46 protein-coding genes (1 of these 46 running past the window's edge) are annotated in these 57,176 nt (G+C 69.1%); 21 read left to right on the top strand and 25 right to left on the bottom strand.

All coding sequences use genetic code 11. The annotated features are described in order from the left end of the window. Positions 1-428, top strand: partial view of a glycoside hydrolase family 16 protein gene (locus tag YWY_RS21030; RefSeq protein WP_051310083.1) — the 3' portion only. It extends 583 nt beyond the left edge of the window; only the last 428 of its 1,011 coding nucleotides appear in the window; its start codon lies off the left edge, out of view; its stop codon occupies positions 426-428. 153 nt (positions 429-581) lie between these two features. On the opposite strand, the gene YWY_RS0108845 is transcribed toward YWY_RS21030, so the two are convergent. The 4 genes from YWY_RS0108845 to sdhC are packed head-to-tail and all read right to left on the bottom strand — an operon-like array spanning position 582 to position 4,012. Then, complete coding sequence (locus tag YWY_RS0108845) at positions 582-1,361, bottom strand: succinate dehydrogenase iron-sulfur subunit (protein WP_038044870.1); 780 nt, start codon at positions 1,359-1,361, stop codon at positions 582-584. Beyond that, positions 1,361-3,148, bottom strand: coding sequence for a succinate dehydrogenase flavoprotein subunit (sdhA, locus tag YWY_RS0108840; protein ID WP_028847324.1), 1,788 nt, complete (start codon positions 3,146-3,148; stop codon positions 1,361-1,363). The genes YWY_RS0108845 and sdhA overlap by 1 nt, the downstream gene beginning before the upstream one ends. Positions 3,149-3,176: 28 nt before the next feature. After that, positions 3,177-3,584, bottom strand: a complete 408-nt coding sequence (locus tag YWY_RS0108835; protein WP_028847323.1) for a succinate dehydrogenase hydrophobic membrane anchor subunit — start codon at positions 3,582-3,584, stop codon at positions 3,177-3,179. Continuing rightward, the gene (gene sdhC / locus YWY_RS0108830) at positions 3,584-4,012 is read right to left on the bottom strand and encodes a succinate dehydrogenase, cytochrome b556 subunit (RefSeq protein WP_084609131.1); all 429 of its coding nucleotides are present in this window, start codon (positions 4,010-4,012) and stop codon (positions 3,584-3,586) included. The genes YWY_RS0108835 and sdhC overlap by 1 nt, the downstream gene beginning before the upstream one ends. A 449-nt stretch (positions 4,013-4,461) precedes the next feature. On the opposite strand from sdhC, the gene YWY_RS0108825 reads away from it, so the two are divergent. The 6 genes from YWY_RS0108825 (at position 4,462) to YWY_RS0108800 (ending at position 11,453) form a co-directional block, all read left to right on the top strand. Further along, positions 4,462-5,523: a BMP family lipoprotein gene (locus tag YWY_RS0108825; RefSeq protein ID WP_211227510.1), complete on the top strand. Its 1,062-nt coding sequence runs from the start codon at positions 4,462-4,464 to the stop codon at positions 5,521-5,523. Positions 5,524-5,619: 96 nt separating this feature from the next. Continuing rightward, the gene (locus tag YWY_RS21025) at positions 5,620-7,206 is read left to right on the top strand and encodes an ABC transporter ATP-binding protein (RefSeq protein ID WP_038044869.1); all 1,587 of its coding nucleotides are present in this window, start codon (positions 5,620-5,622) and stop codon (positions 7,204-7,206) included. Then, entirely contained in the window at positions 7,203-8,495 is a 1,293-nt protein-coding gene (locus YWY_RS21020) for an ABC transporter permease (RefSeq protein WP_051310082.1), read from the top strand. Before YWY_RS21025 ends, YWY_RS21020 begins: the two co-directional genes overlap by 4 nt. Next, a complete protein-coding gene (locus YWY_RS0108810; protein ID WP_028847320.1) occupies positions 8,492-9,790 on the top strand; it encodes an ABC transporter permease in 1,299 nt (432 codons plus the stop codon). Before YWY_RS21020 ends, YWY_RS0108810 begins: the two co-directional genes overlap by 4 nt. Continuing rightward, entirely contained in the window at positions 9,787-10,179 is a 393-nt protein-coding gene (locus YWY_RS0108805) for a cytidine deaminase (RefSeq protein ID WP_038044867.1), read from the top strand. Before YWY_RS0108810 ends, YWY_RS0108805 begins: the two co-directional genes overlap by 4 nt. Next, complete coding sequence (locus tag YWY_RS0108800) at positions 10,176-11,453, top strand: thymidine phosphorylase (RefSeq protein WP_028847318.1); 1,278 nt, start codon at positions 10,176-10,178, stop codon at positions 11,451-11,453. Before YWY_RS0108805 ends, YWY_RS0108800 begins: the two co-directional genes overlap by 4 nt. A gap of 342 nt (positions 11,454-11,795) precedes the next feature. Here the strand turns inward: YWY_RS0108800 and YWY_RS0108795 are convergent, their stop codons facing one another. Both YWY_RS0108795 and YWY_RS0108790 read right to left on the bottom strand, forming a co-directional pair. After that, positions 11,796-12,821 carry a coiled-coil domain-containing protein gene (locus YWY_RS0108795; RefSeq protein WP_051310095.1) on the bottom strand — a complete coding sequence of 342 codons (1,026 nt, stop codon included), beginning with the start codon at positions 12,819-12,821 and terminating at the stop codon, positions 11,796-11,798. A gap of 662 nt (positions 12,822-13,483) precedes the next feature. Continuing rightward, the gene (locus tag YWY_RS0108790) at positions 13,484-14,752 is read right to left on the bottom strand and encodes a hypothetical protein (protein WP_028847316.1); all 1,269 of its coding nucleotides are present in this window, start codon (positions 14,750-14,752) and stop codon (positions 13,484-13,486) included. 152 nt (positions 14,753-14,904) lie between these two features. On the opposite strand from YWY_RS0108790, the gene YWY_RS0108785 reads away from it, so the two are divergent. Further along, positions 14,905-17,442 carry a DEAD/DEAH box helicase gene (locus tag YWY_RS0108785; RefSeq protein ID WP_051310081.1) on the top strand — a complete coding sequence of 846 codons (2,538 nt, stop codon included), beginning with the start codon at positions 14,905-14,907 and terminating at the stop codon, positions 17,440-17,442. A 51-nt stretch (positions 17,443-17,493) separates the two neighbouring features. On the opposite strand, the gene YWY_RS24040 is transcribed toward YWY_RS0108785, so the two are convergent. After that, positions 17,494-17,649: a hypothetical protein gene (locus YWY_RS24040; RefSeq protein ID WP_156899158.1), complete on the bottom strand. Its 156-nt coding sequence runs from the start codon at positions 17,647-17,649 to the stop codon at positions 17,494-17,496. Between the two features lie 87 nt (positions 17,650-17,736). Here YWY_RS24040 and YWY_RS0108775 point away from each other — a divergent pair, with 87 nt between their 5' ends. Next, the gene (locus YWY_RS0108775) at positions 17,737-18,693 is read left to right on the top strand and encodes a helix-turn-helix domain-containing protein (protein WP_028847314.1); all 957 of its coding nucleotides are present in this window, start codon (positions 17,737-17,739) and stop codon (positions 18,691-18,693) included. A 36-nt stretch (positions 18,694-18,729) separates the two neighbouring features. Here the strand turns inward: YWY_RS0108775 and YWY_RS0108770 are convergent, their stop codons facing one another. The 3 genes from YWY_RS0108770 to YWY_RS0108760 are packed head-to-tail and all read right to left on the bottom strand — an operon-like array spanning position 18,730 to position 20,741. Further along, entirely contained in the window at positions 18,730-19,308 is a 579-nt protein-coding gene (locus YWY_RS0108770) for a TIGR03086 family metal-binding protein (RefSeq protein ID WP_038044866.1), read from the bottom strand. Beyond that, positions 19,308-20,315: a sigma-70 family RNA polymerase sigma factor gene (locus YWY_RS0108765; RefSeq protein WP_156899157.1), complete on the bottom strand. Its 1,008-nt coding sequence runs from the start codon at positions 20,313-20,315 to the stop codon at positions 19,308-19,310. The genes YWY_RS0108770 and YWY_RS0108765 overlap by 1 nt, the downstream gene beginning before the upstream one ends. 45 nt (positions 20,316-20,360) lie before the next feature. Next, positions 20,361-20,741: a VOC family protein gene (locus YWY_RS0108760; RefSeq protein ID WP_028847311.1), complete on the bottom strand. Its 381-nt coding sequence runs from the start codon at positions 20,739-20,741 to the stop codon at positions 20,361-20,363. 131 nt (positions 20,742-20,872) lie between these two features. On the opposite strand from YWY_RS0108760, the gene YWY_RS0108755 reads away from it, so the two are divergent. Further along, on the top strand, positions 20,873-23,062 hold the full coding sequence (locus tag YWY_RS0108755) for a carbon starvation CstA family protein (RefSeq protein ID WP_028847310.1): 2,190 nt from the start codon (positions 20,873-20,875) through the stop codon (positions 23,060-23,062). Beyond that, the gene (locus tag YWY_RS21015) at positions 23,059-23,259 is read left to right on the top strand and encodes a YbdD/YjiX family protein (RefSeq protein ID WP_038044865.1); all 201 of its coding nucleotides are present in this window, start codon (positions 23,059-23,061) and stop codon (positions 23,257-23,259) included. Before YWY_RS0108755 ends, YWY_RS21015 begins: the two co-directional genes overlap by 4 nt. Before the next feature lie 593 nt (positions 23,260-23,852). Here the strand turns inward: YWY_RS21015 and YWY_RS0108745 are convergent. The 5 genes from YWY_RS0108745 to YWY_RS0108725 form a co-directional block, all read right to left on the bottom strand. Then, the gene (locus YWY_RS0108745; protein ID WP_084609129.1) at positions 23,853-24,767 is read right to left on the bottom strand and encodes a carbohydrate ABC transporter permease; all 915 of its coding nucleotides are present in this window, start codon (positions 24,765-24,767) and stop codon (positions 23,853-23,855) included. Continuing rightward, complete coding sequence (locus YWY_RS0108740) at positions 24,764-25,651, bottom strand: carbohydrate ABC transporter permease (protein ID WP_028847308.1); 888 nt, start codon at positions 25,649-25,651, stop codon at positions 24,764-24,766. Before YWY_RS0108740 ends, YWY_RS0108745 begins: the two co-directional genes overlap by 4 nt. Positions 25,652-25,661: 10 nt before the next feature. Beyond that, on the bottom strand, positions 25,662-26,927 hold the full coding sequence (locus YWY_RS0108735; RefSeq protein WP_028847307.1) for an ABC transporter substrate-binding protein: 1,266 nt from the start codon (positions 26,925-26,927) through the stop codon (positions 25,662-25,664). Between the two features lie 44 nt (positions 26,928-26,971). Further along, positions 26,972-27,973: a LacI family DNA-binding transcriptional regulator gene (locus tag YWY_RS0108730; protein WP_211227512.1), complete on the bottom strand. Its 1,002-nt coding sequence runs from the start codon at positions 27,971-27,973 to the stop codon at positions 26,972-26,974. An 857-nt stretch (positions 27,974-28,830) separates the two neighbouring features. After that, entirely contained in the window at positions 28,831-29,412 is a 582-nt protein-coding gene (locus YWY_RS0108725; RefSeq protein WP_028847305.1) for a TetR/AcrR family transcriptional regulator, read from the bottom strand. Positions 29,413-29,501: 89 nt separating this feature from the next. On the opposite strand from YWY_RS0108725, the gene YWY_RS0108720 reads away from it, so the two are divergent. The 3 genes from YWY_RS0108720 to YWY_RS0108710 all read left to right on the top strand — a co-directional run bounded on the left by YWY_RS0108720 (position 29,502) and on the right by YWY_RS0108710 (position 32,155). Beyond that, positions 29,502-30,395: an alpha/beta fold hydrolase gene (locus YWY_RS0108720; protein ID WP_028847304.1), complete on the top strand. Its 894-nt coding sequence runs from the start codon at positions 29,502-29,504 to the stop codon at positions 30,393-30,395. Then, a complete protein-coding gene (locus YWY_RS21010; RefSeq protein ID WP_038044864.1) occupies positions 30,392-31,033 on the top strand; it encodes a VC0807 family protein in 642 nt (213 codons plus the stop codon). Before YWY_RS0108720 ends, YWY_RS21010 begins: the two co-directional genes overlap by 4 nt. Positions 31,034-31,534: 501 nt before the next feature. After that, a complete protein-coding gene (locus YWY_RS0108710; protein WP_028847303.1) occupies positions 31,535-32,155 on the top strand; it encodes a thymidine kinase in 621 nt (206 codons plus the stop codon). Between the two features lie 614 nt (positions 32,156-32,769). Here the strand turns inward: YWY_RS0108710 and YWY_RS0108705 are convergent. Continuing rightward, positions 32,770-33,048, bottom strand: coding sequence for a DUF2277 domain-containing protein (locus tag YWY_RS0108705; protein ID WP_028847302.1), 279 nt, complete (start codon positions 33,046-33,048; stop codon positions 32,770-32,772). 354 nt (positions 33,049-33,402) lie between these two features. Continuing rightward, on the bottom strand, positions 33,403-34,101 hold the full coding sequence (locus YWY_RS23195; RefSeq protein WP_051310080.1) for a C40 family peptidase: 699 nt from the start codon (positions 34,099-34,101) through the stop codon (positions 33,403-33,405). 470 nt (positions 34,102-34,571) lie between these two features. Between YWY_RS23195 and YWY_RS0108695 the strand changes: the two genes are divergently transcribed. Next, positions 34,572-35,582 (top strand): patatin-like phospholipase family protein, encoded by a 1,011-nt coding sequence (locus YWY_RS0108695; RefSeq protein ID WP_084609128.1) that lies wholly within the window; start codon positions 34,572-34,574, stop codon positions 35,580-35,582. Positions 35,583-35,960: 378 nt separating this feature from the next. On the opposite strand, the gene YWY_RS0108690 is transcribed toward YWY_RS0108695, so the two are convergent. Beyond that, the gene (locus YWY_RS0108690; protein WP_028847300.1) at positions 35,961-36,617 is read right to left on the bottom strand and encodes a TetR/AcrR family transcriptional regulator; all 657 of its coding nucleotides are present in this window, start codon (positions 36,615-36,617) and stop codon (positions 35,961-35,963) included. A gap of 131 nt (positions 36,618-36,748) precedes the next feature. Between YWY_RS0108690 and YWY_RS0108685 the strand changes: the two genes are divergently transcribed. Both YWY_RS0108685 and YWY_RS0108680 read left to right on the top strand, forming a co-directional pair. After that, positions 36,749-39,448 carry an MMPL family transporter gene (locus YWY_RS0108685; RefSeq protein ID WP_028847299.1) on the top strand — a complete coding sequence of 900 codons (2,700 nt, stop codon included), beginning with the start codon at positions 36,749-36,751 and terminating at the stop codon, positions 39,446-39,448. Further along, a complete protein-coding gene (locus YWY_RS0108680; protein WP_028847298.1) occupies positions 39,448-41,493 on the top strand; it encodes a YhgE/Pip domain-containing protein in 2,046 nt (681 codons plus the stop codon). Before YWY_RS0108685 ends, YWY_RS0108680 begins: the two co-directional genes overlap by 1 nt. A 410-nt stretch (positions 41,494-41,903) precedes the next feature. Here the strand turns inward: YWY_RS0108680 and katG are convergent, their stop codons facing one another. Next, positions 41,904-44,141, bottom strand: a complete 2,238-nt coding sequence (katG, locus tag YWY_RS0108675) for a catalase/peroxidase HPI (RefSeq protein WP_028847297.1) — start codon at positions 44,139-44,141, stop codon at positions 41,904-41,906. A 26-nt stretch (positions 44,142-44,167) separates the two neighbouring features. Continuing rightward, positions 44,168-44,596 (bottom strand): Fur family transcriptional regulator, encoded by a 429-nt coding sequence (locus YWY_RS0108670; protein ID WP_028847296.1) that lies wholly within the window; start codon positions 44,594-44,596, stop codon positions 44,168-44,170. Positions 44,597-44,769: 173 nt separating this feature from the next. On the opposite strand from YWY_RS0108670, the gene YWY_RS0108665 reads away from it, so the two are divergent. Then, positions 44,770-45,804, top strand: a complete 1,035-nt coding sequence (locus tag YWY_RS0108665; RefSeq protein WP_051310078.1) for a hypothetical protein — start codon at positions 44,770-44,772, stop codon at positions 45,802-45,804. A 38-nt stretch (positions 45,805-45,842) separates the two neighbouring features. Here the strand turns inward: YWY_RS0108665 and YWY_RS24035 are convergent, their stop codons facing one another. The 3 genes from YWY_RS24035 to YWY_RS0108650 all read right to left on the bottom strand — a co-directional run bounded on the left by YWY_RS24035 (position 45,843) and on the right by YWY_RS0108650 (position 48,344). Continuing rightward, positions 45,843-47,057 carry an ABC transporter permease gene (locus tag YWY_RS24035; protein WP_028847392.1) on the bottom strand — a complete coding sequence of 405 codons (1,215 nt, stop codon included), beginning with the start codon at positions 47,055-47,057 and terminating at the stop codon, positions 45,843-45,845. After that, complete coding sequence (locus tag YWY_RS24290) at positions 47,054-47,662, bottom strand: response regulator (RefSeq protein ID WP_211227509.1); 609 nt, start codon at positions 47,660-47,662, stop codon at positions 47,054-47,056. The genes YWY_RS24035 and YWY_RS24290 overlap by 4 nt, the downstream gene beginning before the upstream one ends. Before the next feature lie 328 nt (positions 47,663-47,990). After that, positions 47,991-48,344: a VOC family protein gene (locus YWY_RS0108650; protein WP_028847294.1), complete on the bottom strand. Its 354-nt coding sequence runs from the start codon at positions 48,342-48,344 to the stop codon at positions 47,991-47,993. 374 nt (positions 48,345-48,718) lie between these two features. On the opposite strand from YWY_RS0108650, the gene YWY_RS23665 reads away from it, so the two are divergent. Both YWY_RS23665 and YWY_RS20990 read left to right on the top strand, forming a co-directional pair. Next, the gene (locus tag YWY_RS23665) at positions 48,719-49,378 is read left to right on the top strand and encodes a Crp/Fnr family transcriptional regulator (RefSeq protein ID WP_028847293.1); all 660 of its coding nucleotides are present in this window, start codon (positions 48,719-48,721) and stop codon (positions 49,376-49,378) included. 106 nt (positions 49,379-49,484) lie between these two features. Continuing rightward, complete coding sequence (locus YWY_RS20990; protein ID WP_051310076.1) at positions 49,485-50,234, top strand: hypothetical protein; 750 nt, start codon at positions 49,485-49,487, stop codon at positions 50,232-50,234. Between the two features lie 697 nt (positions 50,235-50,931). On the opposite strand, the gene YWY_RS0108635 is transcribed toward YWY_RS20990, so the two are convergent. Then, positions 50,932-52,461: a long-chain-fatty-acid--CoA ligase gene (locus YWY_RS0108635; RefSeq protein ID WP_028847292.1), complete on the bottom strand. Its 1,530-nt coding sequence runs from the start codon at positions 52,459-52,461 to the stop codon at positions 50,932-50,934. Between the two features lie 152 nt (positions 52,462-52,613). Next, positions 52,614-53,780 carry a hypothetical protein gene (locus YWY_RS0108630; protein WP_028847291.1) on the bottom strand — a complete coding sequence of 389 codons (1,167 nt, stop codon included), beginning with the start codon at positions 53,778-53,780 and terminating at the stop codon, positions 52,614-52,616. 771 nt (positions 53,781-54,551) lie between these two features. Between YWY_RS0108630 and YWY_RS0108620 the strand changes: the two genes are divergently transcribed. Continuing rightward, on the top strand, positions 54,552-57,176 hold a 2,625-nt coding region (locus YWY_RS0108620; protein ID WP_028847289.1), incomplete at its 3' end, for an ATP-binding protein.

Genomic DNA, 57,176 nt, shown 5'->3' with positions numbered 1-57,176 from the left:
TCAACGGGCTCAACCAGGTGTGGGGCGTGCTGCACTGCGGCATCCAGCAAGGCGGCCCGTGCGACGAGACCAACGGCATCGGCGCCACCAGCCCTTGCCTCAGCACGGCGTGCACGGGCAACTTCCACACTTACCGGTTCGAGTGGGACGACGCGCGCGACGAACTGCGCTGGTACGTCGACGGCGTGCACTACCACACGGTGACGAGGGGCCAGATCGGCGATCAGGCCTGGACCGAGATCACCGGCCACGAGGGCTACTTCATCCTGCTCAACCTCGCGATGGGTGGCGGCTTCCCAAACGGCGTCGCCGGCCATCCGACCCCGGTGCCGGAGACCCAGCCAGGGCACCCGATGGTCGTCGACTACGTGCAGGTGTCCACGCTTCCCTCGGGGAAGGGCAAGTTCGGCGGGAAGGGCCACCACTGAGCGGAACCGTCACGGGCGCGATCCGCTGACCCGACTCGGCGGATCGGCATCCGGACACCCGGATTCCGGACACACGACAAGGCGGAGCGTCCCTCGATTCGCTCGAGGTGACGCTCCGCCTTCTCGGTATGCGCTGGTGGTGCGCCCGGCAGATCAGGTCCGCCGGAACAGCAGCGCCCGTTTGACCTCCTGAATGGCCTTGGTGACCTCGATGCCGCGCGGGCACGCGTCGGTGCAGTTGAACGTGGTGCGGCAGCGCCACACACCCTCGGCGTCGTTGAGGATGTCCAGCCGCTCCTCGGCGCCCTCGTCCCGCGAGTCGAAGATGAACCGGTGCGCGTTGACGATCGCGGCCGGGCCGAAGTAGCTGCCGTCCGCCCAGTACACCGGGCACGACGTGGTGCACGCCGCGCACAGGATGCACTTGGTGGTGTCGTCGAACTGCGCCCGTTCGGCGGGCGACTGGATGCGCTCCCTGGTCGGCTCGTTGCCGTAGGTGATCAGGTACGGCTTGATGGACCGGTACGCCTCGAAGAACGGCTCCATGTCCACATAGAGGTCCTTCAGCAGCGGCAGGCCCTTCAGCGGCGCCACCGTGATGGTGGTCTTGCCCTTCTTCGCCAGTAGGTCCTTCACCAGCACCTTGCACGCCAGCCGGTTGATGCCGTTGATCTGCATGGCGTCCGAGCCGCAGATCCCGTGCGCGCACGAGCGGCGGAAGGCCAGCGAGCCGTCGATGTAGGACTTGATGTTGATCAGCAGGTTCAGCACCCGGTCGGTGGGCAGCGCCGGGACGTCGTAGGACTCCCAGTGCGGCGCCTCGTCCTGCTCCGGGTTGAACCGGTGGATCTTCACCGTCACTTCGACGGAGCCCTCGGGAGCGGGGATGCCGGAGGGATGCGTGGTGGATTCGGCAGTAGCGGGTGCAGCCATCAGTACTTCCGCTCCATCGGCTGGTATCGGGTGAATACGACGGGCTTGTAGTCGAGCCGGATGTCGGCGGTGAAGCCGCTCAGGCCGAGCGGGGCGTCCGGGTCCGGCTCGTCCGGCAACTGCTTGTACGACATCGAGTGCCGCATGAAGTTGACGTCGTCGCGGTCCGGGTAGTCCTCGCGGGCGTGCCCGCCGCGCGACTCCTTGCGCGCCAGCGCCGCGTTCACCAGGCACTCGGCCAGGTCGAGCAGGAAGCCCAGCTCGATGGCCTCCAGCAGGTCGGTGTTGTACCGCATGCCCTTGTCCTGGATGGCCACCCTGCCGTAGCGCTCCTTGAGCGCGTGGATGTCGTTGAGCGCCTGCTTGAGGGTGTCCTCGGTGCGGTAGACGGCCGCGTTGGCGTCCATGGTGGCCTGCAGCTCGGTGCGGATCACCGCCACCCGCTCGCTGCCGGTGGACTCCCGCAGCTTGCCGACCATGGTGGACACCAACTCGGCCGCGTCGTCCGGCAGCTCGGGGAAGTCCACCGAGTTGGCGTACTCGGCGGCGGCGATCCCGGCGCGCTTGCCGAAGACGTTGATGTCCAGCAGCGAGTTGGTTCCCAGGCGGTTGGCCCCGTGCACCGACACGCACGCGCACTCGCCCGCCGCGTACAGGCCGGGGACCACGTGCTCGTTGTCCCGCAGCGCCTCGCCGCGCACCGTGGTCGGGATGCCGCCCATGGCGTAGTGCGCCGTCGGGTACACCGGCACCGGCTCGTGCACCGGGTCGATGCCCAGGTAGGTGCGGGCGAACTCGGTGATGTCCGGCAGCTTGGTCTCCAGCACCTCGCGGCCCAGGTGCGTGCAGTCCAGCAGCACGTAGTCCTTGTTCGGCCCGGCGCCGCGGCCCTCCAGCACCTCCTTGACCATCGACCGGGCCACGATGTCCCGCGGCGCCAGATCCTTGATGGTCGGGGCGTAACGCTCCATGAACCGCTCGCCGTCGGCGTTGCGCAGGATCGCGCCCTCGCCGCGGGCGCCCTCGGTGAGCAGGATGCCCAGGCCAGCCAGACCGGTCGGGTGGAACTGGTAGAACTCCATGTCCTCCAGCGGCAGGCCCTTGCGGAAGTAGATGGCCATGCCGTCACCGGTCAGCGTGTGCGCGTTCGACGTGGTCTTGAAGACCTTCCCGAAACCGCCGGTGGCGAAAATGATCGACTTGGCGTGGAAGACGTGGATCTCGCCGGTGGCCAGCTCGTAGGCGATGGCCGCCGAGGCCACCGGTCCGCCCGCGGTCTCGGTCAGCGCGATGTCGAGCACGTAGAACTCGTTGAAGAACTCGATGCCGTGCTTGACGCAGTTCTGGTACAGCGTCTGCAGGATCATGTGGCCGGTGCGGTCGGCCGCGTAGCAGGCCCGGCGCACCGCCGCCTTGCCGTGCTCGCGGGTGTGCCCGCCGAACCGGCGCTGGTCGATCTTGCCGTCCGGGGTCCGGTTGAACGGCAGGCCCATCTTCTCCAGGTCCAGCACCGCGTCGATGGCCTCCTTGGCCATGATTTCCGCGGCGTCCTGGTCGGTGAGATAGTCACCGCCCTTGACCGTGTCGAAGGTGTGCCACTCCCAGTTGTCTTCCTCGACGTTGGCCAGCGCCGCACACATGCCGCCCTGCGCGGCGCCGGTGTGCGACCGGGTCGGGTACAGCTTGGTCAGCACCGCGGTGCGAGCCCGCTGACCGGCTTCGATGGCTGCGCGCATGCCCGCACCACCCGCGCCGATGATGACCACGTCGTACTTGTGAACCTGCATGGTCTTCTCGCTTCCGTGGTGGTGGGTGTCAGATGTTCGGGTCGAAGGTGAAGATCACCAGCGTGCCGAGCACGAGGATGACCACCATCGAGACGTACAGCAGCATCTTCAGCCAGAATCGCGTGCTGTCCTTGCGCGCGTAGTCGTCGATGATGGTGCGCAGCCCGTTGCCGCCGTGCAGCTGCGCCAGCCACAGCATCAGCAGGTCCCAGAACTGCCAGAACGGCGAGGACCAGCGGCCGGCCACGAACGCGAAGTTGATCCGGTGCACGCCGCCGTCGAGGATGTTCATGATGAACAGGTGGCCGAGCACCAGGACCACCAGCAGCAGGCCGGAGATCCGCATGAACAGCCAGCTGTACAGCTCGAAGTTGCTGCGGCGGGCGGCAGGCCGCCTGCGGGAGCGGGGACGGTCCAGAGCGATCGTGTCAGCCATCAGGCACCCCCGAACAGTTCGGAGATGGTGCGCTCGAGCATGAAGTAGGTGCCGGGGATCATCACCAGCAGCCACACCACGACGATGCCCCACAGCATCTGCCGCTGGTAGCGCGGTCCCTTGGACCAGAAGTCGACCAGCATGACACGCAGGCCGTTGAGCGCGTGGAACAGCACGGCACCGACCAGCCCCACCTCGAGCAGGTTCACCAGCGGTGTCTTGTAGGAGGAGATGACCTCGTCGTACGTGCTGGGGGAAACGCGCACCAGCGCGGTGTCCAACACGTGCACGAACAGGAAGAAGAAAGTCAGAACGCCGGTGATGCGGTGCAGCACCCACGACCACATGCCTGGGTCGCCGAGGTAAAGGGTGCCGCTGCCGCGGCGGGCGTTTCCGGCCCCCGTGGGCGGACTAGCCGTGGTGGTCATTCGGGAACCGCCTCCAGCCCTTCGTTGGACGAACGAGAGTCGAACGGAACTGTGATGCCCGGATGCTAGACCCGCATCGGGCTTTCGGCCTTGTGGTGGGTTGATCGGTGTGACCGAACAGACACCCAGGTGAGCGCGCCGCCCGGGCGGGAAACCGATGGGCGGCGACGGGCGAAGAACAATCGAGCGGGTGCTCTGCGGCGGGCCGATGATGACGCAACGGCCACCAACTCATTACTGAGCGTCGTCTGTTGTACTCCGCGAGGACGCTTTGGCTCAACGATTCGATTACGCAGGGTCGTCCGTTCCCAGATCGTTCGATCGGGCAGGTAGCCTTCCCGGTCGTTCCAGGCTTGTGCTTGGCACTTGAGAACTGGACCGCTCGCAAACCGAGCGGGGAGGGAGAAGGCGCGGTGCGTCGTACACACACAATGCGTTTGGTCGCCGCGGTGGCGGCAGTCGGTTTGGCGACCGCGGCTTGCGGTGAGCCGCCGGGTGAAGGTGGCGGCGGCGGGCAGGCCAACGGCGAATCGGACTTCGTCCCCTGCATGGTCACCGACGAAGGCGGCCCGGACGACAAGTCGTTCAACCAGACCTCGTACAAGGGTCTGCTGGACGCCGCCGAGGAGGGCATCACCGCCAAACCGCGGTTGGCCGAGTCCAACGCGGCCAGTGACTACGAGCCGAACGTCGACCAGATGGTCAAGGCCGACTGCGGCCTGATCGTCACCGTCGGCTTCCTGCTGGCGGACGCCACCAAGCAGGCCGCGGAGGCCAACCCGGAGGAGAAGTTCGCCATCGTCGACTTCCTCTACACCGACAAGTCCGGCAAGCCGACCCCGATCGACAACGTCAAGCCGCTGGTGTTCAACACCCACGAGGCGGCGTTCCTGGCCGGCTATCTGGCCGCCGCGCAGTCGAAGACCGGCAAGGTGGCCACCTGGGGCGGGGCGAAGATCCCCACCGTGACCATCTTCATGGACGGCTTCTACGACGGCGTCCAGCACTACAACAAGGAAAAGAACAAGAACGTCCAGGTGCTTGGCTGGAACAAGAAGACGCAGGACGGCCAGTTCGTCGGCGACTTCTCCAACGCCAACAAGGCCAAGCAGATCTCGGAGAACCTGCTCAACGACGGCGCGGACATCATCATGCCGGTGGCGGGCCCGATCGGTGAGTCCGCCGCGGTGGCCGCCAAGGAGCAGGGCGACGCGCTGATCATCTGGGTGGACACCGACGGCTACGAGTCGCTGTCCAAGTACAAGGACATCATCCTGACCAGTGTGGTCAAGGGGATGGACGTCGCGGTGAAGGACGCGGCGGCCGAGGCGGCCGAGGGCAACTTCTCCAACGAGCCGTTCATCGGCACGCTGGAGAACGAGGGCGTCTCGATCGCTCCGTACCACGATTTCGAGGACGAGATCTCCGACGAGACCAAGCAGGAGATCGACCAGCTGCGCGAGCAGATCATCTCGGGCGAGCTGAAGGTGGAGTCCGACGCTGCCTTCTAGCAGTCGGCGCACGCTGCGGCGGGGGCCATGGCGCCCCCGCCGCAAGCACGTGCACGGAAGGAGAACCATGATCACTGCGGAGCGGGGCAGGGCACGGTGAAACTCGAACTGCGCGGCATCACCAAGCGGTTCGGGTCCCTGGTGGCCAACGACCACATCGATCTGGTCGTCGAGCCGGGGGAGATCCACTGCTTGCTCGGCGAGAACGGTGCGGGCAAGTCGACGTTGATGAACGTCATCTACGGCCTGCTGCAGCCGGACGAAGGCGAAGTGCTGGTCGACGGCAAGCCGCTGAGCTGCAACAGCCCGAGCGAGGCGATGGCGGCCGGGATCGGCATGGTGCACCAGCACTTCATGCTGGTGCCGGTGTTCACCGTGGCGGAGAACGTCATGTTGGGCGCCGAGCCGGTGCGCACCGGCGGCCTGCTCGACCTGGAGACCGCGCGCAGGCGGGTGCGCGAGATCTCCGAGAAGTTCGGCTTCGACGTCGACCCGGACGCCGTGGTGGAGGATCTGCCAGTCGGCGTGCAGCAGCGCGTGGAGATCATCAAGGCGCTGGTGCGGGACGCGCGCGTGCTCATCCTGGACGAGCCGACCGCGGTGCTCACGCCGCAGGAGACCGACGAGCTGATCGAGATCATGCGGCAGCTCAAGGCCAACGGCACGTCGATCGTGTTCATCACGCACAAGCTGCGCGAGGTGCGCGCGGTGGCGGACCGGATCACCGTGCTGCGGCACGGCAAGGTGGTCGGCGAGGCCGACCCGTCCGCCGAGGAGGCCGAGCTGGCGTCACTGATGGTCGGGCGTGCGGTGACGCTCGCGGTCGACAAGCAGCCGCCCAACGTCGGTGACGTGGTGCTGGACGTCGACGGGCTGACCGTGGTCGACGACCGGGACTACGTGGTCGTCGACGACGTCTCGTTCGACGTCCGCGCGGGTGAGGTGCTGGCCATCGCCGGTGTGCAGGGCAACGGGCAGACCGAGGTGACCGAGGCGATCCTGGGGCTGCTGCCGAAGGCCACCGGTTCGGTGAAGCTGGACGGCAAGGAGCTGCTCGGCCGTTCGGTGCGGCAGGTGCTGCGCGCCGGGGTGGGTTTCGTGCCCGAGGACCGCAAGGTGGACGGCCTGGTCGGCGACTTCTCGGTGGCCGACAACCTGGTGCTGGACCTGCACGACCAGCCGCCGTTCGCCGCCGGCCCGCTGTTCAAGCCGTCCGCGGTGCAGGCCAACGCCGCCGAGCGGATCGCCGAGTTCGACATCCGCACCGGCAGCGCGGCCACCCTGGCCAAGACGCTGTCCGGCGGAAACCAGCAGAAGGTGGTCATCGCGCGCGAGCTGTCCCGTCCGCTGCGCCTGCTGATCGCCGCCCAGCCGACCCGCGGGCTCGACGTGGGCTCGATCGAGTTCGTGCACAAGCGGATCATCGCCGAACGGGACAAGGGCACCGCGGTGCTGATCGTGTCCACCGAGCTGGACGAGGTCAGCGCGCTGGCCGACCGGGTGCTGGTGATGTACCGGGGCAAGGTCGTCGGCATCGTGCCCGGCGACACCGACCGTGACGTGCTCGGCCTGATGATGGCCGGGGTGCCCCCGCAGGAGGCGGACAAGCAGGCGGAGGAGCACCCGACGCTGATCGAGCACGCGGACGAACTGCTGACCAAGCAGGACGAGGACGAGAAGTGACTGACCAGGACGAGCGTCCGGACGCGCAAGCGCAGGACGGTGGCCGCGACTCCGCCGCGGCCACCGCGACCGAGCCGAAGCCGGACAACAGGACCGAGGAAGAACCCTCGATCGGTCAGCGTTTCCTGCGTGAGCTGACCACCGGAAGCACCGCGCTGACGTTCCTGTCGGTGGTGCTGGCGCTGCTCATCGGCGCGATCTTGATCGTGGTCTCCGACCCGGACGTGCACGCGGCGGCGAGCTACTTCTTCTCCCGCCCGGGCGACACGTTCGCGGCGGCGTGGACCTCGGCGAGCGAGGCCTACGCGGCGATGTTCTCCGGGGCGATCATCGACTTCGACGAGTACACCGTCGGCCGGGCACTGCGGCCGTTCGCCGACACCCTGACCTACGCCACGCCGCTGATCGCGGCCGGCCTGGCGGTGGCGCTGGCGTTCCGCACCGGCCTGCTGAACATCGGTGCGCAGGGCCAGCTGATCCTGGGCGCCATCCTGGCCGGTTACATCGGCTTCGCGGTCCAGCTGCCGCCGGTGATCCACATCGTGGTGGCGATGCTCGCCGGTTTCGTCGGCGGTGCGGTCTGGGGCGGGATCGCCGGGCTGATCAAGGCCACGCGCGGCGCGCACGAGGTGATCGTGACGATCATGCTCAACTACATCGCGCTGTTCCTGCTGGCCTACCTGCTCACCACCGACGCGTTCCAGCGGGAGGGCGAGGACCTGCCGCGCAGCCCGTTCATGCTGCCCACCGCCGAGCTGTGGCGGCCGATCGAAGGCTCCCGGCTCAACCTCGGTCTGCTGTTCGCGCTGCTGGCCGCGGTCTACACCTGGTGGCTGCTCAACCGCAGCACGATGGGTTTCCGGTTCAAGGCGGTCGGGCTCAACCCGCACGCCGCCACCACGGCGGGCATCTCCGTGCCGCGCAGCTACACCATGGTGATGTTCATCTGCGGTGGCCTGGCGGGCATCGCGGGCGCCACCCAGGTGATGGGGACGTCGCTGCACCTGCACACATCGATCGCCGAGCAGCTCGGTTTCGACGCCATCACGGTGGCGCTGCTCGGCCGGTCCAGCCCGGTCGGGACGGTGCTGGCGGCGATCCTGTTCGGCGCGCTGCGCGCCGGGGCGACCACCATGCAGGCGCAGACGCAGACACCGATCGACATCGTGCTCGTGGTGCAGGCGTTGATCGTGCTGTTCATCGCCGCTCCGCCGCTGGTGCGGGCCGTGTTCCGACTGAAGGTGCGCGCCACCACCCCGGTGGCGCCGGGCAGCGGGGGGCTGGCATGACCGAGACCGCGACACGTACCGAGCCGGAGCGGGTGGAGCCGGACAGCGAGACCGTGCTGGCGCTGCGGCGCAACTGGGGCCCGCCGATCGCCTACCTGGTGCTCGGCCTGCTGGCGCTGCTGGTGTTCGGGATCTTCGCCGAGGGCGGCAAGACCGCCACGTTCGGGCTGTCCACCCGCACCGACGCGATCCAGCTGGATCCGCTCGCCGTGCCCGCCAAGCCGACGTCGATCGTGTTGGCCGTCGGCTGCCTGCTGGCCACCGCCTACGCGTTCTGGCTGACCAGCAAGGGCAGGCGGACGCCGCTGTGGCTGCCGATCGTGTTCGGCATCCTGTTCGTGCTGTCGTTTCTGTCCTGGGCGGTCGGCGGGGCGGCGATTTCCCTGACCGGCCTGCTGCAGGGCGCGCTCGCCCTGGCGGTGCCGTTCATCTTCGGCGCGCTGTGCGGCATGGTCGGCGAACGCTCCGGCGTCATCAACATCGCCATCGACGGCCAGCTGTTGTTCGGTGCGTTCCTGTCCGGTGTGGTCGCCTCGCTGTCGGGCAACCTGTGGGTCGGGCTGATCGCCGCGCCCATCGCAGGCGTGATGGTCGCCTGGCTGCTGGCGATCTTCACCATCAAGTACTTCGTCAACCAGATCATCGTCGGCGTCGTGCTGAACGTGCTGGTGTACGGGGTGACCAACTTCCTCTACGGCTCGCTGCTCGGGCCGGAGCAGGAGACGTGGAACTCGCCGGGCAAGTTCGGCAAGCTGGAGATCCCGCTGCTGTCCGACATCCCGGTGATCGGCCCGGTGCTGTTCAACCAGACGATCATCGTCTACGTCATGTACGTGGTGGTGGCGGTGGTGCACGTGGCGCTGTTCCACACCCGATGGGGACTGCGGGTGCGCGCGGTCGGCGAGCACCCGGAGGCCGCGGACACCGCGGGCATCGACGTCAACTCGGTCCGCTTCCGCAACGTGCTGATCGGCGGGGCCATCGCCGGCTTCGGCGGGGCGTTCTTCACGCTCGCCCAGCAGGGCATCTTCAGCAAGGAGATGACCGCGGGTGCCGGGTTCATCGCGCTGGCCGCGATGATCATGGGCCGGTGGACCCCGATCGGGGCGGTGTTCGCCGCGCTGCTCATCGGGTTCGCCGACAACCTGCAGAGCGTGCTGGGCATCATCGGGTTCCCGATCCCCAGCGAGCTGATGGCGATGACCCCGTACTTGCTGACCATCCTCGCGGTGGCCGGGCTGGTCGGGAGGATCCGGCCACCGGCGGCCAACGGCGTTCCTTACATCAAGTCATGACTGTGCAGGTGAACTGGCCCGATCTGCGGGCCGCGGCGGTCGAGGCCGCCGAATACGCGTACAGCCCGTACTCGAGGCTGAAGGTCGGCGTCGCCGCGCTGGTCGACGACGGCCGGGTGGTGATCGGCTGCAACGTGGAGAACGCCTCCTACGGGGTCGGCCTGTGCGCCGAGTGCACGATGGCCGGGCAGCTGCGGCTGACCGGCGGCGGGCGGCTGGTGGCCGTGGCGTGCCGCAGCGGCGACGCCGAGCTGCTCATGCCGTGCGGCCGGTGCAGGCAGATCATCTACGAGCTGGGTGGCCCGGAGTGCCTGCTGGACACCCCGCGCGGCGTGCTGCCCATGTCGGAGGTACTGCCGGACGCGTTCGGACCTCAGGATCTGCCATGAGCCGATTCCACAGCGCTGTCGACATCATCCGCACCAAACGGGACGGCGGGCGGCTGTCCGACGACCAGATCGACTGGGTGATCGACGCCTACACCCGCGGGGAGGTCGCGCCGGAGCAGATGTCGGCGCTGGCCATGGCGATCTTCCTGCGTGGCATGGACGCCGGGGAGATCTCCCGGTGGACGGCCGCGATGATCGCCTCCGGGGAGAAGCTGACCCTGGACGTGGACCGTCCCACGGTGGACAAGCACTCCACCGGCGGCGTCGGCGACAAGATCACGCTGATCCTGGCGCCGCTGGTGGCGGCGTGCGGCGCGGCCGTGCCGCAGTTGTCCGGGCGCGGCCTCGGGCACACCGGCGGCACGCTGGACAAGCTGGAGGCCATCCCGGGCTGGAGCGGGGACGTGCCCGACCTGGCGGCTCAGCTGCGCGAGGTCGGCGCGGTGGTCGCCGCGGCGTCCGACCGGCTGGCCCCGGCGGACCGCAAGCTGTACGCGCTGCGGGACGTCACGGCGACCGTGGAGTCCATCCCGCTGATCGCCAGCTCGATCATGTCGAAGAAGATCGCGTCCGGGCCGGAGTCGCTGGTGCTGGACGTCAAGGTCGGGTCCGGCGCGTTCATGAAGACCACGGAGCAGGCCAGAGAGCTGGCCCGCACCATGCTGGCCATCGGGCAGGCGCACGGGGTGGCCACCACCGCCGTGCTGACCGACATGTCGACCCCGCTCGGCCGGACGGCCGGGAACGCGGTCGAGGTGGCCGAAGCGGTGGAGGTGCTGCAGGGCGGCGGCCCGCAGGACGTCGTCGAGCTGACCCTGGTGCTGGCGCGCGAGATGCTGCGCCTTGCCGGGTTGGACGACGTGGACCCGGCGGCCGTGCTGGCGTCAGGGCAGGCCTACGAGGTGTGGGCGCGGATGATCCGGGCGCAGGGCGGCGATCCAGAGGCGCCGTTGCCGCGGCCGAAGCACGTCGAGGTGGTCACCGCCGAGGCGGACGGTGTGCTGGCCGAGGTGGACGCGCTGGCCGTCGGTGTGGCGGCGTGGCGACTGGGCGCCGGGCGGGCGGCTCCGGGTGATGCGGTGCAGTCCGCGGCCGGGGTCAAGCTGCTTGCCGTGCGCGGGGAAACGGTCTCCGCCGGGCAACCCATTGCCGAGCTGCACACGGACACCCCAGAGCTCGTTCCGGCCGCGCGAGAGGCGTTTCTCGACGGGATACGCATTGCTGCGGAGGCGGACGTGGAGCGGCCGCCGTTGGTGTTGGACGTCCTGCGCTGAGCTCAGCCGGTCATTGACCCCCGTGGGCTCCGGCCTACACCGTCGCTCGGTTCGCCGTGAGCGGCCGCGCTGGATCTGTCGTGGAGCTCGCCAGCGGCCTGAGCGTGGTCGTGGCTGACGTCGTTGGCGAAACAGCCGTCAGGAACTGAGCCTGCAGTGCCGCGCCACACTTCGTGCTGGGCGCGCGATCGGCCTCCGTGGCCGCGGCCCCAGACAGCCGAAAGGCCCGCCAGCTGACGGCTGCGCGGGCCTTGGGTGAGGCGTCCGCGGGATGCTCCCACGGCTGAGGTGTCGTCGTGGTCTCGGTGACCGGGCTCGGCGACGTGGCCGTCGCCCGCATGGTCACTCCGCGGTGGCTTCGGCCTCCTTCTTCGCGCCGTTGCGCCGCGCGTTGGCCTGACGGGTGCGGCGCGGCTGGCGGGGCGGCGGTGCCTGCATCATCGAGGTCTGCGGCGGGCCGCCCAGCATCAGCTCGGCGAACGTGGCCATCGCCTCGTCCAGCTGCGCACCGATGTGCCGCTCGGACTCCTCGTTGCGCCTGCGCACCAGGTCGTCCAGCGACTCGGTGTCCGGCCGCTCCTTCACCGCGTTCTCCACGCTGGCGAACTTGGCCTTGACGATGCCGTCCAGGTCGCCGAACCGGGTCGTGACGTTCTCCTCGACCGCGTCGAGCCGCTTGCCCAGCTGCTCGACGGCGGTGGCGAGCGCGTCCAGCTTCGCGGTGATGGCGTCCAGCCGCTCGGTCGGGTCGATCGCCTGGGCGGCGTCGTCGACGCTCTTGCGCAGCGTCTCGGTCGATGCGGCCAGCTGCTCCTTGAGCTCGGCCTCCAACGCCTCGGTGCGCGCCTTGGCCTCGTTGTCGACCGCGTCGAGCCGCTCGCGGAGCGTGTTCTCGGCCAGCTCGATCCGCTCGCGCACCATCCCGTACACCGTGCTGGGCAGGTTCTCCAGCCGGGAGTCCTGCTTGTCCAGGTGCCCGTCCAGCTCGTCCAGCCTGCGGTGGATGTTCTGCAGCTTGTCCTCGAGGCCCTCCATCTTGCCCTGGACGCCCTCGAAGCGGCCGGCCACACCGTCCAGCCTGCCGTCCAGCTGCGCGAACGGCTTGGCGAGCCGGTCCACCACGTTCTCGATCGCTCGCGTCACCGCGGCAATGGCGTTGTCCTGCGCCTCCAGGCGCGACATCGCCTCGTCCAGGCGCTCGGCGAGCACCCCGACCTCGGTGCGGTCGGGCAGCTCGGACAGGCGCTTGCGGACCGCACCCAGCGACTCGACCGGAGCCAGCCGGGCGTAGATGTCGTCCAGTGCGTCAAAGATCTGCTGCTGTTCGCTCTCCCGCACTTCGGCAGCGCGCACCAGCATGTTGCGCATCTTGTCGAAGGACGGGGCAATCGAGTTCTCGTTCACGGCGTTGACCTTCGTCGGCGCGATAGGGGGTGCTGAGAGATTACCTACACCGCGCGTGCTGCCGATCACGCCCCCAGGCAAGATCGGACCAGCGCAGGTCAGCCGATCACCGCGACGTTGCGACCGGCCCGTCGTGACCCTTCGGCCGAAGGTGAGACACGTCTGGTCCGATGTGGTCGGCGGTGGGCCGTTGCGGCGGCCACCGCACGTGTTGATCTTGGCAGCTCGCGCGGTGCTGCCTGGGGCCGACACGCCGATGGTGACACACCCGATCGTGTCCCCTTCGCCCCACCCGGGGCGATCCGCCGCCACGGCCGGACATGCGCCGTGACCTGCACGGGAAGCGGCCGGTGACGATCATTCGGTGGTCTCGTTCGACCTGGCGACGCGGCGGCGCGCGGCGGGTGGGGAGCACCGGGTCCGCGCGCCGCGAAGCGGATGTGGTCACCGAACGCAACCGGGCCCGGCCGCAAGATCAACTGCTCGAGCCATTTTGCGCGGACACTGCGCACTCGTGCGCGTCGGCGCCCCGAAAGGGAAGGGCCGGATGCGCGCGCGACGGCGGCGCAGTACGCCGGCCTGAATCTGTTGCCGATCTGTTGCCGAATCTTGCTCCCGGCGCCCGGTCAGTGCACCTGGAAGCGGTCCTCCAGCGCGTTGACCAGCTTGACCCAGGCGGCCACCTCGTCGTCGAACGGCGGCGACGGCTCGAGCCGGTTCACGTTCGGCCGGAGCACGAACGACACCAGCCAGCCCAGGCTCTCCGATTCGGCCAGCGCCTCGGCAGGGGCGTCGTCGCCCGCCCAGTCGGCCGCGTCCAGGATCAGCTCGACCGCCAGGTCCAGCTGGTTCGGGTCGATCGCGCTGGGGCCTTCCGCGATGTCGTCCTCCAGCCCGGCCAGCACGTAGGTGTTGTCCTCGGTGACGTCGACCTCCAGCTCGCCGCTGGTGGCCTTGGCGACGATGTCGTCCCACGTCGGCATCTCGGCCATGTCGTTGTCGCCGAGTTCCTTCGGCTCGGCCAGCTGGCGGGCCAGCGCGCGGGCGGAGGGGAAGACGTCGATCTTGCCGTCCTTGCCCAGGAACACCGGCTCGTCGTCGAGGTAGCAGCGCAGCGTGTAGTACTCGGTGTTGTTGCGGGTGACGATCTTGATCGGGTCGATGCCGACCTCGCCCCAGAAGCCGACCGGCTCGTCGTCGGTGTCCTCGTCGTCGGAGTCGACGGTGTCGATGTCGTCGCTGCCTGCGGTGAGCACCTCGTCGTCCACGCCGGCTTCCGACTCGGCCGACTCCTCGTGGAAGGCCGCCAGCTCCTCGGCGGTCTCCTCCAGCGCCGCCTCGTCGATCTCCGGGACGACCACCAGCTCGTCGATCGCGTCGAGCACGATGTCCCACTTCTCGGCGACCGCGGTGGCCAGGTCGTCCCACAGCTTGGCGCCTTCCCGGCCGGTGAACGGCAGCTTGCCCTGGGGCAGCAGCGAGAAGCCCTCGTGCGCGTCGAGCACCTCGTGGACCTCGTCGAGCCCGCACACGTCGGCCAGCGACCGGACGATGTTGACGATCTCGGCCAGCTCGCCGATGGTCCACGAGTCCGGCTCCTCGGCGACCAGTTCCGGCACGCCGACCAGGTCGTAGGAGTGGTCGTCGTCCGGGATCAGCTCGGGCACGTTGAGCGCGGGCACGATGTGCCACGACGGGTGGTCGATGAGGTCGTGCTGCTCGGCGGTGCGGACGAACGCGGCCAGGTGGGCGGCGTCCGGGAACGCGTAGAGGTCCTCGTCGTCGCCGAGGAAGGCCTCCCACTCCTCGCCGTCCTCTCGCCAGCGCGGCGCCCAGAGGGTGACCAGGTCGCCTTGCGGCAGCCCGAGCTCGATCGGGATGATGTCGCTTGCCACTGCGTCCTCCGGGTGCTCCAAACGCGGGTGCGCGCGAATGTGCGAGAGTGAGCCTACGGGTTCGGTGACGATCGTCGCCTGCCGGGGCTTGCTGCGCGTCGGGATGAACTCCTCGTCGGCCTGATTCCCCTGGATGGCACAGTGTAGACACGATGACCGCTACCCGCGCCACTCTGTTTCGTGCCCTGCCCTGTTTCGACGGATCCGCCGACCCCGACGAGCTCTACCAGGCTTTCGTCGACTGGGCGGCGGGCCGTGGCCTGACGCTGTACCCGCATCAGGAGGAAGCACTCATCGAGCTGGTCTCCGGCTCGAACGTCATCCTGTCCACGCCGACCGGGTCGGGCAAGAGCCTGGTGGCGATGGGCGCGCACTTCTTCCTGCTGGCCAACCTGATGGAAGGCCGGCGCGCGTTCTACACCGCGCCGATCAAGGCGCTGGTGTCGGAGAAGTTCTTCGACCTGGTCGAGGTGTTCGGCGCGGACAACGTCGGCATGATGACCGGCGACTCGGCGGTGAACCCGAACGCGCCGATCGTCTGCTGCACCGCGGAGATCCTGGCCAACATGGCGCTGCGGTCCGGGCCGGACGCCGACGTCGGCCAGGTGGTGATGGACGAGTTCCACTTCTACTCCGACCCGGATCGCGGCTGGGCGTGGCAGGTGCCGCTGCTGGAGCTGCCGCACGCGCAGTTCCTGCTGATGTCCGCCACGCTCGGCGACGTGTCCTTCTTCCAGAAGGACCTGACCCGCCGGACCGGCCGCCAGACCGCGGTGGTCACGTCGACCGAGCGGCCGGTGCCGCTGACCTTCCGGTACGCCATGACCCCGCTGCACGAGACGATCGACGAGCTGCTGCACGGCGGTCAGGCGCCGATCTACGTGGTGCATTTCGCCCAGGCGGCGGCGGTGGAGCGGGCCCAGGCGTTGATGAGCGTCAACGTGTGCAGCAAGGCGGAGAAGGCGGCCATCGCGGAGGCCATCGGGGACTTCCGGTTCGCCTCCGGGTTCGGCAAGACCCTGTCCCGGCTGGTGCGGCACGGCATCGGGGTGCACCACGCGGGCATGCTCCCCAAGTACCGGCGCCTGGTCGAACAGCTCGCCCAGGAGGGGCTGCTGAAGGTCATCTGCGGCACCGACACCCTCGGGGTGGGCATCAACGTGCCGATCCGCACGGTGGTGTTCACCGCGCTGACCAAGTTCGACGGCGAGCGCATGCGGCACCTGAAGGCCAGGGAGTTCCACCAGATCGCCGGGCGGGCCGGTCGCGCCGGATACGACACCGACGGCTACGTCGTGGTGCAGGCGCCGGACCACGTGGTGGAGAACGCCAAGGCGCTGGCCAAGGCGGGGGACGACCCGAAGAAGAAGCGCAAGATCGTCCGGAAGAAGGCGCCGGAGGGGTTCGTCAACTGGACCGAGTCGACCTTCCAGCGGCTGATCCAGTCCGAGCCGGAGCCGCTGACCTCCAGCTTCACCGTCACGCACGCGATGCTGCTCAACGTCATCGCGCGGCCGGGTGATGCGTTCGCCGCGATGCGCAAGCTGCTGGAGGACAACCACGAGCCGCGGAACCGTCAGCTGAAGCACATTCTGCGGGCCATCGCGATCTACCGGGCACTGCGCACCGCAGGCGTGGTCGAGCAGCTGGACGAGCCGGACGAGGAAGGCCGCCGGGTGCGGCTGACCGTCGACCTGCAGTTCGACTTCGCGCTCAACCAGCCGCTGTCGCCGTTCGCGCTGGCCGCCATCGAGCTGCTGGATCCGGAGTCGCCGACGTACGCGCTGGACGTGGTGTCGATCATCGAGTCGACCGTCGAGGACCCACGCCCGGTGCTGGTGCAGCAGGAGTACAAGGCGCGCGGCGAGGCGGTGGCCGAGATGAAGGCGGAGGGGATCGACTACGAGGAGCGCATGGCGCTGCTGGAGGACGTCAGCTATCCCAAGCCGCTGGAAGAACTGATCATGGCCGCCTACGAGACTTACCGGCGCGGGCACCCGTGGGTGGCCGACACCCAGCCGTCGCCGAAGTCCGTGGTGCGGGACATGTACGAGCGGGCGATGACCTTCACCGAGTACATCAGCTTCTACCAGCTGGCCCGCTCGGAAGGCCTGGTACTGCGGTACCTGTCGGACGTCTACGACTCGCTGCGGCACACCGTGCCGGACGACGACAAGACCGAGCCGTTGCTGGATCTCATCGAATGGCTCGGCGAGCTGGTGCGGCAGGTCGACTCGAGCCTGCTGGACGAGTGGGAGGCGCTGCGCCATCCGCTGGAGGAGGGCGAGGCGAAGCGGCCGGAGCCGAGCGCGCCGCGCCCGGTCACCGGCAACGAGCGGGCCTTCCGGGTGCTGGTGCGCAACGAGATGTTCCGCCGGGTCGAGCTGGCGGCGCGGGAGGACTACGAGGCGCTGGGCGCGCTGGACTCGGACAGCGGCTGGGACGCCGACGCATGGGAGGAGGCGTTGGCGGACTACTTCGCCGAGTACGACTCGATCGGTACCGGCCCGGACGCGCGCGGGCCCGCGCTGTTTTCGATCGAGAAGGGGTCGGACAGCTGGACGGTGCGGCAAACACTGGACGACCCCGACGGCAATCACGACTGGGCGATCACCGCCGAGGTCGATCTGGCGGCGTCCGACGAGGCCGGGTGTGCGGTCGTCCGGGTCGTCGACGTGGGTGAGCTCTGACGGCGGACGAGTCGTGGCTGGCGGGCCGGCTGCGCTGCCTCCATCGGGCGCTCAACGGACGAGTTCCTGCCTCACCCGCTCGATGTCCCGGTCTTCGAATGCCACGCTGCCGAACAGTCGCGGCCCCGGCTCGGACGACCGCGGGCTGCGCCATGCCAGGTAGATCAACGGTGCCAGTACCACGAGCAATGCGATCACGAGTTCCATGGCATTAAGTTTGCGACCAGAAAAATACTGCCACCAGTGGCAGGACTGACCTTGTGCGCAAACTTTCTGCCACATACCCTGGCGGCCATGCTCGACAGCGTTGCCGCGGTGGTCATCGACCACGTCGCCCCGTTCGAACTCGGTGTGGTGTGCGAGGTGTTCGGGATCGACCGGCGGGAAGAAGGCGTGCCCCTGTTCGACTTCCGCATCTGTGCCGAGCGCCCCGGTGAGCCGGTGCCGACCAGCATGCCGATGCGGCTGATTCCGGAGTGCGGGCTGGACGAGCTGGTCGACGCCGATCTGGTGGTCGTACCGGCTGCGACCGTCCGCGACGAGTACCCGCCTGCCGTCCTGGAGGCCCTGCGGGCCGCACACGCGCGGGGAGCGACGTTGATGTCGGTGTGCAGCGGGGCGTTCATCCTCGGCGCGGCGGGCCTGCTGGACGGCCGCAAGTGCACCACCCACTGGCGGTATGTGGCCGAGTTCATGGCGCGCTTCCCGGAAGCCGACGTCGACCCGAACGTGCTGTACGTCGACGACGGGGATTTGGTGACCAGCGCCGGGACGGCCGCAGGCATCGACGCCTGCCTGCACCTGATCCGCCGTGAGATCGGCTCGGCCGCGGCGGTGGCGGTGGCCAGGCGCATGGTGGTGCCCCCGCACCGGGACGGCGGTCAGCGGCAGTTCATCGAGCAGCCGGTGCCGCCCGCGGAATGCGACAGCTTGCAGCCGATCCTGGACTGGGTGCTGGACAACCTCGCCGAGCCGCACACGGTGAGCAGCCTGGCCAAGCGCGCACAAATGTCGGAGCGGACGTTCGCGCGCCGCTTCGTGGCCGAGACCGGCACGACGCCGAACAAGTGGCTCACCGTGCAGCGGGTCGTCCACGCGCGGCGGCTGCTGGAGGAGTCGGACCTGCCGGTGGAGGAGGTCGCTGCGGCCGTCGGTTTCGGCAGTGCGGCGTTGCTGCGGCACCACTTCCAGCGCATCGTCGGGGTCTCCCCGAAGGCGTATCGCCGGACGTTCGCGCACGCCGGGGCGTGAGGACGGACGCCTCCTGACGCCACGTCCGGGTGCGGTTCAGGGTTCGCGCCCCAGCCAGGCGAGCAGCCGGTCCGAAGACGAGCTGGCCGCGGGCACCGGCACGGGGTCGGCGAACCGGCCTGGCCGGTCCTCGTCGGTGACCAGCAGCGGAGCCAGCCGTAGCAGATCGGCGGCCAGCCCGTCCGGCAGCGGCCTGGGTGCTCCGCAACCTTGCGCGAGATCCCAGCCGTGCACGGCAAGCTCCAGCGCCCCGGTGACAGCCACCACCGCCCCGGCGATCTCCCGTCCGTCGATGTCCACCGTCGGCACCCCCGCGCGCCGCTCGGCGATGATGGCGAGCAAGGCCCGCGCCGACTCCCTGAGCACGTCGAGCGGACATCGGTCCTGCAGGTCCGCATCGACGTGCACCCACCCGTCGTCGAACGCCTCGCCGAGGGCGCTCATCCCGTCGTTGAGGTGATCCAGCAGGTCTTGCACGGACCACTCCCGGCACGGGGTGGCCGCCGTGAGCACATCCGGCGTGACGGCGCCGAACGTGCCCACGGTGTAGCTGATCGCGCGTTCGAGCAGCTCCATGCCGCCGGACAGCGACTGAACTCCAGGGGCGCCCGCCATCAGCGGCCGGCGTCCTGCTCGACCGAGTCAAGCACCGCGGGCAGGCCGCCCAGCTCGAACAACGACACGTCGAAGAACACGTACGCGTGCCGGACGCCGTCCGTGCCGAGATCCAGCACCTGCAGCTGGAACGCCTTGAACGTGCCGTCCTCCTGGTCCCGCATGTACAGCGCGAACGCCGGTTGACCGTTCGCCCTGGTCGGCACCATGCGCATGTCGCCAGGGCGCTTCGCCGGGCAGTAGGTACGGATCAGCTCCCCGATCCGCTTCGCGCCCTGCACCCAGTTCAGGAACGGCGGCATCTCCCACACCGCTTCGTCGGTGAACAGCCGCACGATCTCGTCGACGTCGTAGGTCTCGAACGCCTTGGCGTATCGCTGCAGCAGCTCGCGCTGTCCGGCCTCGTCCGGCTCGTCGAGCTCGTCCGGTGACGGGGCCGTGCGTTCCAGTTGCGCATGCGCGCGTTGCAGCAGGCTGTTCACCGCCGCCACGCTGATGTCCAGCACCTCCGCGACCTCGGCCGCCGACCAACGCAGCACGTCGCGCAGGATGAGCACCGCCCGCTGCCGCGGCGGGAGATGCTGCAACGCGGCGAGCAGAGCCAGGCGGGTGTACTCGCGGGTGGCCACCACCGCCGCGGGGTCACCGGTCTCGTCGGTGGTGATCATCGCGTCCGGGATGGGCTCCAGCCACGGCACCTCGCCGCGCTGCAGCTTCTCCGCGCTGCTGCTGGTTTCCGGATCGGCCACGTCGGTGGGAAGTTCCCGGCGGCTCTTGTGTTCCAGCGCGCTCAAGCAGGTGCGCGTGGCGATGGAGTACAGCCAGGTGCGCAGCGACGAGCGGCCTTCGAACTTGTCGTAAGCCCGCCACGCCCGCAGGTACGTCTCCTGGACCAGATCTTCCGCATCGTGCACCGAGCCGAGCATGCGGTAGCAGTGCGCGAGCAGCTCGCGCCGGAACGGGTCGGCGAGCCGGACGAAATCGTCGTCGATGCTGGGAGCGGACATGCCGGACACAGTACCCCGATCCGGCGACAAAACCGCCGTCATGAGTCAGCCCATCCGCGCTCGCTCTTCCTCGGAGACGTGCATCAGCTGGACGTAGTTGCCGTCCGGGTCGATCGCGGTGGCGAACCACGAACCGTCGCGGTCCTCCGGCGGCGCCAGCCACGTCGCGCCCGCCTTCTCGAACCGGGCGGCCGCCTCGGGCACGTCGTCGACGTGAATGTTGAAGATCGCCCGGCCCGGCTCCTTGGTGCGGCCGGAGACGTCGTCGCGGTGATCGAACATCACGAAGAACCCGCCGACGTTCAGAAAGCTGTACTGCCCGTCGGGCGACCGGCCGGACTCCAGGCCGAGGGCATCGGCGTAGAACGCGCACAGGCGCTGCGGGTCGTCGCTGGACAGCAGCATGGAACCCAACACGGCACTCATCGCTTCCTCCTCGGTCGGCTGGAACGGGTTCACCGAGGAAGACCGGGCGAGCCCGGCGAACTCATCGGTTGGGGAAAAATTTTCGTTCCCAGCTCTTAACAGCACGCCCGATCTGGAGTAGGACTCACGCCATGAAACTCAAGTCGGTAGTCACGTGGACGGCCGTCGCCATCGTGGGCGCCGTCTGCTGGGGCGTGCTCGCGCTGGCGCGCGGTGAGTCGATCTCCGCGATCTGGCTGCTCGGCGCGGCACTCGGCTCGTACGCCATCGCGTACCGTTTCTACGCCCGGTTCATCTGCAAGCGGGTGCTTCAGGTGGACGACACCAGAGCGACGCCCGCTGAGCGGTTGAACAACGGCGTCGACTACCACCCGACCGACCGTCGGGTGCTGCTCGGGCACCACTTCGCGGCCATCGCGGGGGCCGGCCCGCTGGTCGGCCCGGTGCTGGCGGCGCAGATGGGCTACCTGCCGGGGACGATCTGGATCATCGTCGGCGTGATCTTCGCCGGTGCGGTGCAGGACATGGTGATCCTGTTCTTCTCCATGCGCCGCAACGGCAAGTCGCTCGGCCAGATGGCCAGGGAGGAAATCGGTGTGGTCGGCGGGGTCGCCGCGCTGCTCGGCGTCTTCGTCATCATGATCATTCTGCTCGCGGTGCTGGCGCTGGTCGTGGTCAACGCGCTGGCGCAGTCGCCGTGGGGCACCTTCTCCATCGCGATGACCATCCCGATCGCCCTGTTCATGGGCTTCTACCTGCGCGTGGTCCGGCCGGGCAAGGTGATCGAGACGTCGGTGATCGGCGTCGCGCTGCTGATCCTGGCGATCATCGCCGGTGGCTGGGTGGCCCAGTCGTCGTGGGCGAGCGCGTTCACGTTCGACCCGGAGACGCTGACGCTGTTCCTGGTCGTCTACGGCTTTGCGGCGTCGGTGTTGCCGGTGTGGATGCTGCTCGCGCCCCGTGACTACCTGTCGACGTTCATGAAGATCGGCACGATCGTGCTGCTGGCCATCGGCGTGGTGATCGCCGCACCGGTGCTGCAGGCGGACGCGGTGTCCAAGTTCGCGTTCGACGAGATCGGGCCGGTCTTCTCCGGCGACTTGTTCCCGTTCGTGTTCATCACGATCGCGTGTGGCGCGCTGTCCGGGTTCCACGCGCTGGTGTCGTCCGGCACCACGCCGAAGATGATCGAGAAGGAGTCCCAGGTCCGGCTCATCGGCTACGGCGGAATGCTGATGGAGTCGTTCGTGGCGGTGGCCGCGATCATCGCCGCGTGCATCCTCGACCCGGGCCTGTACTTCGCCATGAATTCACCGGCGGGCGTCACCGGCGGAGCGGTGCAATCGGCGTCCGAGTTCGTCAACAGCCTCGGGTTCGTGATCACCCCGGCGGAGCTCGACGCCGCGGCCGCGGCGGTGGAGGAGGAGTCACTGGTGTCCCGCACCGGTGGCGCACCGACCCTGGCCGTCGGCATGTCCGACATCTTCGCCCAGGTCTTCGGCGGCGAAGGGATGCGGGCGTTCTGGTACCACTTCGCGATCATGTTCGAGGCGCTGTTCATCCTGACCACCGTCGACGCGGGCACCCGGGTCGGCCGGTTCATGCTGCAGGACACCCTGGGCAACATCTACAAGCCGCTCGGCCGGGTGTCCTGGAAGCCGGGCCTGTGGTTCACCAGCGCCGTGGTGGTGGCCGCCTGGGGCTACTTCCTGTGGGCCGGTGTCACCGACCCGCTCGGCGGCATCAACCAGTTGTTCCCGCTGTTCGGTATCGCCAACCAGCTGCTCGCCGCGATCGCGCTGACCGTGGCGACGGTGATCCTGGTCAAGAGCGGCAAGCTCAAGTGGGCCTGGGTGACGGCGGTGCCGCTGGCGTGGGACGCCGCGGTCACGCTGACGGCGAGCTGGCAGAAGGTGTTCTCCGACGACCCGAAGATCGGGTTCTTCGCCCAGCGTGACCAGTACGCGGCGGCGCTCGAGCGCGGCGAGGTGCTGGCCCCGGCAAAGGACCTGGACGACATGTCCACGATCGTCACCAACTCCACGGTCGACGGTGTCCTGGCCGCGCTGTTCGCCCTGCTGGTCGTGGTGGTGATCGGCAACGCGCTGGTGGTGTGCTGGCGTGCGGTGCGCTCGCCGGAGCCGTTGCCCACGACCGAGGAGCCGTGGCAGGAGTCGAAGATCGTCGCTCCGTCCGGTCTGTTCGCGACGGCGGAGGAGAAGAAGCAGCTGGCCGCGATCGGCGCCCCGCCCAACGGGTCCGGGGTGCGTACGGACGACGGCTCCGGCGGTTCGGCAGGCAAGGACGGTGACTCGTCATGACGGCGGCCTGGCGGCGTTTACGCCGGACACTGCGCGGCGTGCGCTGGTACCTGGCCGAGCTCACCGGGGAGACCGAGTACGACCGCTTCGTGGAGCATCGGAAGCGGCTGCACCCGGACGAACCGGTGCCGAGCAGGCGGGAGTACGAGCGCATCCGCCACGAGCGGCTGGCGCAGCCCGGCGCACGGTGCTGTTGAGCTGAGCCCGCGGCGGGCTGGGGTCGTGCCGCACGGCCCCAACCCGTTTGGTCGGGTAGATCGGCACAGCGCCGGAGTGCGTCGTGCGGGACCGGTCGACAACCGCGTGGCGGTCTCGATGTCGCTCATCCGGCGGGCGGCCCCCCGCGTGGATGGCGTCGGCCCATGGGCAGCACGGTGCCCGCGTACTCCAGTACCGCACCCCGACCAGGCTCGGGTTGCCGTCGATCTCCGGACGGTGCCCGCGTACTCCAGTACCGCACGCCCCGCGTGGATGGCGTCGGCCGGCTCCGCCTGGCCGGTGTCGTGCGCCACCGTCGGGTCTGGTTTGTGGCGGCGGCAGCGGGTCCCCGGTCGTGCGGATCCGAAAGACCGTGCCGCGGCCGGGCGCAATCCGGCACCGGCCGCCATGGCAGGCATGTGCCGGACCGGGGTCCGCCATGGATCGTCGAAGCCGCTCTCACGTGTGAGCACTGGCGTGGGGCCGATCCCATATGCGCCGCGTCCACCGGTGCCCGTCCCCGAAAAGACTCCGGCCCTGGCGGGAACTCCCGCCAGGGCCGGTCGTCATGTCGCCGGGTGATCGCGGAGGGTCAGCCCTTGACCGAGCCGGCCATCAGGCCACCCACGAACCACCGGCCGAGGATGATGTAGACCAGCAGCGTCGGCGCGGAGGCGATCAGCGCACCCGCCATGGACGCCGCATAGTCCTGCAGCTGCCCGGCGGCGAGGAAGTTCAGCCCGATGGTGACCGGCCCGTTCTGCGCGCTGGAGAAGAACATCGCGAACAGGTAGTCGTTCCACACCGAGGTGAACTGCCAGATGATCGTCACCACGAAGCCGGGGATGGACACCGGGAGCACGATCGAGAAGTACGTGCGCAGCATGCCCGCGCCGTCCACCTTGGCCGACTCGATGACTTCCGTCGGGATGGATGCGTAGTAGTTGCGGAAGATCAGGGTGCAGATCGGCAACCCGTAGACGACGTGAATGAAGATCAGCGACGGGATCCCCCGCTCGAATCCCATCGTGTCGATCACCTCGACCAGCGGGATCATCACCGCCTGGTACGGGATGAACATGCCGAACAGGATCAGCGTGAAGACCAGGTCGGCGCCGCGGAAACGCCACTTGGACAACACGAACCCGTTCATCGAGCCGAGCACCGACGACAGCAGCGCCGCCGGGACGACCAGCAGGAACGTCCGTCCGAGCGAGTCGCTGAGCCGTTCCCAGGCGCGTTCCCAGCCGGAGGTGTCCCAGTTCTCCGGCAGTGCCCACGCGGTGTCCGGCGACACCTCGGCACCGCTTTTGAAGCTGGTGACCAGCAGCACGTAGGCCGGGATCAGCACGACGACCGTGAAGAACAGCAGCAGCGCGTACCGGATCGTGCGCACCGCCGCCGCCCGCGGCCCCTTGCTGCCCGGCGGCCGCACCGGCTTGGTCTTCGGCTTCTTTGCCTTCCCGTCGACCCTCGGCTTGATGTCTTCGAGCACGGTGGTGGTCATCGGCGACGCTCCGCACGGTAGGTGCTGATCAAGTACGGCACGATCAGCACGGCCACCACCAGCAGCAGCACGGTGCCGATCGCCGCGGCCTCGGCCCATTCGCCGCTGGTGTACTTCAGCCACATCTGGGTACCGGGCACCTGCGTGGTGTAGTTGGTCTGTCCGGCCACCGCCATGATCAGGTCGAACACCTTCAGCGACATGTGGCCGATGATGATCACCGCGGACAGCGCGACCGGCGACAGCTGCGGGAACAGCACGTGCCGGTACAGCTGCCACTCGGTGGCCCCGTCGACCCGGGCAGCCTCACGCAACTCCTCCGGGATGCCCCGGAAGCCGGCGAGGAACAGCGCCATCACGTAGCCGGACAGCTGCCAGATGGCAGGCATCGCGATGGCCAAGATGCCCCACCCTTCGTGGGTCCACCACTGGCCCTGCAGGAAGCCGAGCCCGACCATGTCCAACAGCCGGTTCAACCCGCTGGCCTGCTCCCCGGTGTTGCTGTTGAGCAACCACCGCCAGACCACACCGGAGGCCACGAACGAAACGGCCATCGGAAACAGGTACACCGCGCGGAAGATGCCCTCGCCGCGCGCGCCCCGCTCCAGCAACCACGCCCAGAGGAACCCGAAGAACAGCGTGCCTGCGACGAACGCGCCCGTGTACATCGCCACGTTGCGCAGCGAGTAGACGAACGTGTCGTCGTTGAACAGGTTCTCGTAGTTCTCCAGGCCGACGGTGCCGGTGGTCTGGCCTCGGACGTTGTCCGTCAGCGAGGTCCAGACCCCGGCACCGATCAGCCCGTAGACGAAGATGCCGAGCAGGATCAAGGTCGGGGCGATCAGCAGGACGGGGGGACCCCAGCTCCTGATCCTGGTGAACACTCAGCGTCCCTTACTGCTTCTTCTGGTTGTCTTCCGCTGCCTTCACCAAGGCGTCGATCAGCTTCGCCTTGTCCTTGTTGGCGGAGAAGCTGCTGACCGCCTCGGTGATGGCGGTCGACCACTTCACCGACGCCGCGGCACCGTGCGCCAGCGACGGCACGATGGTGTCGTTCTTGTAGGACTCGATGGCGGTCTTCTGGTACTCGCCGTAGTCGTCCGGGTTGGCGTCGGTGCGGGCCGGAATCGAACCCTTCTTGATGTTGAACGCCTTCTGACCCTCGGCGCTGCCCACGGTCTGCAGCCACGCCTTGGTGCCTTCCTCGTTCTTCGCGCCCACCGGCAGGGTGAACGAGTCGGCGAGGAAGTCGAACACGCCGTCGGTGCCGGGCACGGGGTAGGTGATGTAGTCCTTGCCCCATTCCTTGTCGGCTTCCTGGAAGGCCGCCTCTGCCCAGTCACCCATGATGTTGAACGCGGCCTTGCCGTCGATCACCATCTTGGTCGCGTCCGGCCAATCCAGGTTCTGCCGGTCGGTGTTGGTGTAGGACAGCAGCGTGGCGTAGTGGTCGATCGCCTTGCGCACCTCCGGCCCGTCCCACTTGGTCGAGCCGTCCCACAGGCCGATGTACTTCTCCGGCCCCAGGTCGGCGATCAGCACCGTCTCCAGCAGGTGCACCTGAGTCCAGTCGGTGGCGATGGACAGCGGCGTGTCCACGCCGGCCTTCTTCAGCTTCTCCAGCTGGTCGATGAACTCGTCGAGGTCCTTGGCAGGCTCCTCACCGATGTTCGCCTTCTTCAGCACCTCGGGGTTGGCCCACACCACGTTGGCTCGGTGCACGTTGGACGGGACCGAGTAGATCTTGCCGTCCACGGTGAGCAGCTCGATCAGGTCCTTCGGGAAGACGTCGTTCCAGCCGTACTCCTCGTACAGCGCCGAGATGTCCTGGATCTGGTTCGCCTCGATGTAGTCGAGCAGCTCGGCGCCCGCGTGCGCCTGGAAGGTGCTCGGCGGGTCCTGCTGCTGCAGGCGGGAGGCCAGCACGTTCTTCGCGTTGCTGCCCGCGCCGCCGGCAACGGCACCGTTGACGAAGTTCAGATCGGGGTGCTGCTTGTTGAACTCCGCGACCAGGGCGTCCAGGCCGGCTTTCTCACTGCCGTCTGCCCACCAGGTGAACACCTCGACGTCCTTGGTGTCGTCGCCGTCGTCACCGCCGCAGCCCGCGGTGAACGCCAGCGCGACTGCGGACAATCCCGCGATCAACGCTCTGAGCTTCATGGTGAAGCCTCCTCGCTTCCCTTCACATTGGATGTGGACGGTAGTCACGTCCCGTTGCCGCGTGCAATCGGCAACTCACCGGACCCGCGCGGGATCAACCGCGTGGGCAACCGAACCGTTTTCGCACGTCCTTGCCGGTCTCCGCCCAGCCGCTCGAACAACAGCTCGGCGGCGGTGCGCCCCAATTCGGCAGGATCCTGTGCCACAACCGTGATCGGCGGCTGCAGCACGTCGGCGAGCTCGAAGTCGTCGAAGCCCACCAGGGCGGGCCGTTCGGGGCGCTTGGCAAGTTCGCGAAGAACCTGGACCGTCACGCGGTTGTTGCCGCAGAACAACGCGGTGGCCGGGTCCTGCCCGGCCAGCACGCGCGCCAAGGCGTGACGGATCGCCTCGGCCGTCGGCGGCGCGAGATGGGTCAGCGACTCGTCGTAGGGCAGGCCGGCGGCTTCCAGCGCGGCCCGGTAGCCGGCCAGCCGTGCCGTCGCGGTGAAGATCGACGGGGCGTCGCCGAGGAAGGCGATGCGCCGGTGGCCGTGGGCGATCAGGTGCTCGACCGCCGTCTGGGCGCCACCTTCGTTGTCCACCAGCACCGTGTCCGCGTTGATGTCCTGCGGGGGACGGTCGACGAACACCGCGGGCGTGCCCGCCATGATCTCCGGCACCAGGTAGCGGTGGGTGTCGCCCGCGGGTACGATGATCAGCCCGTCCACCCGGCGGGCGCAGAACGCCAGGGTCAGCTCGCGCTCGCGCACCGGGTCCTCGTCGGAGGAACCGGCGAACACCAGCGAGTCGTGCCGGCGGGCGACCTCTTCCACGGCCCTGGTCAGGATGGAGGAGAACGGGTCGGCGACGTCCTCCAGCACCAGTCCGATGGACGCGGTGCGGCCCTGGCGCAGCAGGCGCGCGCCTTCGTTGCGTCGAAAGCCCAGCTTGGCGATGGCCGCATGGACTCGCTCCGCGGTGTCCGGGCTGACCGACCCTTCGTTGTTGACCACGCGCGAAACGGTCTTCAAGCCGACACCGGCCAGTGCCGCGACGTCTTTCATCGTCGGGCGGGCGGACATCATCGGCGCAAGACCTCTTTCGACGGCAACGTTGTCATCGGACGAACGGTAGCGCATCGGACGAGGACGACAAGGGGTCTTTCGTCACACCCCGGGGCGGCTATGACAACGTTGTCTGAACGGTACCCCAGTTGTCGCCCGATCGGGCAGCAAGCATCGATTATGGTGACTCTCCGCTGGCGAGACCAGACGGTGTGACGGTCGGTACGACGTACGGCTTGCGCGGCCGCGCGAACGGACCGTTCGGCAGCGGCGAGGTCGTCCGTTCAGGGCCTCCGGCCTTGAGGCAACCATGATCGGGGCCGCCCTTGCGCGCGCGTCCGTGCGCCCGCTGTCGTGGATTTCCAGGTCGAGATGGGCTTCCGCGGCCCCTGTGTCCGCAACTGTGGCGCACGACTACCATGGCCACGGCCGTCCGAGGGCCGTGGCTCCTGCGTCCGTGGCTGTGGCAGTACTTGCTCTTCTGCGGCATCGGCCGCTGCGCCGCGGCTACTGCACCCGCGGCCGTGGCTTGATCTGCGCGAAGTGGTGTCACTCCGTCGCAGCTCTTCCTGCGCTGCCGGGCTGTCCAGGTGTCTCGCCACCGTTGTGGCGCAGCCTGCTGCTGTCCAGGTATCTCGCCACCGCTGCCTGTGCTGCCGGCCGTCCGGGCATCTCGCCAGCTCGGAGACCGAGCACAGCGGGCCGGATGGGCCGGGGCAGGTCGTCTCCTCCGGCCGCCGGGTGTTCGCCGCCGGACCCGGGATTCGCTGTCGTGAGGGTGAGTGCTGGCGGGGTTTCGCTGTGTCGCTGCCGCGTCCACGGCGGTTCCCGAGAAGGTGAGGCGGGTGCTCGCGGTGTCACTGCGCGGCGAGGCGGGCAAGCTGATGATCGATCAGGCGTTCGGCTTCCTCGATCGTCCGATGGCCGAGCAGGATCGCATCGATCAATCCGGTCACCACCGCGATGAGCAGGTCGGCTTCGGTGACCGGATCGCAGTCCGCGTTCAGCTCACCCGCCTGCTGTGCGGTGGAGATCATCGCGGCGACGCCGTGGCGAAGCTGTTCGTGCCCGGTGCGGAAGCGCTCGGCGATGATCGGATCCTTGAGCGCCCGCACGAAGAAGGCATTGGCCACGAGCGCATCCGTTCTGCTCGCCGCGTCACGGGGGAGCAGCGCGAGCAGAATCATTCGGAGGCCGGCGAGCCCTTCCGGCAGGTCGGTACCGACGCGGCGATCCACCTGTTCGCGCAACGTGCCGGTGGCATAGCGCAGCATCTCGTCCTTGGAAGCGAAGTAGTGCTGCACCAACCCCTTGGAGATACCCGCCTCGGTGGCGACTTCGCCGAGGCTCACCCCCTCCAGCCCGCGATCGGCCGCGATCCGTCGCACCGCCGCCGCGATGAGCTGTCGGCGCTCCTCGTGATCGACGCGCTTGGGCATCCGCCACCCCTTTCGCAATACGACCGGCTTGCAAAAACCTGCAGGGCATTTTATAATCCGATCGTATTGCAAAAACATGGGGAGGACGCATGGGGCTCAGTGGATTCGTCTCAAGCCAGGCGCGCGAGGAGTACTTCGCGGTGTACGAACGCGCCTTCGCCGCCTTGCCCCGTGCCGCCGCGCACTTCGATGTCGAGACGGCGTTCGGGACGGCTCGGGTCTACCGGTTCGGCGAGCCCGGGCCGTCGCCGATGGTGCTGCTGCACGGGCGGGCCGGTGCCACCGTGATGTGGGAACCCAACCTCGCGGCATTCGCCGAGCGTGGTGGCCCGGTCTACTCGATCGACATCATCGGGGAAGCCGGTCGCAGTGTGCAGACCGCGCCCATCCGCAACGCGCGTGATCAGGCTGCGTGGCTGTCCACGGTGCTCGAGGAGCTGGAGCTGTCGGGTGCGCACCTGGTCGGTTACTCGTTCGGTGGCTGGCTGGCCGCGAACTTCGCCGTCCACGAGCAGTCCCGGCTCGCCTCGCTCACCCTGATCGAGCCGGTGCAGACCTTCGCGCCGTTCACCGTCGGCCTCGTCACGCGCAGCGCCTTGGCGGCGCTCCCCGTGGTCCGGCGCTGGGGGAGGCCCTCGTTCATCGAGTGGATCTCCGACGGCGCGGAGGTCGATGCCGACGATCCGGTCGCGTCCGTCATCGAAGAAGGGATGCGGACGTTCCGGATCGGGTTGCCGACGCCTCGCGTGTTCCGCGACGAGCAGCTGCGGTCCATCCGTGTGCCCACGCTCGTCCTGGTGGGCGGCCGGAGCGTCATGCACGACGCGCGGAAGTCGTTCGAGCGTGCCCGTCGGCTGCTCCCGGACGCGCAGTGCGAGTTGTGGCCCTCGGCCACGCACGCCATTGCCGGGGAGTCCGCGACCGAGGTGAACGAGCGCGTGCTCGAGTTCGTCTCGTCGGTCGAGCAGCGGGTGCAGCAATGAGCGGCGCGAACTCCGACGCCAAGCCGCTGCTGACCCTGCTGGTGTGGGACGCCGGCTTCCCACTGGCGGTGTACTACGGCATGCGCCTGGCCGGTGCTGACGAGCGTCTCGCGTTGCTGACCGGTGCCATCTGTGCGGCAGCCCGGCTGGCCTTCGTCGCCGTGCTGAAGCGTTCGTTCGACGGATTCGCCGCGTTGCTGGCCGCGGTACTCGGGGTCGGCCTGCTGCTCACGTTCATCTCGGGCGACGAGAAGTTCCTCCTGGTGAAGGAGTCGTTCAGCGTCGCAGCGGCGGCGGTGATCCTGCTGGTCAGCTGCTTCACCAGCAAGCCGCTCGTGCTGGTCGTGGCCCGGGCCGGCTCGTCGCAGGCGCACCGTGCGGAGATCGACCGGTTGTGTGCGTCCATCCCGCAATTCCGCCGCGCCTTCGTGCTGATGACCGCCGTGTGGGGGGTCGCGTTGCTGGTGGAGGCGGCGCTGCGGGTGCTGCTGGTTTACCTGGTGCCCGCCGACGTGATGGTCGCGCTGAGCCTGGTGATGTTGCTCGGAGTAGTGGCGCTGCTGTCGGTGTGGACCGTGTGGTACTCCTCGCGGGTGCAGGCGCGCTACGAGGTCGGCGCGGCCCAGGCGGCGGGCTGAAGCAGGGTCCACCTCGGGGGACGACCTTCGTACTCGAATGGTGAGAAGGCCGGGGTCGCGGTGAGCGGCCCCGGCCTTCTGCGTACGGACACCCGGTGCAGCTCGACATCCCGTGCCTCTTCCGGGCATCCTGTTCCGCCGGATGATTCGCGGTCCGGTCGCCGCACCGTTCTCGTTTGGCTCAAGGCGCGAGGTTGCAGGCGCCCGAATCCTCGCCTCAACCTGGCCAGCTGCTTGCCCGCCTCGGTTCTTGATCGCTGACGCCGCCGCGATCAGTTGTCAGCGTGATCAACAAGAGGAGGACGGTCGGGCCGAGCGCGCCGATCACGCCGCCGTCGACCCAGGCGATCCGCGTGGAAGCACTTTCGGGCGTCGGGTCACAGCCGTACCGGGTGGACTCGGCACCGCAGGGCTGGCAGGGGCCAGGGGTGTCCGGGTGTCGTAGAGCCGCGAGATACTGCGTCAGCTCGACCTGCTGTCCGACGGCGAGGAGTTCATGGATTGAGCAAGCTGTACTTCTACTACTCGGCGATGAACGCGGGGAAAACCACGACGCTGTTGCAGAGCGCGCACAACTATCACGAGCGGGGCATGCGGACGTTGCTGTTCACGCCCCGCGTCGACGGCCGGTACGGCACGGGTGTGATCGCGTCGCGCATCGGCCTGAAGGCCGACGGGCGCGCATTCACCGCCGACGAGGACTTGCTCGAGCTGACCAAGGCGGACGTCGAGGCGAACGGCAGGCTGCACTGCGTCCTGGTGGACGAGGCGCAGTTCTTGACCAAGGTCCAGGTATGGCAGCTCACCGAGATCGTGGACCGGTTGAACATCCCGGTGCTGGCCTACGGCCTGCGCACGGACTTCCGGGGAGAGCTGTTCGAGGGCAGCAAGTACTTGTTGGCGTGGGCGGACACCCTGACGGAGATCAAGACGATCTGCCACACCGGCAAGAAGGCCACGATGGTGGTCCGGGTGGACGAGCAGGGCCGGGCGGTCACCGAGGGACCGCAGGTGGAGATCGGCGGCAACGACCGGTACGTGTCGGTGAGCAGGGCGGAGTTCAAGGAGATCACGCAGGGCCGGAAGGTGCTCGGGCCGGAGATCCGCGGCCTGGGCGAGTGAGCCGGGGTAGGCGGCGTCCGCTGGCGGCGCTCGGCCTGAGTCTGTGCTCGGACCGGCGAGGCGGTGGCTGCTGGGTCGCCGTCCTGGTGGGTGGGCTGGCGTGGCCGGGGAGGGGGCCTGGCCTGTGTCTCGGGGGTGGGTGCCGGCTGGGTTGCTGCCCTGGCTGGTGAGTCGGGTGCCGTCGGCGAGTCCGAGCCACTGCAGTGGCCTGCCGGAGCGTCGGCCGGCTGCGGATGAGACGAAGATCGTGGGGCTGCCGGGCGGTCGATGGGGTGGGCAGCTGACCCGTTGCGTTGGGGTGGCCGAGCTCGAGCGCGGTGCCGGTGGTGATGGTCGTGGATTGTGGCCTGGGTGGAGCTGTTGGGTGTGGTGTGAGTCGGTGAGGTGCAGTCTGGGCTGGAGCCGTTGGGGCGTGGCGTGAGCGGGTGCGGTGTGGCCTGTGCTGGAGCCGCTGGGGCGCGGCGCGCCTGGGCGCGCGGCATCGACGGCCCTGGCGGTCAGGTCCACGCGTAGGCCAGGCCGGCGGTGCGCCACCGTCCGGGTCGCGTCACCAGCGCCGTTCGTCGGAGCGGCACTCGGATCTTCCTTCGACTCGGCGCGGCCGACGGCCGCGCTCAGCCGGCCAGGGTTCCGTATCTCTTGGCCGCCTTCGCTCTGGCCTTCGCCGCTTCGACCTCCCGGTTCTTCGGCGGCGCGGACGTCACCAGGCTGTCCAGCAGCTTCCGGGTGGCGGCGGCCACTTCGCCTACGGCACGCTCGAACGCCTCCGCATTGGCGGCCGACGGCTTGGTGGTGCCGCTGATCTTGCGGACGTACTGCAGAGCTGAGGCGTGCACTTCTTCGTCCGTCGCGGGCGGGTCGAAGTTGTGCAGCACGCGGATGTTTCGACACATGCGGGCAAGCATGACAAACCGGGCCGACACCTGGCCAGGCCGAACGCTCGCCGCACCTGCGGGAACCAGGTGGTCGCCGGATCGTCTGCCCTGGGCGGGCACAGGGCCGGCCTGCCCGCCCTCACGGCAAGAGGATTGCTGTCCGCACCGCCCTCACGGCAAGGGTGCGGCTACCTGCATGGCCCCATGGGGGACCTACACGGCCCCCATGGCAGGGGTGCGGCTACGTGCGCGGCCCCCATGGCAAAAGGGCGGCTACCCGCCCCGCCCTCACGGGCTCGGCGCGGGTAGCCGCCGGGTGCCAATGCGCCTCGTCAAGCGCGATCGATCAGCAGGTGGCCGTTGTTCGAACGCCTACCAGGCGCGGCCGACGTAGTAGCTGCTGCTGTAGATCTTTGCCTTCTTCACCGACTCGCCGGACTGCGGCGCCGTCCACATGGTGTTGTTCCCGGCGTAGATCGCCGCGTGGTAGACGTTGCCGCCGCGGTGGAAGAACAGCAGGTCACCGGGCTTGCGGTAGGACTTGCTGATCTTGCGCACCTTCTTGTACTGGTCCCGCGACGTGCGGGGCAGCTTGATGCCGACCTGCTTGTGCGCGTACTGGGTCAGCCCGGAGCAGTCGAACGCGTTCGGCCCGGACGCCCCGTAGCGGTACGGGGACCCCTTCTTGGCCGCGGCCGCCCGCACGATCCGCAGGTTGATCGGCACCTTCGCGACCACCTTCTGGGTCCGGGACCACGACTTGGCGTGGCCGGAGGTGCCGCGGAAGACCCAGCGGTACTTCGCGGTCGCCTTGATCTTGACGTTGGTGACCGACACCTTGCCGTTGCTGTAGGTGCGCGGGCTGGCCACCCGGAACCACTTGCTGCCGTTGTAGGTCCGCATCAGGTCGACCTTGTAGCCGCCCAGCGGCGAGCCGCCTGCGGTGGTCAGCTTGCCCCGGAACGTGATCCGGCTGCCCTGCTTCACCGAGTCGGACACCTCGTAGAAGCCTGTCCTGGTCTTCGCCGGCGACGCCGCCTCGGCGACGGCCGACGAGTCGAAAGTCAGCAAAGCTGCGGCTGATGTTGCCGCGACGAGAGCGGTGGCACCAATTCGTCGGCCGCGGCCGGAGCCGCTTACCGATGACGTGGGCACGTTCGTCCTCCAGATGTGTATGGAATGAATTACACGTCTCCCCGCGGACGTCGGCCGGGCGATCCGGCCGCTGGCTACGATAAGCACACGTGGCCCGGTATGGAAAAGGTTCACCGGAATTTTCTTTCCGGTCTTGACTATCGAAGTGTTATGTGATTCAGCAGAAAAACCGCAGGTAATCAGGGTTGTCGTGATCTGTGCGTGATCGTGTGGAAGGGTCCGATCGGGTGCTTCGAGTCACACCAGATGGGTGGTGTATGTCACCCCAGGCGCGCTGTTTGACGATTGGTTTACCTTGATACAGAGAGTGTTTTGACGAATACCGATCTTGGTGTCGTCGTCCGATCTGCTGGCTTTTGCCGGGCGCGGTGTTTACAGTTCCTGTCATGGTGTCGGCACACTCTGTGCACACGTGGTCCGGGTCGCCAAAGCCGCCGCGAAGGCACGGTAAAGGGCTGGTCATCGGGGCAGGCGGGGTGACGGGGTTGGCCTGGTCGGCGGCCACTTTGGTGTCGCTGCAGGAGGTCGCGGGCTGGCGGGCGAGCGAGGCGCGTGTCCTGCTCGGGACGTCACAGGGCGCGCTGTTGGTCTCGCTGCTGGCAAGCGGGATCGACGTGGACGACCTGCGCCGCTGGTATCGCAGGGAGCTGCCGGACGGGCACCCGCTGCGCGCCAAGCCTCCGGCCCGGCAGGTGGTGGCGCCGGTGCGAAAGCGCCCGTTGCCCGCAGCGCCGAAGCTGACCCTGCGTGGGGTGCTCCAGCCGCATCGTGTGCGCCCGTCCGTGGCGCTGTCCGGGCTGTTCCCGGCGGGCACGATGAGCTTGGACGACTTCCTTGCGCCGTTGCTGGCGCTGACCGAGCCCGGCGAGTGGCTCGGTCACCCGGCGACCAGGGTGGTGGCGGTCGACTACGACTCCGGAGAACGGGTCGCGTTCGGTGCGGACGGGCGAGCAGGCATACAGCAAGCCGTGCGCGCGTCCTGCTCGGTGCCTGGCGTGAGCCCGCCGGTGACGATCGACGGCCGGCGGTATGTCGATGGGGCGGTGTACTCGTCGACCTCGGCTGATTTGCTGGTGGGCGCTCCGGTCGACGAGATCGTGGTGCTCGCGCCGATGGCCGGGGCCACCAGATGGCAGCGTCCGCGCTCGAAAGGCGAAGCGGTGGACATGGTGCTGCGCCGGTTCATGCAGCGTCGGCTGGAAGCAGAGGTGTCGGCGTTGCGTCGCGCGGGCTACCAGGTGCGGGTATTCACGCCGACCCTGGCCGACCGGGCGGCAATGGGGACCAACCCGTTGAGCGGGCGGCAACGGATCGCCACGTTCGAAGCAGCGCTGCGCAGCGGTCCGGCGCGCGTCGCGGAAGCAATGCGACAGGAGTCGAAACTGGCTGCTGGGTGACGACCGGCCGGGCAGCACCCAGGGGTGGTGCTGCACAGGCGGTGAGCGCGCCACACGGTCGTCGGGTCGGACGGGGATCGGCGTCCGCGGTGTTTGCCGCCGGGTGCGACGTGACTGCCTGAGTGATCAGCCGACGGTGGAACGCCCGGCGGGCCCGGTCAGGAACGGCCGGTGGCGGTGCCATGCGCTCGCCGGTGAACGCTCGTCGAAGCATGGTTGCCGCGGCTGCACCCCGCGGGCGGGCTGCCAGGTCGGGCGGGCACCGAACATGCGAGCCGTGCACGCGATCGGGGCGCGACCGCGGCGCCGAACGGCTCCGGGCGGCCAGCCGCCGCACGCCGCGGCGGCGACGAAGATCGTTCCGGCCCGGGCGGTGGCTCAGTCGGCCGGCTCCACCAGCAGCTCGAGCAGCCTCGGCAGCATCTCGTCGACGTACGGGTTCGGCCCGGAGGGTGGTAGGTCGCCCAGCAGTGCTTCGTCGAGCATCGCCTGGTAGACCGCGGTGACGGTGATGACGACCATGCGCGGGTCGGCGGTCAAGCGCATGCCGATCCGCCGCAATGCGTCGGTCAGGATCTCGGCCAGCTCGGCGTAGAACCGGTTCTCCGCCTCCACCGTCGGGGCGTGCAGTTCGGGCTGGCGCAGTGCCAGCGCGCGGAACTCCGCGCTGAGCAGATACCAGGTGACGTCGTCGGACAGGTTGTGCAGGAACACCGCGGTGGTGTCGTGCAGCACGCGCTGCATGGCGTCCGGGCCGGTCATGTCGGCCGCCTCGACCGCGGCGTCGACGGCTTCGCGCAGACGGCGGATCCGCTCCTCCGCTTGCGCTTCGAACACCGCCAGATACAGCTGCTCTTTGCTCTCGAAGTTGGAGTAGAACGCGCCGCGGGTGTACCCGGCGCGATCGCAGATGACCTCGACCGGGGCGTCGCGGATCCCGTACTCGGCGAAGACTTCGTAGGCGGCGTCGATCAGGCGTTTCCGGGTTTCCGCGCGACGGCGAGTCAGTCCGTCCGGCTTGGCGCTCGCCGTCATCGCGTCCTCCTCGGTGTCGGTGGGGCTGCCCGGTGTGCTGCAGATCTTGCCAGGTGATCCGATACACAGTGCATCGGATACACTCTGCATCTACGATACACAATGTATCCAAATACCGATAGGAGCTGATTGTGTCGTCGTTGCTCTACCGTCTCGGGCGCGCGGCAGCTCGGGCTCGCGTGCTCGTCGTCGTCCTGTGGGTGGCAGCGCTGGCCGGGATCGGCGGCGTGACGGCCGTGGCGGCACAGGGCACCGACGACACCTTCACCATCCCCGGCTCGGAGTCGCAGCAGGCGCTCGACCATCTCGGCCGGGTCTTCCCGCAGGTCAGCGGTGCCTCGGCGCAGCTGGTGCTGCTGGTGCCGGACGGCGAGTCGGTGGACACCCCGCAGATCAAGCAGGCCATGGCAGGCGCCGTCGACCGCATCGAGCGTCTCGACCAGGTAGCCGCCGCGATCAGCCCGTTCGACAAGAACGTCAAGGGGGCGATCGCCGAGGACAAGCGCGCGGCGATGCTGACCGTCGCGCTGGAGGTCGACCAGACCCACGTCGACCCGCAGACCCGCGCCGACCTGACCGAGATCGCCGCCGACCTGGCGGACGAGGTGGGCGGTGGCGCCGAGGTCTACACCGGCGGCAACGCGTTCGCCGACCAGGTGCCCAAGCTCAGCGCGATCGAAGGCCTCGGCATGGTCGTCGCGCTGGTGGTCATGCTGCTGCTGTTCCGCTCGCTGATCGCCGCGGTGGTGCCGCTGATCACCGCCGTCGTCGGGGTGGGCATCGCGGTCGCGCTGGTGTATCTGGCCACCGCGTTCACCACGATCTCGTCCACCACGCCGATGCTGGCGATCATGCTCGGCCTTGCGGTCGGCATCGACTACGCCTTGTTCCTGCTGTCCCGGCACCGGGACCAGCTCGCCGAAGGGCTCGAGGTCGAGGAGTCCATCGCGCGCGCCACCGCCACGGCGGGTTCCGCGGTGATCTTCGCCGGCCTGACCGTGATCATCGCGGTGGCGGGCCTGTCCGTCGCAGGCATCCCGTTCTTGAGCATCATGGGCCTGGCCGCTGCCATCGCCGTCGCGCTGGCCGTCGCGGTCGCCGTGACGCTGGTGCCCGCGTTCATGGCCTTCGCCGGTGAGCGGCTGCGTCCCAAGCGGCGCAGGCGCCGGGCGCAGCGGAGCAATCGCCGGTTCGCCCGCGGTTGGGTGCGAGCCGTCACCAAGGTGCCGGTGCTCACCGTCGTGCTGGTGATCGGCGGCCTTGGCGTGATGGCGATCCCCGCGGCGGATCTGCGCCTGGCCCTGCCGGACAACGGCACCGAGGCCGAGGGCAACCCGGCCCGGGACACCTACGACGTGGTCTCCGAGCACTTCGGCCCCGGCTACAACGGTCCGCTGATCGTCACCGCGGACATCATCACCAGCCGCGATCCGCTCGGCCTGATGGACGACCTGGCCGACGAGATCCGGCGGCTGCCCGGCGTCGCATCCGTGCCGATGGCCACGCCCAATCCGTCCGTGGACACCGGCATCATCCAGGTGATTCCCGAGACGGCGCCGGACTCGCCGGAAACCGATCAGCTGGTGCAGACGCTGCGCGAGGAACGGCCCCGGCTGGAGGAGAAGTACGACACCAAGCTCGCGGTCACCGGGCTGACCGCGATCGGCATCGACGTGTCCGAGCAGCTCGGCGACGCGCTGTTGCCGTTCGGCATCCTGGTCGTCGGCCTCTCCCTGATCCTGCTGGCGATGGTGTTCCGCTCCCTCTGGGTGCCGATCAAGGCCACGGTGGGCTACCTGCTGTCGGTCGGCGCGGCGTTCGGTGCCACCTCGTTCGTCTTCCAGCACGGGAACTTCGCCGACGTCCTCGACGTCACGCACGTCGGCAGCGTGATCAGCTTCTTGCCGATCATCCTCATGGGCGTGCTGTTCGGCCTGGCCATGGACTACGAGGTGTTCCTGGTCAGCCGCATTCGTGAGGACTACGTGCACGGCGGGGACGCCCGCCGGGCCATCGAGACCGGGTTCGTGTCGGCCTCCCGGGTGGTGGTGGCCGCGGCCGTGATCATGTTCGCGGTGTTCGCCGCGTTCGTGCCGGCGGGCAGTCCGGTGATCAAGCCCATCGCGTTCGCCTTGGCGGTGGGGGTGTTCGTGGACGCCTTCATCGTGCGGATGACCTTGGTGCCCGCGGTGATGGCGCTGCTCGGTCGTGCCGCGTGGTGGTTGCCGAAGAAGCTGGATCGCGCGTTGCCCGCGTTCGACGCGGAGGGCGAAGGCCTGGTACGCGAGCTGAACCTGCGCGAGTGGCCGGGCGTGGACGAGGCGGTCAGCGCCCGCGCGGTGAGCCTCGACGACCACCGCGGCGAGCCGATCTACCGCGACGTGGACATCCGTCTCCCGCACGGCGACGTGCTCGTGGTGCACGGGGCCGGCGAGGTCGGGAAGTCCGCGCTGCTGTTCACCCTGGCCGGACGCGTCACCAGGGTGCGCGGCGACCTCAAGGTGCTCGGCCGGGTGCTGCCCCAGCACACGCACGCGGTGCGGCGCGACGTCGCGGTGATCCCGTGCCGGGACGCCGAGGATCCGGTGGCGGAAGTCCGCGCCGCGCTGCACGACGACGTGCGCCTGGTGCTGCTCGACGACGCCGACCTGGTGCTGCGCACCGATTCGCGTGACGAGCTGCGCGAGATGCTGGCGCTCGGGCGGACCCGGTCCGGGCGGCCGGCCACTTTCGTGCTCAGCTGCCAGGACCCGCAGCGGCTGCTCGACCTGCTGCCGGGGGCGCGTACCCACTTCCTTGCTTTGACGCCACAGCTGGTGGAGGTCCGCTGATGTTCAAGCCGTTCGCCAACTCCGCCCGCGCGTTGTCCTCGGGCCCGTTGACGTGGAAGACCTGGACCGGGCTGATCGTCATCCCTGTGCTGGTCATGGGCCTGCTCACCTGGGCGTTCTGGGCTCCGGACAGCGACCACGGCACCGCGACGGCCGCGGTGGTGAACAACGACAAGCCGGTCGAGGTGAACGGGCAGATGGTGCCGCTGGGCAGGGAGCTGGCCGGCAGCCTGACCCACAACGAGGACTCCGCCTTCCGGTGGGTGCTCACCGACGACGAGGACGCCGAGGAAGGGCTGAAGAGCGGCAAATACGCCGCGGTGGTGACCATCCCGGAGAACTTCTCCAAACGCGCCACGTCCACCGCGGAGAAGGATCCGCTCAAGGCGCGCCGCGCCGTCGTCCAGGTGCGCACGTCGACCAGCGCGGGTGTGGTCGATCCCAGCTTGGCGCAGATGATCGCCCGGACCACGCAGCAGACGCTCAACCGCCAGGTGGTCGAGACGTACCTGGACAACATCTACGTCGGCTTCTCCACGATGCACAAGGAGATGGGCAAGGTCGTGGAGGGCGCGAGCAAGCTGGCCGACGGCACCGGGGAACTGGTGCCCGGCTCGCGCAAGCTCGCCGACGGGTCCAGCCAGCTGGCCGATGCGATCGCCCAGCTGGCCGACGGTGCGGCGCAGCTGGCCGACGGCACCGGGAAGCTGGCCGACGGTTCGTCGCAGCTGGCGGGCGGGCTGACCAAGGCGGAGAAGGACACCGCGCAGCTGCCGAAGCTGACCCGCCAGCTCGCCGACGGGGCCAAGCAGGTCGCGGACGGCAACGAGCAGCTGGCAGGCAACCTGGTGCCGCTGGCCAACCGGATCATCAATGCGGTCGACGCGCTGCCGTCGGCGGAGGACGCGGCCAAGAAGCTGCAGGAGCTGGTCGATCGGTGCCCGAGCTCGGAAGAGCTGCCGGGGTTCTGCGACGAGCTGCGCGCCGCTGCGAACCGGCTGGCCGCCGAGGCCGGGAAGATCGACGCGGCCAAGAACTCGGTGCATTCCGCGGCGGTGCAGACCCGGGATGCGGTGTCGGCGCTGGCCAAGGGGGCACGGAAGGTCGCGCAGGGCAACGAGCAGCTGGCCGACAACATGGGCACGCTGGTGCGTGGTATCGCCGACGCGGCCAGCGGAGCCAGGAAGCTGGACAGTGGCATCCAGCAAACGGACGAGGGTGCCAAGCAGCTGGCATCCGGTGCGAAGGAGCTGGGCGGAGGTGCCAGCGAACTGGCCGGCGGCGCCCGCAAGCTCAGCGACGGCACAGTGCAGCTCGACGAGGGCGCCAAGAAGCTGAGCGACGGCCTGGCGAAGGGGCGCGACGACATCCCCACCTACAGTGCCGACGAGCGCGACCACCTCAAGACGGTGGCGGCCACCCCGACGCTGACCAGCATGCAGGGGACCCCCATCGGACCGCTGGCGATCACCCTGTTCGCCGCGCTGGCGCTGTGGTCGCTGGCGCTGGCCACCTACATCGTCACGCGGGCCGTGCCGGACGAGGTGCTGACCGCGCGCGAACCGACCTGGAAGATCATCGTTCGTTCCGCCGTTCCCGGCGCGACGGCGGCAGCGCTCGCGGCCGCCGCCATCACCGCGGTGGCCGTGCCGGTGCTGGAGCTGAGCTTCGGCGAGTCGGTCGGATTCCTGGCGGTCGCGCTGCTGGCGTCGTCGGCGTTCGTCGCGTTGAACCAGGCGCTGGCCGCGATCTTCGGCAGGCCGGGCAGGCTGGCATCGCTCGCGGTGCTGGTGCTGACCGGCGCCACCGGTGTGGTGTCGACCCTGCCCGGGCCGCTGTACACGGTGTCGGACTACCTGCCGACCCACGGAGCGATCCAAGCGTTGCGGGCGATCGCGGCCGACGGGCCCGGGTTGGCCGGGGGCATCGCCGAACTGGTCGGCTGGCTGCTGGTCGGCACGCTGGCCGCCGTCGTGGTCACCGACCGCCGCCGGTACCTGTCGGGCAAGCGGCTCCGCCGGCCCGCCCTGCCCGCGCACGCGTAGCCGGAGTAAGTTGCCCGCCAAGCGGGCGTGTCCACCGGAAGGCCCTGCCCGCGCACGCGTAGCCGGAGTACGCCGAGATCACACGCGGCCGTCCTGGGGCAACCGGGACGGCCGCCTGGCGCTGCCTTCGGAGCTGGCTGGGCGGCACGCCGGTCTCGCTGTCGTCGGCGGGATTGGACACGCCTTGCTGCAGGAGGAGCCCGCCCTGGGCGCTGTTCCCGTCAGCGCCTGGCTCGACCGCGTAACCAAGGGTGCGCCGACACCGCCGGCCATGCCCTGCAGCCCGGCGCCGGGCCGTCGAGCCGATCCGGCGACCGGACGGTCACCTGCCGGAAGCCGCACACGAAAACCGCGCGGTGCCGTCCGGCAGGACGACACCGCGCGGCAGCGGAGCTGACAATCAGCTCGGGTCAGTCGTGCAGGTCGAACCGGTCGAGGTTCATCACCTTGTCCCACGCGGCGACGAAGTCGCGCACGAACTTCTCCTGCGCGTCGTCGGCGCCGTAGAGCTCGGCGATGGCCCGCAGCTCGGAGTTCGAGCCGAAGACCAGGTCGACCCTGCTGGCCGTCCACAGCACGTTGCCGTCGGCGTCGCGCGCCTCGAACGTCTCGGCCTCGTCGCCGGTCGGCTTCCACTCCACACCCAGCTCGAGCAGGTTGACGAAGAAGTCGTTGGTCAACACGCCCGGACGCTTGGTGAACACGCCCAGCGGGGACTGTCCGGTGTTGGCGCCCAGCACCCGCAGGCCGCCGACCAGCACCGTCATCTCCGGCGGGGTGAGCGTCAGCAGGTTGGCGCGGTCGATGAGCAGGTACTCCGGCGGCAGCGGGGCGCCCTTGCTCACGTAGTTCCGGAAGCCGTCGGCGACCGGCTCCAGCGGGGCGAACGACTCGACGTCGGTCTGCTCCTGGCTGGCGTCGGTGCGGCCGGGGGTGAACGGCACCTCGACGGTGACACCGGCGTCCCGCGCGGCCTTCTCCACCGCCGCGCACCCGCCGAGCACGATCAGGTCGGCGAGCGAGATCCGCTTGCCGCCGCTCTGGGCGTCGTTGAACGACTTCTGGATGCCCTCCAGCGTGCTGAGCACCTGGGCGAGCTCGTCCGGGTCGTTCACCTCCCAGTTGCGCTGCGGCTCGAGCCGGATCCGGGCACCGTTGGCGCCACCGCGCTTGTCGCTGCCCCGGAACGTCGACGCCGACGCCCACGCGGTCTTCACCAGCTGCGCCACGGTCAGCCCGGAACCGAGGATCTGCTCCTTCAGCTTGGCGATGTCGTCGGCGTTCACCAGCTCGTGGTCCACCGGCGGCACCGGGTCCTGCCAGATCAGGTCCTCCTGCGGCACCAGCGGGCCGAGGTAGCGGGACTTCGGGCCGAGGTCGCGGTGGGTGAGCTTGAACCACGCCCGGGCGAACGCGTCGGCGAACTGGTCCGGGTTCTTCCAGAACCGGCGCGAGATCTGCTCGTAGACCGGGTCGAACCGCAGGGCCAGGTCGGTGGTCAGCATGGTCGGCGGGTGTGTCTTGGTCGGGTCGTGCGCGTCCGGCACGGTGCCCGCACCCTCACCGTCCTTCGGCCGCCACTGCCAGGCGCCCGCCGGGCTCTTGGTCAGCTCCCACTCGTAGCGGAACAGGTTCTCGAAGAACCAGTTGTCCCACCGGGTCGGGGTGGGGGTCCAGGTGCCCTCCAGGCCGCTGGTGATGGTGTCCGGGCCCTTGCCGGTGCCGTAGCTGTTCTTCCAGCCGAGGCCCTGCTCCTCCAGCGGAGCGCCCTCCGGCTCCGGGCCGACGTACTTGGCCGGGTCGGCCGCGCCGTGGGTCTTGCCGAACGTGTGGCCGCCGGCGATGAGCGCCACGGTCTCCTCGTCGTTCATCGCCATCCGGCCGAACGTCTCGCGGATGTCCCTGGCCGCGGCCAGCGGGTCCGGGTTGCCGTTCGGGCCCTCCGGGTTGACGTAGATCAGGCCCATCTGCACCGCCGCGAACGGCTTGTCCAGCTCCCGGTCGCCGCGGTACCGCTCGTCGCCCAGCCACGTGGTCTCCGGGCCCCAGTACACGTCGTCGTCCGGCTCCCACGCGTCGACGCGACCGCCGGAGAAGCCGAACGTCTTCAGCCCCATCGTCTCCAGCGCCCGGTTGCCCGCGAAGATCAGCAGGTCGGCCCACGAGATCTTGCGGCCGTACTTCTTCTTCACCGGCCACAGCAGCCTGCGCGCCTTGTCCAGGTTGGCGTTGTCCGGCCAGCTGTTCAGCGGGGCGAACCGCTGCTGGCCGCCGTCGGCGCCGCCCCGGCCGTCGTGGATGCGGTAGGTGCCCGCGGCGTGCCAGGCCATCCGGATGATGAACGGCCCGTAGTGGCCGAAGTCGGCGGGCCACCAGTCCTGCGAGGTGGTCAGGACCTTGTCCACGTCCTTGGCCAGCTCGTCCAGGTCGAGGGTGAGGAATTCCTTGCGGTAGTCGTAGCCCGGGTCGTTCGGGTCGGAGCCCGGGTGGTTCTTGCGCAGGATGCCCAGGTTGAGCCGGTTCGGCCACCAGTCCTGGTTGCCGTGACCGCCCGCGGTCGGATGGTTCACCTGGCCGTGCGCCACCGGGCAGCCACCGGCCTCCTCGACGTTGACGTCTCCGACTTTCGCGTCGTGCCCCTCTGTCACTGACTGTCCTTTCGGAATCGGCGGGTTCAGGAACTCGCTTCGCGGCATCGGGGGCAGTACCCCCAGTAGATGACCTCTGCCTCGTCGATGACGTACCCGTGGTCGTCGGCTGCGGTCAGGCACGGTGCGGGGCCGACGGCGCAGTCGACGTCGGCGATGGCGCCGCACGAGCGGCACACGACGTGGTGATGGTTGTCCCCCACGCGCGTCTCGTAGCGGGCCACCGAGCCCAACGGCTGGATGCGGCGCAGCAGGCCGGCGTCGGTGAGTGCGTGCAGCACGTCGTAGACCGCCTGATGCGACACCTCCCCGAGACTCTTCCGCACCGCGCGGATGATCGTGTCGGTGTCGGCGTGCGGGTGGTCGTGCACCGCCGCCATGACCGCCAGGCGCGGACGGGTGACCCGGAGCTGTGCCTCACGCAGCTGGCGTGCGAACTCCTCCCGGGTCGGCATGCCCGGAGTCTGCCGAATTTTCTTGAATGATTCAAGTTTGGGGTGATCTTGGCCGCGTTCGGGTGACAACGGTCGCGCGATCTGCACAGCAACCATCCGGGGTCGGCAGGCGAATTGCAGGAAACCGACGGCGCTCTGGCCGATCCGGTCGCGCCACCTCGTTGGGAGCAGTCATGGCCAGTACAACCCCGGACCAGCAGGAGCAGCAGATCGCTGCGCAGCCGACGTCGTGGCGCGTCGCCGTCGGCGCCGGGCTCGCGGTCGCGTTGTTCATCGGCCTGTTCGTCGCGGCCTTCCTGTGGCCGATCACCACGGCGAGCCCGCAGCACATCCCGCTCGCCGTCGCCGGGCCTCAGCCTGCGGTCGCCGCGGTCGAACAGCAGCTCACCGCGCGCAGCCCCGAGCTGTTCGAGGTTGCCACGGTGCCCGACCGGCAGGCGGCGGTGGCCGCGATCCACGCCCGCGACGTGCGTGGTGCCATCGTGCTGGGGCAGCAACCGGAGATCCTCACCGCCAGCGCCGACAGCCTGCAGATCACGCAACTGCTCAACCAGCTGGGTGTCGCGCTGAATGCGCAACTGGCCGCAGGGGGCCTGCCCGGCACGGTGACGGTCACCGACGTGGTGCCGGTCGGGCGGGCCGGTCAGGCGGTGAACATCGCGATCCTGCCCGTGCTCATCGGCGGGATCGCCGGAGCGGTCGTCGCCCTGGTGCTGGTGCGTACCCCGATTCGCCGCTTCGCGACCCTGGGGGTGACCGCGGCGGCGGGCGGGCTCGTCGGTGGCGCCGTACTCGGGCCCTGGTTCGACGTGCTGCCCGGCAACTACTGGCTCGTCTCGGCGGCGCTGGCGATGGGCATGCTCGCCATCGGCGCCTTCGTCGCGGGCCTGGGCACGTTGCTCGGCCGAGCCGGGATCCTGGTCGCGATCCTGCTGGTGGTGCTGGTCGGCAACCCGTGGGGAGCGATCTTCGCGCCGCGCGAATTCCTCACCGAACCGATGGCCACGGTCGGCGCCTACCTGCCGAACGGCGCGGCGGTGGAGTTGCTGCGCTCGATCAGCTTCTTCCCCGGAGCCTCGACCGGCGGCGAGTGGCTGGTGCTGGCGGTGTGGGCGGCGGCCGGGCTGATCATGCTGGGCGCCGGTGCCGTGTGGCGGCGCGGCATGCCGAACGTGGCCACCGCCGCGCCGGCCACCGGCGGGCGCTAGCCGACGCGGGGCAGGGCGGCAGGGAGGCAGGCCCGCGATCACGGTGCCGCGAGCGCTTCTGTCGGTGTCAGGCGGGCGGCGCGGATGGCCGGATACAGCCCGGCCAGCGCGCCGATCGCCATCGCCGACCCCAGCCCGCCGAGCGTCGCGTCCAGCGGTACGACGGCGGGCCAGCTCTTGATGGCGGAGTAGACGGCGGTGCCCAACACGCCGAGCAGCACCCCGGTCAACCCGCCGAACAGGCACAACACGACGGATTCGGTCAGGAACTGGGTGCGGATCTGGCCCTTCGTCGCGCCGAGTGCCCGGCGCAGGCCGACCTCGCGCTTGCGCTCCAGCACCGAGATCACCATGGTGTTGGCCACCCCGACCCCGCCGACCAGCAGCGCCACCGCGGCCGGCCCGAGGAACAGCCCGGAGAACGTGGTCTCGGCGATGCGCTTGGCCGCCAGCGCGTCCGACGGCCTGCTGGCCTTGATGCGGGCCGGATTCTCCGGGTACACCGTGGCGGGCAGCACGTCGCGCACGGACTCCAGGTGCTCCTCGACCGCCCTGGCGTAGATCACCGTGGGATGGCCGTCGAAGCCCAGCCAGGTTCGCGCGGCCCCCCATCCGACCAGCACCGAGCGTTCGACCTCCGGGTCCAACGGCGTGGCGGCCAGGATGCCGACGACGGTGAACCACCGGTTGTTGATCCACACCTTGGGCGCGGGCTGACCGGGCGGCAGGGACGTGATGCCGAGCCTGCTCGCGGCTGTCGCGCCGAGCACCGTCACGGGAAGCCCCTCGTTCTCGCGGGTGATCGGCGTGCCCGCGACCAGCTCGGCGTCCAGCAGCCGCAGCAAGTCCGGCCGTACGGCCAGCACGGTCAGGCCGGAGGACTGCTCCGGCGGGATCTTGTCCGTGCGGCGGATCTGGGCGTGGGTGGTGGCGGCCGCGCTGGCCTGGGTGACGGGTCCGATCCCCTCCACCATCGCGTCGGCCTGCTCCGGAACGGGCGGCAGCGCGTTGGTCCGCTCGTCCATGGTCGCCTGCGCGCGCAGCAAGTTGGTGCCGAGTGCGGACAGTTCCCGGCCGAGCGCTTGCTGGCTGGACGCCGGAATCCCGACCACGACCACCATGGTCGCGATGCCGATGGCGATGCCGAGCGCGGAGAGCGCGGCACGCAGGGGCCGGGAGCGCAGGCCGACGACGCCGTGCGCGAGCACGTCGAGCGGGTCCAGCCGGGGCCGGCGCGGGCGTGGATCGCTCATGCCGCGACCTCCTGGCCGGCCCGGACGTCCCGCCGGATCGTGCCGTCGCGGATCTCCACCTGCCTGGGCAGCCCGGCCGCGATCTCCCGATCGTGCGTGATCACCGCGATGGTGGTGCCCGCCGCGTTGAGCTCGCGCAGCAGCGCCATCACCGCTTGGCCGTTGGCGGTGTCCAACGCGCCGGTCGGTTCGTCGGCGAGCACGATCGCGGGTTCGCTGACCAGGGCCCGGGCGATGGCGACGCGTTGCCGCTCGCCGCCGGACAGCTGGTGCGGACGATCCGGGGAGGGCCAGGATGGGGAACTCGGCCGGGGTGCAGTTGATCCGCGCGATCCGAGGCGCACGGTGTGCCGCACCGGGTCGAGGACGAGGTCTCCCACGCTGAGCGAGCGGTCGGCCCGTGGTGCCGCCCGGCGCAGCAGGGCGCGCACCCGGGCCATGAGTTCGCGCGGGTCGTAGGGCTTGGTGACGTAGTCGTCCGCGCCGAGGTCGAAACCGAGCAGCTTGTCTTCCGCGTTCTTGCGTGCGGTGACGATCAGCACCGGCACCTCGTAGTCGCGGCGGAGCGCCCGGCACACGTCGAGGCCGTCGACACCCGGCATCATGACGTCGAGCACCAGCAGGTCGGGGGGGGCCGGCGGCGGACCTCGTCGATGGCGTCGCGACCGTTGGACACGACGCGTACCGTGTGATCCTCTCGGCACAGATAGCGGCGCACCAGTTCCGCCTGCTTCGGGTCGTCCTCGGCGACCAGGACATAGGCGCACACGGCGCGGCCCCCCTCCTCTCGGTGTCGTCACGATCCCCGCCCGATCCGAGGGCGTGCCGCAACCCCACGATGGTGGTTTCGTGTCCTTCCGGGCAGGTCGTGTGCGCCGCTGTCGCCCGCGGGTGATCGCCGGACGCCGTAGTGCGTGCGCCCCGCGGCCGTCGTCAGTGCGCGGATCCGAGGATGCAGAACTCGTTGCCCTCGGGGTCGGCGAGCACCACCCAGGATTCCTCGCCGGTCTGGCCGACATCGGCGCGCCGGGCGCCCAGGGAGAGGAACCGCTCGACCTCGGCGTCGCGGTCGTCCGGGCGCAGGTCGATGTGCAACCTGTTCTTGCCGGTCTTGGGTTCGCTCGACGGAACGAACAACAGGCCCGGTTTGCGGTCCGGGGCCGGGCGGATCTCGATGATCTCGTCGTCCTGGTCGACGACGACCCACCCCAGCGCCCGCTGCCACCAGCGTCCCAGCGCGATCGGGTCGGCCGCGTCCACGATGACTTGCTCCCACTCGACGGCCATGGCCGATCACGGTAGCGGCTCGGCCCGACGGTGGCGATCGATGTCCGGCCGTCCGCACCTGCTCCGTCGTGCGGTCCACCGGCGGCCGGTCCCGTTCCGGCGGGCTGGACGGGATGGGCGGGTGGTGTGGGCTGCACGGGCTCGGCGAAGCAGCACGTGATCGGAGTCGTCCCGGTCGGCGAAAGGGTGTTCTCCTGCGCGCCGGGTCCGTATGGTTGCCCTGGTCGGCAAGGCCGCCGGACGGCATCGGCGAGCGTTCGCGATGGTCACCGTTGCGCGTGCCGACAGTAGTTGGCACGCTACCGAAAGTAGCGGTGACATCCGAGGGCATGCCAGTGGTGCGGGGTTGTGGCAGCAGTAGGCAGGAGGCCGAGGTGGCTGAGCGGCCGCTTGGCTTTCGGGCATTGCTCGGTGACGAAGGGTGGGCTCGCCTGCTGATGCTCGGCACCCACCGCGAGTTCGCCTCGGGCACGTACCTCATGCGACAGGGCGAGCCAGGCGGCTACCTGGTGGCGCTGGTGTCCGGGCGGGTGAAGGTCCTCGGCCACACACCGGACGGCGACGAACTGCTGGTCTCCCTGCGCTCGGCAGGCGATGTGGTGGGCGAGATGGCCACCGGCGAGCACTCCCGGCGAACGGTCAGCGTGATGGCGATCGACCGGTGCATCGCCAAGGTGATCGAGACCCATCGGTTCCACCGCTTCCTCGAAGAGAACCGTGCGGTGGGGCGGTACGCGGACTATCTGGTGCTCAAGCTGTCGCAGACCATCCCCAGCCAGATGCAGCTGGCGCGCTTCCCCGCCGAGCGGCGGGTGGCCAGGCTGCTGCACGAGCTGGTCACCCTGGCCCCGCCGGACAAGCCCGATCGCTTCCTCATCCCGCTGTCGCAGGGGGAGCTGGCGCGTGCCCTCGGGCTGGCCCGCAGCACCGTCGCCGAGCAGATCGCCCTGTTGCGCAGTACCGGCGCGCTCTCGTCCGGGCGGCGCGTCGTGGTGGCCGACGTGCGGAAGCTTCGCCGACATGCGGGATTGTGACGTGAGCCACACTACGATTTGTCCGGTGGTGGACAACGCCGGCCGCGTATCGGCGCGATCCTCCCTGGCAACGTCGAGGTCGTCCCATCGGGAAGGCTGATCTGGAATGGACCGACACCCGCAGGTACTGCCGCCCTACCGGTCGCTGTTCGTGGTCGACGTGAAGGACTTCAACGGCCGGGAAGGCAGCAGGCACGCCGAGCTGACCAAGGACATCCCGCAGATACTCCGGCTCGCCTTCGAACGAGCGGGCCTGGCGCAGGCATGGCAGCAGCAGCGGTTCCACCGGCACACCGGGGACGGGTACTTCGCCGGGTTCGACTCGGCCATGCTTCCGTTGCTGCTCAACCCGTTGCTGTCCGCGCTGCAGGACGAACTGCTGCACCGCAATGCGCGCGGACTGGCCGCAGGCCACGGGCAACCGCTGCGGATGCGGGCCGCGATCACCGTCGGCCCGGTGACCGAGTTCGCGAAGAGGCCGACCGGCGACCGCAGCGGCGATGCGCAGATCGAGACGCACCGGCTCGTCGACGCCGATCCGGTGCGGAACCTGCTGACCCGCTCCGGCGACACGACCTGCCTGGCCGCCATCGTGTCGGAGCGGGCCTACCACGACGCCGTGGCGTCCGGGTACTCCGCCGAGCGCCCGGATCTCTACGTGCCGGTGGAAGTGGAAGCCAAGTCGTATCGGAGCCGCGCGTTCCTGCGCGTTCCTTCCCCGTCCGGTGAGTTGCTGGCAAAGGGTTTCGTCGCGGCCGAGCCCGCAGGCTCGGCGCCCGCCAGGGCACCGGACGAGCGGCGCGGTGCCACGCCCACGACCTCGACGGTGCTGGACAAGGCCTACGCCCGACGGTGACCGGGCGCGGGGACCGGAAAGTGGGCCGGATGGTGCAGAGCCTCGGCAGCTCACCGCGGGAGTAAGCGGTGACGAAGGCGGGGCCCACGCACCGGAGGAATCCGGACCAGCTCGGGGCCGTCTGACGAACCGTCACCCGGACGGCACCGGCCACCGCGCCGGACGTTCGCTTCGGATCGCACAAACGCACCCGAAGCCAACTGAATGGCCAGGCTCGAGCGGGGCTCGGGATCGGCCTTGCCGATGTTGAACGGCCAGGCTCGAGCGGGACTCGGGATCGGCCATGCCGATGTTGAACGGCCAGGCTCGAGCGGGGCTCGGGATCGGCCATGCCGACGTGCCGAGCCTTGGCGCGGCGGCTCACGGTGGCGCGGTCGGCTCAGGAGGCGACGAGCCTGCCGTAAGCAGCACCGGCCACGGTGTCCGCCCAGCAGGCGACGGCCCGCATTCCGACCCCGCATTCCGGCACAGGACGGCGACACCTGGCCTGCGCAATCCGGATTCCTTCCGGCGCAGGCCGCACCCGAGACGAGTGCCGTCTACCGGCCGCCGGTCCACCATGACGGTGTCGACCGGTCCCGCAGGCAGTGAGGTCACCAGTGGACCGGCACGGGGCTCGCCAGCCTGCCGTCCCGGGGACGGGAATCGTGCGTGCCGCACGGCTCCGCGCACGACCGGGCGCACCGGCGGTGCCGCGTCATGACTGGAATTGAGCGCGGAGCTCGCGGCGCAGGATCTTGCCGGTCGGGTTCCGCGGCAGCGCTGCCACGGCGGTGACCGACGTCGGGCACTTGTAGTGCGCCAGCTTCTCCCGGGTGAAGTCGATCAGACCCTGCTCGTCGAGGGTGGCCCCTTCCTTGAGGACCACGACCGCCTTGGGGGTTTCGCCCCACTTCTCGTGCGGCACCCCGACGACGGCGACCTCCGCCACGTCCGGGTGCTGCGCGAGCACGCGCTCGACCTCTGCCGGGTAGACGTTCTCCCCACCGGTGATGATCATGTCCTTGACCCGGTCCTCGATGTAGAGGTAGCCGTCCTCGTCCACCCGGCCGGCGTCCCCGGTGCGCAGCCAGCCGTCCTCGGTGATGGTTTCCTTCGTGGCCTCCGGGTTGCGCCAGTAGCCGGCCATCACCTGCTCCGACTTCACCCAGAACTCGCCGAGCTGACCGGTCGGCACGTCCTGGCCGGTCGTCGGATCGACCACGCGGAGTTCTGTCTCCGGCAGGATGCGCCCGGCCGACGCCAGCAAGTGCCTGCGCGACTCGTCGCGGTGCTCTTCCGGCTTCAAGCAGCAGAACGCCCCCGACATCTCGGTCATCCCGTACACCGAGTACAGCGGCGTGGACAGCTTCTCCAGGACCTGGTTCATCACGTCCAGCGGCATGGGGGAGCCGCCGTAGGCAAGGACGCGGACGCTGCCGAGCGCTTGCGGCGTCTGCGGGTGCTGGATCAGGGCCTGGATCACCGCGGGCACCAGGAAGACGTGCGTGGCCTGGTGCTTGGCGACTTCTTGCAGCACCTCCGTCACTTCCCGCACGACGACCGTCCGCCCACCCGTCGCCATGCTGCCCAGGGCCCAGCTCGTCCCGCCGACGTGGAACAGCGGCATCGCCACGATGTTGACGGTGTCCTCGTCCATGGCGTATGCGGGTGCGACGGCGTTGGTGTGCGCGGTCATGCTGCGCTGGGTGAGCATCGCGCCTTTCGGCCAGCCGGTCGTGCCCGAGGTGTAGAGCTGGAGGAAACAGTCGTCGGCCGACGTGGTGGGCAGCTCCGCCAGCGGTTCCTCCTGTGCCAGCCACTGCTCGTACTCGTCTTTTTCACCGCCGAGCACCACGGTCCGGCAGACGGACGGCAGGCGGTCACGAATGCCGTCGAGCGTTCCGGCGAACTCCGCGCCGACCACGACGAGTTTCGCCGTGGAGTCGTCGAGGACGTGGACCAGCTCGTCCGGTGCCAGGCGGAAGTTCACCACCACGTTGACCGCACCGATGATCGACGCGGCCAGCGTCAGCTCGAGGCAGGCCGGGTGGTTCTTGTCCAGCACCGCGAACCGGTCGCCCGCGGACAGCCCCGCGGCACGCAGGGCACTCGCCGCACGCCGCACCCGGTCGTCCAGCTCCGCCCAGGTCCAGCTGCGGTCCTGGAAAACCAGTGCCTGCTGGTCCGGCTTGCGGGCGGTCCAGTGCGCGAGGAAATCACCCATGCGGGACAGGGGAATGGCCATGGCGGGACCCTCCGTGGTGGATGTCGCGAGCGTCGTGCTGAGGATGCTAGCCGCGATCGCCCGGGGACTGGAAGGCTCATTCCGCGACGCCCGAAACGACGAAAGGCCGGGGACCGGGCGCCGGCCCCCGGCCTTGCCGGGACGGTCACCGGTCAGGGCCGCACGAACGCGTAGATCGGGTGATCCCAGTCGCCGTCCTGACCGTTGTGGTCGTAGATCACCGCGGCGGCCGTGCCGTCCGCGCCGACGGCGTACTCCTTCGACCAGGTGTCGATGCCATTGGCGACTTGCTTCGGCACCGCCCAGGACTTGCCCGCAGGCTTCTCGGCCGCAACCAGCCCGCACGGGTAGTAGCCGTCCTTGTGCCACACCGCGGTGGCGTTGCCCTGGCCGTCCATGCCGACCATCGGGTTCATCGCCTCCACGTCGAGCCTGCGCGCGGTGCCCCACTTGCCGCCCGACGGGCGGCTGTTGGCGTCCACCTCGTAGCTCCAGGTGTCTCCGCCGGCGAGCCGGACTTGCCAGACGGCGACCGCGGAACCCCGGGCGTCCAGGACGACGTCCGGTTCGATCGATGTCCGTTTGGTGTTGGAGATGGTGACGGTCTTGGTCCAGGTGCTGCCAACCGGACGGTGGGCTTCCTGGATCACGGTGGGGGCGCGGCGCTGGCTCCAGACCACCATTCCGCTGCCGTTCTGGTCGACCGCCACGGCCGGTTCGTCCGCCCGGCGATCCGATGACGACAACGTCGCGAACGTCGACCACGCGCCGCCGGGCGTGCTGTAGCGGGCGCGGATCCGGTCTGGTGCCGAGCTGTTCGACTTCTGGCTCCACGCGGCGTAGGCGACGCCGGTGTCGTTGATGGCGACATCCGGATTGGCGCCCGACGACGACAGGGTCCTCGGGGCCGACCAGCCGTTGGCCGGCGTGTACCGGCTGGCGTGGATGCCGTCGTCCTGCCGCCAGACCAGCATCACGTGCCCGGACGCCGCCCCGGCGATCCGCAACTGGCTGATGCCCTTGGCGTTGGCGACCTGCTCCGCCGCACCCCAGGAGCCACCTGCGGGTTTGACCCTGGCCATGATCCGCGGTGTGGATCCCGACGCGTCGATCCACGCGGCCGCCGCACCTCCTGCGGCCGTCGCGGCGATCACCGGCTCCTGGAAGTCGTCGAACCCCGACGCCTTCTCCGCCAGGACCTGGGGCTCCGACCACGAGCCGTCGGCCGCTCTGGTCCGGACCCGGACGGCTTGCCGCGGACCGTCGCCGCCTTCGCCTGCCCAAATGACATTGGTCGTGCCTTTGGCGTCGACGGTCACGTCGTATCCGTCGATCGCTTCGTTTCCGCTGACCCGGGTCTTCTCCCATCCCCCTCTTGCGCCTGTGCCGCCGCGCCGATGCTGGTAAGCATGGCCGCGACCGCAGCTGCGACGACACATCGGCGAAGATGTGTTCTTCTCATGTGGATATCCCTCCTCAGGCGCTCAAGAGCCTGTCCGACTCACGCTTGTGCGCGCCCAGAGGTTGCCTTGCGGGCATATCCGCGCGTAATCCGTCAGCTATCGGCCGTCTGCGCGCGGGGAGTGAGCCTGGTCTCGTTCAGGTGCACGGCCATTCCGGCTGTCGGCCGCTTGCGTGCGGGGAGCGAACGTCATGAACGCGTTGCTCGTCGCGCGGCTTCACCCGGTCGCGCTGTGATCGGAATCGCGGCGGCCTGCGTGCCGATCGGCTCGACGGCTGCCTATGCCATGGACACCCCGCACCACCCGTCCGACTGGGGCGGTGGTGACGGCTTCGATGCCGGTGGTGGCGGTTTCGATGGCGGTGGTGGCGGCTTCGATGCCGGTGGCGGAGGGTACCGAACCGTCTGGTGATAGACCTTGCCCGGCGCTCGGCCGGTGGGCTGGCGGCTCGCGGGCAGGATCGTCCCTGACAGGAGGACGTCGGTCGATTCCGGCGGCGCAACGCATTCGTGACGAGGGCGTTTGATCGAATCGCGTCACACGGTCCGTCACGTCACGGATACTGAGGGGACACCCCGATGCGATTCGCTCCGCCACGAGGAGCTGTCCGAAAGGCTGCCGGGAAGCGTGAACGAACGGACCGACCTGCAGAGCATCATCAAGAGGCGACAGCGCGCGGACTTCGTGGGGCGGCAGGAGCTGCTTGCGCGGTTCACCGAAAACCTGGCTCTCCCGGTGGACGACGAGCGTCGCACGTTCGTTTTCGCCGTGCACGGTGTCGCGGGCGTCGGCAAGACGTACTTGGTGCAGCAGTTTCAGCGCATAGCCGCCGAACATGGGGCTGCGTGCGGTAGCACCGACGAGAGCGCGTACGACGTCATCGAGACGATGGATGTGCTCTCGGCCGCTCTGGCGGGCGAGGGGAGCGAGTTCAAGGATTTCCGGTGGCGGCTGTCGGCCTATCGCGAGCGCCAGCGCGAGCTGATGGCCGATCCGCAATCGCGCGAGTTCGGCACGCTGGGTGCCCTGCTCACCAGGGCAGGAATGGCCGCGGCCAAGGCCGACCCGAGCCTCGGGGTGCTGGCGGACGTCGCCAGCGCGGCGATCACCGACGAACACCTCGACCGTTTCCGGACCTATGTGAGCCGGAAGTTCCGCAATGCCGAGGATGTCCGGCTGGTGCTCGAGCCGGTCGCGGTGCTGACCAAGCTCTTCGTCGCCGATCTCAGCCGGCTGGCCAAGCGCAGGACCGTGTCGCTGGTGTTCGACACTTTCGAACGGACGTCGCACTTCCTCCAGCCGTGGATCCTGGACCTGCTGGAAGGCAAGTACGGCGCCCTGCCCGCCGAGCTGGTGATGACCATCGCCGGGCAGCGTCAGCTCGATGTCAACGACTGGGCGCCGTACCTGGGCATAGTCGAGGACGTCCCGCTGGCGCCGTTCACCGAGGCCGAAGCGCGCGAACTGCTCGCCAGGCACAACGTCCACGACCCGCACACCGTGGCGACGATCCTGTCGCTGTCCGGGCGGCTCCCGGTGTGGCTGAACGCCCTGGCGGTCAGGGGACCGGCAGACGAGCACTCGGTCGAGGATCCTGCGAACAGCGCCGTGGAGCGTTTTTTGAAATGGGAGCCGGATGCCCGGCTGCGCGATGCGGCTCTCACCGCAGCGACACCGCGGCACTTCAACGCCGACGTGCTCGCGGTGATCAGCAACGACGCCGATGAAGCGGACGTCTTCGACTGGGTGTGCAATCTTCCTTTCGTCACCAGGACCCGGGACAACTGGAAGTACCACGATGTCGCGCGGTCAGCGATGCTGCGCTTGCTGAAAGCGCGCTCGCCACAACGATGGCGGGACCTTCATCAGCGGCTGGCCGGCCACTATCGCACCGAACGCGAAGCAGTGCCCGAGCCGGACGGCGACGAGTGGGAGGACCCCACCCGGCTGAATTGCGGTCTGGAAGAGTGCTACCACCAGCTGTGTGCCGAGCCGCAGGCCAATCTGGCCGACGCCATGGCAGATTCGGTCGCGATCGCGGAAGCGGATCGTGCTGTCCTGCGGCGCTGGGTCTCCATGATGAACGAGGCGGCCGCCGACAGTGGGGACGAAACGCTTCTCCGGTGGACCCGACGATTGGATGACGCCGTCCGGAAAAACGATCTCGAGGCGTATCTGACGATCTTGCTGGGCTTTCCGAACCTCGCTTCAGACGCTCGGCTTGATGCGCTCGTCCAGCGCGGCTACGAACGCATGAGCAGCGCGCGCTTCGAGGACGCGATCGAGGACTTCGATCAGGTGTTGGACGAGGATCAGGACATGGTCGGGGCACTCGGCGGCCGGGCCGTGGCGTTGCGGGCAGTGGGGCGGTACGGAGAAGCGTTGGCTGATGCCGCCCGGCTGGCCGAACGTTTTCCGAGCGAAGACTGGCCGTTGGAGGTGAGCGCGGGCATTCATCACGACATGGGACGGCATCTCGATGCGCTGATCGATTACACCCGGGCGCTCGACCGTAGGCCGGACAATGACGGCTGCCTCTTCAAGCGCGCGGAGGTCTATCTGGACATGGGGCGCGCGGCGGACGCGCTGAACGATTACACGCGCGCGCTCGAACTCAATCCGAACGAGGGATGGTATTTCTCGCGGCGTGCGGTGGCGTATCGAACACTGGGCGACTACGACAAGGCGCTTGCGGACCACGCCAGAGCGGCCGAGCTCGAGCCCGGCCTCAGCACGGTCTATGCCCAGTGGGCGGTGACGTACGAGAAGATGGGCAATTGTGCGCAAGCCGTCGAAAAACTGACCAAGGCGATCGAGCTGGACGAGGATCCCGTATACCTGTTGCTGCGCTCCGCGATGTGGAGAGGCACGGGTGATGGCGACCGGGCGCTGACCGACATGGAGCGAGCGATCGAGCTCGACCCTGAGGACGCCGAAAACTTCTTCATTCGCGCGGTCATGTACCGGGAAATGGGACGGTTCACCGAAGCGCTGGCCGACCATGCCCGAGCGATCGAGCTGGTGCCCGGCGAGGCCGAAGTCTTCACGCAGCGCGCGGTCACGTATCGGGACATGGAGCGCTATGCCGAGGCGCTGGCCGATCACGATCGGGCGATCGAGCTCGGCCCCGACGGCTTCGCCATCGGTCAGCGTGCCATCACCTACCGATGCATGGGGCGGTTCGAGGATGCGCTGGCCGATCATGACCGGGCCATCGAGCTGGGCCCCGACGAGTACACGAACTTCAGGGAT

The organism is Thermocrispum agreste DSM 44070, from assembly GCF_000427905.1.
In the GTDB taxonomy this organism is placed as follows: Bacteria; Actinomycetota; Actinomycetes; order Mycobacteriales; family Pseudonocardiaceae; genus Thermocrispum; species Thermocrispum agreste.
Note: the sequence above shows the minus strand (reverse complement) of the source record. Positions and strands in the feature narration are given on the sequence as shown.

What these genes read in the sequence shown, in the direction of transcription:
- YWY_RS0108845 (WP_038044870.1), bottom strand. Translation starts at nt 1,361, where the DNA reads ATGGCTGCACCCGCTACTGCCGAATCCACCACGCATCCCTCCGGCATC.
- sdhA (WP_028847324.1), bottom strand. Translation starts at nt 3,148, where the DNA reads ATGCAGGTTCACAAGTACGACGTGGTCATCATCGGCGCGGGTGGTGCG.
- YWY_RS0108835 (WP_028847323.1), bottom strand. Translation starts at nt 3,584, where the DNA reads ATGGCTGACACGATCGCTCTGGACCGTCCCCGCTCCCGCAGGCGGCCT.
- sdhC (WP_084609131.1), bottom strand. Translation starts at nt 4,012, where the DNA reads ATGACCACCACGGCTAGTCCGCCCACGGGGGCCGGAAACGCCCGCCGC.
- YWY_RS0108810 (WP_028847320.1), top strand. Translation starts at nt 8,492, where the DNA reads ATGACCGAGACCGCGACACGTACCGAGCCGGAGCGGGTGGAGCCGGAC.
- YWY_RS0108805 (WP_038044867.1), top strand. Translation starts at nt 9,787, where the DNA reads ATGACTGTGCAGGTGAACTGGCCCGATCTGCGGGCCGCGGCGGTCGAG.
- YWY_RS0108800 (WP_028847318.1), top strand. Translation starts at nt 10,176, where the DNA reads ATGAGCCGATTCCACAGCGCTGTCGACATCATCCGCACCAAACGGGAC.
- YWY_RS0108795 (WP_051310095.1), bottom strand. Translation starts at nt 12,821, where the DNA reads ATGCGCAACATGCTGGTGCGCGCTGCCGAAGTGCGGGAGAGCGAACAG.
- YWY_RS0108785 (WP_051310081.1), top strand. Translation starts at nt 14,905, where the DNA reads ATGACCGCTACCCGCGCCACTCTGTTTCGTGCCCTGCCCTGTTTCGAC.
- YWY_RS24040 (WP_156899158.1), bottom strand. Translation starts at nt 17,649, where the DNA reads ATGGAACTCGTGATCGCATTGCTCGTGGTACTGGCACCGTTGATCTAC.
- YWY_RS0108775 (WP_028847314.1), top strand. Translation starts at nt 17,737, where the DNA reads ATGCTCGACAGCGTTGCCGCGGTGGTCATCGACCACGTCGCCCCGTTC.
- YWY_RS0108770 (WP_038044866.1), bottom strand. Translation starts at nt 19,308, where the DNA reads ATGGCGGGCGCCCCTGGAGTTCAGTCGCTGTCCGGCGGCATGGAGCTG.
- YWY_RS0108765 (WP_156899157.1), bottom strand. Translation starts at nt 20,315, where the DNA reads ATGTCCGCTCCCAGCATCGACGACGATTTCGTCCGGCTCGCCGACCCG.
- YWY_RS0108760 (WP_028847311.1), bottom strand. Translation starts at nt 20,741, where the DNA reads ATGAGTGCCGTGTTGGGTTCCATGCTGCTGTCCAGCGACGACCCGCAG.
- YWY_RS0108755 (WP_028847310.1), top strand. Translation starts at nt 20,873, where the DNA reads ATGAAACTCAAGTCGGTAGTCACGTGGACGGCCGTCGCCATCGTGGGC.
- YWY_RS21015 (WP_038044865.1), top strand. Translation starts at nt 23,059, where the DNA reads ATGACGGCGGCCTGGCGGCGTTTACGCCGGACACTGCGCGGCGTGCGC.
- YWY_RS0108745 (WP_084609129.1), bottom strand. Translation starts at nt 24,767, where the DNA reads ATGACCACCACCGTGCTCGAAGACATCAAGCCGAGGGTCGACGGGAAG.
- YWY_RS0108735 (WP_028847307.1), bottom strand. Translation starts at nt 26,927, where the DNA reads ATGAAGCTCAGAGCGTTGATCGCGGGATTGTCCGCAGTCGCGCTGGCG.
- YWY_RS0108730 (WP_211227512.1), bottom strand. Translation starts at nt 27,973, where the DNA reads ATGAAAGACGTCGCGGCACTGGCCGGTGTCGGCTTGAAGACCGTTTCG.
- YWY_RS0108725 (WP_028847305.1), bottom strand. Translation starts at nt 29,412, where the DNA reads ATGCCCAAGCGCGTCGATCACGAGGAGCGCCGACAGCTCATCGCGGCG.
- YWY_RS0108720 (WP_028847304.1), top strand. Translation starts at nt 29,502, where the DNA reads ATGGGGCTCAGTGGATTCGTCTCAAGCCAGGCGCGCGAGGAGTACTTC.
- YWY_RS21010 (WP_038044864.1), top strand. Translation starts at nt 30,392, where the DNA reads ATGAGCGGCGCGAACTCCGACGCCAAGCCGCTGCTGACCCTGCTGGTG.
- YWY_RS0108705 (WP_028847302.1), bottom strand. Translation starts at nt 33,048, where the DNA reads ATGTGTCGAAACATCCGCGTGCTGCACAACTTCGACCCGCCCGCGACG.
- YWY_RS0108695 (WP_084609128.1), top strand. Translation starts at nt 34,572, where the DNA reads ATGGTGTCGGCACACTCTGTGCACACGTGGTCCGGGTCGCCAAAGCCG.
- YWY_RS0108690 (WP_028847300.1), bottom strand. Translation starts at nt 36,617, where the DNA reads ATGACGGCGAGCGCCAAGCCGGACGGACTGACTCGCCGTCGCGCGGAA.
- YWY_RS0108680 (WP_028847298.1), top strand. Translation starts at nt 39,448, where the DNA reads ATGTTCAAGCCGTTCGCCAACTCCGCCCGCGCGTTGTCCTCGGGCCCG.
- YWY_RS0108670 (WP_028847296.1), bottom strand. Translation starts at nt 44,596, where the DNA reads ATGCCGACCCGGGAGGAGTTCGCACGCCAGCTGCGTGAGGCACAGCTC.
- YWY_RS0108665 (WP_051310078.1), top strand. Translation starts at nt 44,770, where the DNA reads ATGGCCAGTACAACCCCGGACCAGCAGGAGCAGCAGATCGCTGCGCAG.
- YWY_RS24035 (WP_028847392.1), bottom strand. Translation starts at nt 47,057, where the DNA reads ATGAGCGATCCACGCCCGCGCCGGCCCCGGCTGGACCCGCTCGACGTG.
- YWY_RS24290 (WP_211227509.1), bottom strand. Translation starts at nt 47,662, where the DNA reads ATGATGCCGGGTGTCGACGGCCTCGACGTGTGCCGGGCGCTCCGCCGC.
- YWY_RS0108650 (WP_028847294.1), bottom strand. Translation starts at nt 48,344, where the DNA reads ATGGCCGTCGAGTGGGAGCAAGTCATCGTGGACGCGGCCGACCCGATC.
- YWY_RS20990 (WP_051310076.1), top strand. Translation starts at nt 49,485, where the DNA reads ATGGACCGACACCCGCAGGTACTGCCGCCCTACCGGTCGCTGTTCGTG.
- YWY_RS0108635 (WP_028847292.1), bottom strand. Translation starts at nt 52,461, where the DNA reads ATGGCCATTCCCCTGTCCCGCATGGGTGATTTCCTCGCGCACTGGACC.